Source organism: Duganella violaceipulchra, assembly GCF_019166075.1.
Classification (GTDB): domain Bacteria; phylum Pseudomonadota; class Gammaproteobacteria; order Burkholderiales; family Burkholderiaceae_D; genus Rugamonas; species Rugamonas violaceipulchra.
Window position 1 is genome coordinate 1 of record NZ_JAHTGR010000021.1, and the last position, 57671, is coordinate 57671.

Consider the following 57671-nt stretch of genomic DNA (forward strand, 5'->3'; position numbering starts at 1 on the left):
TCTGACATTCGGACACGGCCTCTGCCGTAGCTGCAGCTACGGCAGAGGCCGTGTCCGAATGTCAGACTTGACCCCCGTAGGAAATGACCCCCGTAGGAAAAGGCAAAAAAAACGCCCGCTACCTTGACGGTGCGGGCTTAATTCCAATGTTCAGCGAACGGTTGGAGGAGACAGTTCCAACTATATGCCGGTTCATGCTGCGGTGCAATACCGTAGAACTACGGTGTCGAAGCTTCTACAGTATGAAAAAGTCAAACTTTATGCGGCAGCGCCAGCGTGAACGTGCTGCCCTGGCCGAAATCGCTCTTGAAGAACAGCGAGCCGCCGATCAGGTTGGCCAGGTTCTGGCACAGGTACAGGCCCAGGCCCGCGCCTTCGGCGTGGCGGGTCGAGGTCGAGTCCAGCTGCGAGAAGGCCTGGAATAATTTGGCCTGGTCTTCCTCGCGGATGCCGGCGCCGCTGTCGGCCACCGCGAATTCGACGATGCCGCGGCCTTCGCCCGGGCGCTTGGACAGCGTGACCCGCACCTTGCCACTCTCGGTGAACTTGATGGCGTTGTTGGCCAGGTTGAGCAGGATCTGCGTCAGCGCGCGGCGGTCGGTTTCCAGCACGATGGCTTCTTCGACCAGCTCCACCTCCAGTTGCAGCCCCTTTTGCAGCGCCAGCGGGCGCAGCGTGTCGACCACGTCGTTGACCAGGTGCTGGCACTGCACCGACTCCAGCTCCAGCGTGACCTTGCCGGCTTCGATCTTGGCCACGTCCAGGATGTCGTTGATCAGCGAGAGCAGGTGGCGCGCGCTGGTGCGGATGGTGTTGAGCTGCTTGTCCTGCTCCACATTCAGCGGGCCGGGGAGCTTCATCAGCAGCGCGCCGGTGAAGCCGATGATGGCGTTGAGCGGGGTGCGCAGCTCATGCGACATGTTGGCGATGAAGGCCGATTTCATCCGGCTCGCCTCGGCCAGCTCCAGGTTCTTCAGCGCGATTTCGCGGTTGATGGTTTCCAGCTCGCCGGCGTGGTGCGCCAGCCGCATATTCAGTTCGATCACCTGGCGCTCGCGCGCCTGCAGCTCGCTGTTGACCTGCACCGCCTGTTCGTAGGTGGAAATCAAAAGGTCGAGGATCTGCTGGCGCTCGGCGTTGATGAAGTGCTTCTGGTCGCCCAGGTACAGGGCGATGCCGATCTCCATGTTCTGGTTCTTGCGCAGCTTCTGGTTCATCAGCATGTGGCCGATGCGGTTGAGCAGATAGTCTTCGGCGTAGGGCTTGCGGATGAAGTTGTCGGCGCCGCATTCGATGCCGCGGATGATGTCTTTCGGGTCCATCAGCGACGTCACCAGGATCACCGGGATGTCGCGCAGCTCGGGATCGGCCTTGATGGCGCGGCACAGCGTGTAGCCGTCCATCTCCGGCATCACGATGTCGGACAGCACCAGGTGCGGCTTGCGCTCGCGGATCGCATCGAGCGCCAGCTGGCCGTTGCCGGCCACGCGGGCGCCGTAACGCATCGACTGGATCAGGCGGCGCAGGCGCTCGGCCTGGGTCGGGCTGTCTTCTACGATGAGGATTTCGATTTCGTCGGGCTGAATTTCGTAGCTGGTGTCCACGGACCACCCTCCTGAATGCGTATATCGGCTGGTGTGACTATATCGGATTTAATCCGTCAGGGGGGACTTTCCTGTCCCTGGAAACCGCCGGCGCGCCAGGTCAGCACCAGCGTGTCGCGGTGGCCGTGCTCTGCCAGCGGCTGGATCGGCGTCGATTCGTGGATCACGGCCGCGTCGTCCAGCAGCAGCATGGTCCACGGCTCGGTCATGGTGAAGCGCTTGCCGTTCGGTCCATCGGCTTCAAAGATGCGAGTCTCCCCGCCCTTGATCTGCTCCCGGCCGATCAGCAGCACGGCGACGAAATCGACGCCGTCGCGGTGCGCGCCTTCCGGCGTCGGCCGGCCGATGCCGTCGGTGGTGTCGATGCGGAACTGGTGCGCCTCGACGTACCACGGATCGCTGCTGCGGCGCACTGCGCTGCACACCTGGCCGATGCCGCGCAACAGCGCCTGCCACGCGGGCTGCGCCACGGTGGCGCTCTGCATCGGCTCGAACAGGCGGTTCATGCCGCCGTGCAGGGCGTTGTATTCGAGCGGCTGCCAGTGGGCGCGGTGCGCGGTCTGGGTCAGCTCGGCGCCGTTCTGCACGAAGCAGGAATGGCGGCGGCGCCGATAGCGGCCGCCGTCCTTCAGGTAGTTGTCCAGCTCCAGCGCGTCCCAGCTGGGGATCAGCGCGTTGAGCGCGGCCAGCGGCACGCCGGCCAGCGCCGCCACGTCCTGCGGCGGCATGACCGCGTAGCCGTCTTTGCGCAGCGCGTCGGCTACGTGGAGGGGATGGGTGTAGATCGGGTTGGAAGTCGTCATTGGCTCTCTCAGCTGGCGGACATCAGGCTGGCACGCAGCGCGTCCAGTTGCTGCTTCATGCCGACCACTTCATCCAGCGTGCACTTGGTCGCTTGCAGGATGGACGGCGGCAGCTTGGCCGCCTCGTGGCGCAGCGCGTCGCCGTGCGGCGTCAGCGTGATGATGACCTGGCGCTCGTCGCTGGCGGCGCGGGTGCGGGTCAGCAGCTCGGCCGCCTCCATGCGCTTGAGCAGCGGCGTCAGGGTGGCCGAATCGAGGAACAGGCGCTCGCCCACCTCCGACACGGTCAGCTCGTTTTTTTCCCACAGCACCATCATCACCAGGTACTGCGAATAGGTCAGGCCGAGGCCGCGCAACAGTTTGCGGTACAGCTTGCTCATCGCCAGCGAGGTCGAATACAGCGCAAAGCAGAGCTGGCCGTCCAGCTGGGGGACGGCCGAGGCTGCGGCGGACGGGGCGGGGGGTGTTTTGGTATCCATGCGCACAGTATAGGTAGTGCACTATACAATTGCAAGCTAGGCGAGAAAAAATGTTTTGCGGGCAAATTCCGCCGGCGGTTATCATCTATCATGCTAGCGATAGAGACCAATCTCAGGGAGTAGTGGCGGATGAACATCAAAAAGGCCATCGTGCTCGTCGTTGACGAGGCGCCGGACAACCTGATCTTGATGCACGGGCTGCTGCAAGACCAGTACGAGGTCAAGCTGGCCAACCATGGCGGCGCCGCGCTGGCCATCATGCAGCAGGTGCCGCGTCCGCATCTGGTGGTGCTCGATGCGGCGCTGCCGGAAGTGGACGGCTACAGCGTGTGCCAGCAGCTCAAGTCCAGCCCGGACACGGCCGACATTCCCGTCATCTTCCTGCAAGACCAGGCCGACGAGGCGCGCGCCTTGATCGAGGGCGGCGCCGACGTCGTGCTCAAGCCCATCGTCGGCGAAGTGCTGCGCGCGCGGGTCGATACGCATCTGCAACTGCGCCATTCGCGCGAACTGCTCAAGCAGCAGCGCAACCTGCTGGAACACGTGGTCGAGGAAGTCACGGCGGAGCTGAGCCAGATGCTCGACGCGATGATCTGGGCGCTGGCCTCGCTGGCCGAAACGCGCGAATACGAAACCGCCAACCATCTGCGCCGCGTGCAGCACTACGTGGCCGCGCTGGGGCGCCAGCTGCAATCGCACAAGCGCTTCCAGGAGGAGCTGAGCGAGGCCAATATCAAGTCGCTGTTCAAGGCCGCGCCGCTGCACGACATCGGCAAGGTGTCGATTCCGGACGCCATCCTGCTCAAGCCGGACCGCCTGACGGACGAGGAATTCGCCGTCATGAAGCTGCACACCGTGTACGGGCGCGACGCCATCGTCAACGTCGAGCACCACCTGGGCTACACCAACACCTTCCTGCGCTACGCGCGCGAAATCACCTGGTCGCACCAGGAGAAGTACGACGGTTCCGGCTATCCGCAAGGCCTGGTGGGCGATGCGATCCCGATGTCGGCGCGGCTGATGGCGGTGGCCGACGTCTACGATGCGCTGATCTCCAAGCGGGTCTACAAGCCGGCCTTCACTCACGAGACGGCGATGGAGATGATACGGCAGGGCAGCGGCGAGCATTTCGATCCCGACGTGGTCGACGCCATGCTGACCATCGAGGAAGAGTTCATGGCCATCGCCGAGCGTTACAGCGATCACGCGCCCGGCGGCGCGGCGCCGGAAATAGCCGGATAGGCGGCGCCGCCAAATGAAACGATCGCGCGGCTACCTGGCGTTCTTTCTTGGCATATTCCTCACCGCCGCGACCTGCTATTTCGTGGTCGTGACGCAGCGCCAGCAGGTGCAGGCGAACTTCCAGCGCGATGCCGACAAGGTGGCGCGCGACGCCGAGGTGCGGCTGCAAACCTATTTCGACATGCTGCTCGGTATCAAGGGCGTGTACGCGCTGGAAGACCGCATCGACCGCGGGAGTTTTCACCGCTTCGTGGCGGAGCTCAAACTGGACCGGCGCTATCCCGGTTTCCAGGCGATCCAGTTCGTGCGGGTGGTGCCGGACGCGCAGCTGGCCGCGTTCAGCGCCGCCGTCAAGGGCGACACCGCCATCGAGGCCGCCGGCTACCCCGGTTTCCAGGTGCATCCGGCCAGCCGCCGCGATCCGCACTACATCATCGAATACACCGAACCGCTGAAAGGCAACGAGAACGCCTTCGGCCTGGACCTGGGCGCGCTGGCGCCGCACCTGAAGGCGCTGGAGCTGGGGCGCGACAGCGGCGAGATCGTCGCCACCGAGCGCATCACGCTGGTGCAGGACGCCAGCGGCCAGCCGGGCTTCGTGGCGCGGGCGCCGGTCTACCGCGCGGCGATGCCGTTGCAGACGGCCGAGCAGCGGCGGGCCGCGCTGTTTGGTTTTGTCGCCATCGTTTTCCGCGTCAATACGCTGATGCGCGAGGTGGTCGATGCGCCGCTGCTGGAGCATATGCGGGTGCGCATAGCCGATGACGGCTACTACGACAGCAAGGACGCGCCGCCCTCCGGCGCCGACGCGCTGCTCTACGACAGCGCCGCCCTGGCCGCGATCCGCCAGCCGCGCGGCGCTGCGCTGGAGGGGCTGTCGTCGCAAAAGGCCTTGATGGTGGGGCAGCGCCGCTGGCAGTTGCGCATTGAAGGCTATGCCGGCGCGCGTTACAGCAGTTCGCCGCTGCCGGTGCTGCTGATCGGCGTGGTCGGCCTGATCATCAGCGCGCTGATCGCGGCCCTGCTGGTGTCGACCCGGCGCGTGATCGACGCCAAGCACGGACTGGAATACAGCCTGGCCGAACTGGAACGGCAGAAGAGCAATGTGGAGCAGGCGCGCAGCGATCTGTCGGTGGTGGCGGAAACGCTGAAGCAGGCGCAGACCAATCTGCTGACGTCGGAGAAGATGGCGTCGCTGGGCGCGCTGGTGGCCGGCGTGGCGCACGAACTGAATACGCCGATCGGCAACAGCCTGTTGACGGCCAGCGCCCTGAGCGACATGGTGCGCGATTTCGAGCGGCGCCTGGCCGCCGACGGCGGCTTGAAACGCTCGGTGCTGGAGGCGCACCTGGCCGACGCCCGCAAGGCTTGCGACATCATGGGCAGCTCGCTGATGCGGGCGGCGGACCTGATCACCTCCTTCAAGCAGGTGGCGGTGGACCAGGCCAGCGGCCAGCGGCGCCGCTTCCGGCTCGACGAGGTGGTGCACGACACGCTGGCCACTTACGCGGCGCAGCTGCGGCGCAATGGCTGCGCGGTGCACGTCGACGTGCCGGCGGGGCTGGAGTTCGATTCCTATCCGGGCAGCTTGAGCCAGGTGCTGAGCAATTTGATCGGCAACGCGCTGCTGCACGGCTTCGACGGCCGCGATGGCGGCGCCATCACCGTCGTGGCGCGGCACGAGGAGGTCGATACGGTGACGCTGACCTTCGCCGACAACGGCGTCGGCATGACGGCCAGCACGCTGCACAAGGTGTTCGATCCCTTCTTCACCACCAAGCTGGGACAGGGCGGTTCGGGGCTGGGGATGAATATCGTTTATAACATTGTCACCGGCATGCTGCGCGGGACGATACGGGTCGAATCGGAACCCGGCAGGGGCACCACCGTCACGCTGGTGCTGCCGATGCGGGCGCCGGAAGGCGCGCCGCAAGAGCCGGCGCTTCAGCTGTAACGTCGGCGCAGCAGTTCCAGCATCCCCACGTTCAGCTCCCAAGCATTGGAGATTTCCTTTTGCGTGTAGGGCAGCGTTTGCGTGTACGGCACCGGGCCGAATTCCGGCGTCAACGTCATGCGCGGCGCACCGGCGGCGCGGCGCAGCCGTATCACTTCATCCCACCACGACAGGTGCGCTGCCAATGCGGCCTGCGATTCCGGCGCGCGGAAGTCGGCCACCTGCGGCCCTTGCGGGTGGCCGACGCGGGCGTGGATGTGGCGCACGCGCGGCAGCGTCGCGGCCAGCGTGTGCGGCTGGTCTTCCAGCAGCGATTCGCAGGCGCAGCACCAGTGCGACAGGTCGGCCGTCAGCTGCAGCTCCGGCAGCTGCTCCAGGTAGGGCAGCAGCAGCATCGGGTGGCCGCTGAAACGGCTGCGGTGGATTTCATGCACGATCGGCACGCCGTGCTGGCGCGAGATGGCGGCCGCCAGTTCCAGCAGCTCGCGGTTCTGCGCCGGCGTGAAGTAGTCCTTGCCGGTGTGCGAGTTGACGTGCAGCGGCCTGGCGGCGCAGGCGTTGTGCAGCAGTTCGGCCAGCGCCGCGCGGTGCGGCTCGAAGGCCGGATGGAACACTGTCTCCCATTGGGCGGCAATCAGTCCCAGGCCGGCGGCGGCGATGCGGCCGGTCCAGTCGTCGCGGGCGGCGGCGTCCAGCGGCAGCGACATTTCGATGCCGTCGAAGCCCGCCTGCCTGACGCGGTCGATGAACACCTGCGGCGCCAGTTCGTTGTTGCCCCAGTGGGCGGCGAAAATCTGGATCTGCATTACAGGAAGCCCCGCACCGGGAAGGCGGCGTCGCGCTGTATCCAGTTCTGCGGCGAGTATTCGGTGGCGCCGTCGGTCACGTGCAGCGTGTAGGCGTGGCGCGAGACGGTCGAGCGGTTCGGCGCGCTGTAGTGCGGCAGCAGGCCATGGAAGCATACCAGGCTGCCGGCCTTGCATTCGAGCGGCACGGCGGTGCTGTCGTCGGGCCAGGGCAGGTCGCTCAGCTTTTCCATGCGCACCTCGTCGCCGTCGCGCAGGAAGCGCTCGCGCATCGGGCCGCGATGGCCGCCCGGCTCGGCCCACATGCAGCCGTTTTGCAGGGTGGCGTCTTCCAGCGCGAACCAGAAGGTGGTCACGCTGACCGGATCGGTGTCGAAGTAGGTGGCGTCCTGGTGCCAGCGCACTTCGCCGCCGATGCCGGGCTGCTTGAAGATGTACATCGACTGCCAGACCTGGGCGTCGGCCAGGCCCAGGTCGCGCGCCACGGCGGCCAGCCGCACGTCGGTGGAGAAGCCGCGGAACACCGGGTCCAGGTCGTGCATGGCATGGCCGATCTTGTTGATCGACAGCGCCTTGTCCTGTTTCAGCTGGCCGTCCGGGCCGAAGGCTTCTTCCTCGAAGAAGCAGCGCACGGTGTTGTCGGAGCCGAGGAAGTAGTCGTCGGTGGTCTTTTCCTGCTCGATGGTGCTGAAGATGCCGGTCCTGGCGTTCGGGTCGAATTCGTTGACAATCTGCGCCGCCCGCGCGCGCAGCGTGGCGATCTCCTGCGGCGTCTTGAAGTTGGGCAGGACGATGTAGCCGTCGCGTTGATATTGTTGTTTTTGTGCGTCTGTCAGCATGGCGGGCTCCCTGGGGCGTGATTCGATGTGCCATTGTAGGTTGCGCGCGCTTGCCAAACAATCCGCAAAGGGTTGACACATTGTCTCCAGAATGAAGACAATGTGATATGGATCAATTACGTGCGATGGAGATTTTTATCGAGGTGGCGCGGCAGCGCAGCTTCAGCGAGGCGGGCCGCCGCCTGGGGCTGACGCGCGCCATGGTCAGCAAGCATATCCTGCAACTGGAGGACAAGCTGCAGGCGCGCCTGCTGCATCGCTCGACCCGCGAGGTTAGCCTGACCGACGCCGGCCAGGCCTATCTGGCGCCGTGCATGGCGACGGTGGTGCAGTCGCAGGAGGCGGCGCGGGCGCTGAGCCAGGCCACCCAGGCCGGCGCCGAACTGGCGGGGCCCTTGCGGATACAGGCGCCGTCCAGTTTCGGCAGCGAGTGGCTGGCCGACGCGGTGGCGCGTTTCAGCCTGCCGCATCCGCAGTTGTCGCCCTTGCTGTACGTGGATGACGCGCTGCTCGATCCGATCGAGCATGGATTTGATTTGACCATACGGGTGGGCGGCATCCCGGACGTGCATGCGCTGGCCATGCGGCCGCTGGCGCCGTGCCGCGGCGTGCTGTGCGCGTCGCCGGCCTACCTGGCGCGCCACGGCGTGCCGCAGACGCCGCAGGACCTGCATCAGCACCGCTGTCTGCATTTCAGCCACCTGACCGACGGCACACAGTGGCATTTCGCGCGCGGCGAGGAGCGGCAGTCGGTGCGGGTGCAGGCGGCGTTCACGGCCAACAATGGGCTGGTGTTGCAGCAGGCGGCGCAGCGCGGGCTGGGCATCGTCTACAACACCACCTTCCTGGCGTGGCGCGCGCTGCTGGAGGGGACGCTGGTGCCGGTGCTGGCCGATTGGGAGCTGCCGCTCAATCATCTGAGCGCGCTGTATCCGGCCAGCCGACAGCCGTCGGCCAAGGTGCGGGCGCTGATCGATTTCCTGGTGGCCGAATACCAGCCGGTGCCGCCGTGGGACCGGGAGCTGGCAACGTCCGGGTTGTTGGCGTTGACTTAAAGGGGTTTCGAAATGGGCAGGGCATAGGCGTGCACCTGCGCGGTCATTGTGGCATTCATTCGATTTTCTCCCCTATTTTTTTCGGCTTTCCCCAATTTAGCCCGGCAAATTCGGAAATAGCCCGATGCTTGAAAAAATCGAAGAAAATCGAAGAGAAAATCGGGCGTTTGCTACAAGGAGCGGGGCGGCGTACCCCAAGTGCATATGCCTCAGGGCAGCTGAGCGCGCCGATTCAGGTCGCGGCCACCTGCCAGGCGCCGTCGCGGTAGACCAGTTCATCGTCGAGGTAGACCGCCTCGGTCACGGCGAACACGTCGACGTGGTAGCGCGCGTCCTTGCGCTTGAACTGCGGCTTGGCGTAGACACCGTGCTTGGCGCCCAGCGACAGGTGGATGCCGCACATGCGCTCAAAGGTGCCGATGTCGTTGACCATGCAGTCGCGCGAGAAGGCGCGGTTCATGCCGAAGCCCAGCTCGCGCAGCCACACCTCGCCCTCGTGCGCGCGGATGATGGCCAGCATGTTGTCGAATTCCGGCGTGGCGTTGTCGGCGCCCACCACGCGGCCTTTTTCGACGATCAGCGTGACCGGCGTGGCCGGCTGGTTGACCATGAACGAGGTGTCGCCGAACACGAAGATCCGCACCCGGCCGTTGACCGCCTCCAGGTCGCGCGCCTCGGTGAACACTTCGCCCAGCGGGAACTGGCCGCCGATGTTGTTCATGCCGCTGTAGTCGCCGATATTGAGCTTGGCCGATTCGAACGGCGAGCCGAACACCAGCCGCTCGCCGTCGCCGCTGTCGACCACGCCGTGCTGCGCGCGGTCGATGCGCGCCTTGAGCGCGTGGCCGACGCCGCGGTAGTAGGCCGGGTCGTAGGCCAGCGAGGCGATGTAGTGCAAGCCCTGCTCGCCCGGCATGCGCGACAGGTGCACATGCTCGATCACCTTCAGGCCGCGCTTGAACAACTCGATGCGGATGCGGAACGCTTCCAGCCGGAAGCTGGTCGACTGGATCAGCACCACCAGGTCGCCGGCGTGCATGCGGGCGAAGGCGGCCAGCACCTGCTCCGGCGTGGTGCTGTCGAAATCGACGAAGACCGCGTCCGGCACCACGCGGCGGTAGGCCTCGGTCAGGGCGCGGTTGAGGTCGCTGCGGGTGTCGTAGACGATCAGCGCCGCCTGCGGCGCGGCGTGGGCGATCGCCAAGGCCAGCGTGTCGCCGACATTGCGCTGCGCCGTGTCGACCGCGTGCTCGGGAATGGCGCCGTAGCGGGAGATTACTGGGGCGGGCAGGGGAGACGACGTCATGGCGCGGCGCTAAAAAGGGATCAGCCCGCATTATAAAGGCAGAAGCCGCCCCATTACCCGTAACGCCACGCCGGCGCGGTTTCTCCTTGTAATGGGCTGGGACGCGATATAGAATCTCAAATATAGCCTAGCAGCAACTCCGACGATAACAACAGGAAACGTGATGAGCGTAATAATGGGACAGGATTTGCCGTTGGAGCGACCGGACACCACCGGCCGCGCCGCGTTGTTCGTGCCGACCGCGAACATCAAGGACGACGTGCTGGAAACCGTGCGCAAGGGAGCGGCGATCGTCGGCTTCGGCAATCACGACCGCACCTTGACCATCTACTACGAAAGCAACCGCTTCAACGAGGTCAACCTGGTCAAGTGGGAGCAGAAGGCGCGCAAGGCCTTCGAGCGCCTGGCCGAGAACCTGCCGACCGTCTCCAAGATGGTGAGCCGGCCGGAGAACTTCGAGCAGGTGGGCTACATCAGCAGCAAGGGCATCCTGATCCGCCGCATGGAAAAGCTGATGAAGTGGCTGGAGACGTCGGATGCGATGGACAGCGCGCCGGCATCGGAAAACATCGTCTTCGCGCCGCCGCCCCCGCCCAAAAAGATCACCTGACACGCCGCAGCCGCGGCGCTCACCATACCGGAGATACACGATGAAGCATCTGTTCCAGTTCCTGTTTGCCGCCGCACTGACCCTGAGCCTGACCGGCGCCGCCACGGCGCAGGACGCGCCCAAGCGCGGCACCGCCGACGAGGCGGTGGCGATGGTCAAGCGCGCCGGCGAGTATCTGCAAAAGAACGGCAAGGACAAGGCGGTGGCCGCGTTCAACGATCCCAAGGGCGACTTCATCCAGGGCGACCTGTACGTGTTCATGTTCGACAAGGCCGGCGTGGCGCTGGCGCACGGCCAGAACCCCAAGATGGTCAACAAGAACCTGATGGAGCTGAGCGCCGGCGGCGTCTATCCGATCAAGGAATTCCTCAAGATCGGCGCCAGCCCGGCCGGCAAGGGCTGGGTCCAGTACATGTGGCCGAACTCGATCAGCAAAAACCTCGAAGAGAAAAACACCTACGTCGAAAAAGTCGGCGAATATGTCATCGGCGTGGGCATCTACAAATAAGCGCCTGCCGTGCGCTACGCCGGGTCGCGGCGTTGTATGCTGTCAGAAATGTTTGGTTCCTTGAGGAGACGATGATGACGGCGATGACAACGGTACGCGGCGCGGCCGCCGCTTTGGTGGTGCTGGCGCTGCTGGGCGGCTGCCAGAAGAAGGATGACAGCGTGGCCGGTCCGGCTGAAACGGCGGGCCGCAAGCTCGACCAGGCCACCGACAAGGCCGGCCGCCAGCTGACCGAGGCCGCGCAACAGGCCAACCAGCAGATCACCGACGCCGCCAAGGAAACCAGCCAGCAAATCAACAAGGCCACCGACGCCGCCGGTGACAAGCTCAACCATGCAACCGAGGAAGCCGGCAAGAAGCTGGAACAGGCCGGCACCAAGCTGCAGGAAAAAGCCCGCGAACGCGAAGCGTCCAGCCCCGCCAAGTAGACCTCAGTGGCCGTTCTTGTGGGCCGCGTGCTTGAGCGGCACCACGTTGCTGTGCTCTGACGGCGACGGCGGCGGTGTTTCCGGCCCGCCGCCCAGCACCACGCTCAGGTCCACAAAGCCGGCGCGCCACGCGCTCTCCAGGTCCTGCTCGATCGCCTCCATCGACGTCTGATCGAAGTTCTCGAAGCCGCGCACGCCGTAGGCGCGGTTGCGCCCGTGCGACTTGGCCAGGTACAGCGCCATGTCGATCAGGTTGACCGCGCGCTCCCATGGCAGCGGCACGTCGGCCGGCGCCAGCGGGAACGGCGAGAAGCCCACCGACACATTCACCGAAATCTCGTGCTCCTGGTAGCGGATGATCTGCGACGAGATGCCCACCAGGATGCGGCGCGCGATCTCGTCGACGCCGTGGCGCGGGATCGCCGGCAGGAAGGCCAGGAACTCCTCGCCGCCCCAGCGCACGATCATGTCGGTCTCGCGCAGCACCACGCGCAGGTTCTCGGCGATCATCTTCAGCACGGCGTCGCCGGCGGCGTGGCCGTAGCGGTCGTTGATGTTCTTGAAGTGGTCGACGTCCAGCAGGAACAGGGCGCCGACGATGTCGTCGCCGTGCAGCGTGCGCTTTTCCGCATACGGCTGGTCGGCCTGAATCATGTCGCGCATGAAGTCCTGGAAGTGGCGGCGGTTGTACAGCATGGTCAGGGGATCGAGCGTCGACTGCGCCTTGAGCTCCAGGTTCTTCACCTCCAGCTGGGCGTTGGCGTGCCGCACCTTGCGGTACAACAGCCCGACCACCATCGACGCCAGCGCGAACACCAGGGCCAGCAGCCACCACACGCGCTGCTGCAGGCGGCGGTTGTCGATCTCGGCGCCCTTGACCTGGTTCTCCTTGCTCAGCAACAGGATCTGGCGCTGCTTCTTCTCGGTCTCGTATTTTTCCTGCAGCTCCAGCACCGCCTTCTGGCGCTGCTTCTCGAACAGCTCGTTCGAGATCGCGCGCTCGCGGTGGTAGGCCGACACCGCGCCCGCCAGGTCGCCCACCCGTTCCAGCGCTTCGCCATATTCGCGCAGGGCCGCTTGCAGATCGGGCTTGTTGTTCTCCTGCTCGTAGCGGGCCATGCCCGCCTCGTACTGCTTCTTGCCGTCGGCGATGCGGCCCATGCCCAGGTAGGCCTGGCCCAGGTTGACGCGCGCGGTCGCCTCCACCGACTTGTCGTTGGTCAGCTGGGTCGAGCGCAGCGACTCGTTCGCGTACTGGGCCGCGCGCGGATAGTCGTGCTCCTTCAGGTAGCTGTCCGACAGGTTGACCAGGGTCACGCCTATCATGCGCTCGGCGCCCAGCTTGCGCTCCAGATCCAGGCTTTGCAGCAGCGCGCGCAGGGCGCGCTTGGGCTGGCCGGAATCGATGGCCAGGCCGTACTCGGTGGTCTTGGCGATCGCCATGCGGCCCGGCGAGCGCAGTTTCTCGGTCTCGGTCAGCAGCTCGTCGAGCGCGGCGGAGGCCTTGTCGTATTCCTTCATCTGCGTGTACAGATTGACCAGCGCGTTGAGCGCGCCGAACAGGATCACCGGATCGTCGCTGACCTGGCGCGCCAGGTCGACCCCAATTTGCAGCTTGACCAGCGCGGCCGGGAAGTTGCCCATTTCGGCATAGGACTGGCCGGCGGTGATGACGACCTGCGAACGCAGCGCCAGGTCGGTGCTGGCGGCCGCCACCTTTTCGGCGTCGAAGGACAGCTGGTGCGCGGCCTCGACGTCGGCGCGGTCGAACAGCACGTAGCTCTTGGCCATCATGCCTTTGGCGACGATGGTGTCGTCGTGCAGGGATTTACCGTAGGCGATCAGCTGGTCGGCGGCGGCCATGGCGGCGTCGTTCTTGCCGGAGCGCATATTGGCCACGCTCAGTTGGCTCAGCAGTTCGGCCTGGGTGGCGGGCGGCGCGCCGGCCGCTTCGGACTGCAGCGCGAGCAGCTGCGTCAGGGCCTTTTCCGGCACGAAGCGGCTTTGTTCGCGCACGTCGATGATGCGGGCGTACAGCGAGGACGGCCCGGTTTCGGCTCCGGCCAGCGCCGGCGACAGGACGAGTGCTACAGCGACCGCGACGGCACGCGGTCGCGCGCGGACTAGCCACCCACCATTTCTGAAACCTGCCAACTGACGCTCCCGGTTATCGACTGCGCATGCAAAGTGTCTAGACAATTATATTCTTGTTGCAGACGAGAAAGCCCGTGGAATTGCGATTTTTCACGCGAAATCGCACACTATCCGTGGCGGAATTGGCAATAAAGTGATCGATATGGCCATGCCCCTGGCGCTGTTTTTGCAATGTTGTCAGAAGATGAAAGTCAGGCCGCCAATTGTTGCAGCAGGTAGAGCCGCTGGTACAGGCCGCCGTCTATCTGCATCAGCTGCTCGTGCGGGCCGGTCTCGGCGATGCGGCCGTGGTTGAGCACGATGATGCGGTCGGCGTCGCGGATGGTCGACAGCCGGTGGGCGATGGCGATCACCGTCACCGTGCCGCGCAGCTCGTCGAGCGCGCTCTGCACGATCTGCTCGGTCTGCGAATCGATGTGCGAGGTGGCCTCGTCGAGCAGCAGGATGCGCGGCCGTCCCGCCAGCGCGCGGGCGATGGCGATCAGCTGCTTCTGGCCCACCGACAGGCGCGAGCCGCCTTCGCCCAGCGCGGTGTCGTAGCCTTGTTCGAGCGCGACGATGAATTCGTGCGCGTGCGCGGCGCGCGCCGCCGCCTCGATCTGCGCCGGCGTCAGGCCGCGGCCCATGTCGATGTTCTCGCGCGCCGAGGCGGCCAGCAGGAAGGGGTCTTGCGGCACCAGGCCCACCTCGGCGCGGAAGCGTTCGTTGGCGATGGCGTCGAGCGGCACGCCGTGGATGGCGATGCCGCCGTGCTTGACCGGATAAAAACGCAGCAGCAGCGACAGCAGGGTCGACTTGCCGCTGCCGGTGTGGCCGACGATGCCCACGAAAGCGCCTTGCGGAATGTCCAGCGACAGGTCGTGCAGCACGGTCTGGCCTTGGTTGTAGGCGAAGCTCAGGTGGCGGATGGCGACCGCCGGCGCGTGCGAGTCATTGGCGGCGGCGCGCGCGGTGGCCAGGCCGGTGTCGTGTCCGTGGTCGGCGTGCTCGGTGGCGGTGGCTTCGTCGAGCAGCGTGGCCACGCGCGCGGTGGCCACCACCGATTGCTGCAACTGGCTGAACTGCATGGTGATCTGGATCAGCGGCTCGATCACGCGCGCCAGGTAGCTGATGAAGGCGTACAGGATGCCCACCTCGGCGGCGGTCATCGCGCGCTGGCCGAACAGGTAGATCACGGCCGCCAGCAGGATGATGTTGAACATGTCGAGCGCCGGCCGCAGCAGCCAGGCGTTGGCGCGCAGCTCGGCCAGGCGGGCGGTGTAGTGGTCCTGGTTGGTGGCGGCGAAGCGCCGGCCGAAGCGCGCCTCGGCGTTGTTCGCCTGCAGCACGCTCATGCCGCCGATCGACTCGGCCATCTGGCCGTTGATGTCGCTGCGCAGCGCGCGCGCGCGGGTCACGGCCGGGGCGCTCCAGCGCTGGTACAGCCAGACGATTAGCAGCACCGCCGGCAGCAGCGCCAGCACGATCAGCATCAGGTGCCAGTCCAGCCAGGCCATCGCCGCCACGGTGCCGACCAGCACGATGGTCGAGTCCAGCATCACGAACAGCACCTGGATGTACAGGGTCTTGACGGCCTCGGTGTCGTTGGTGACGCGCGAGACCAGCTGGCCGGTGATGGCGCGGTCGAAGAAGGCCATCGGCAGCAGCAGCACGTGGGTGTAGACCATCTCGCGCAGCCGCATCACCGAGCGCATCGCCAGGCCGGACAGGCGCACCAGCTGCAGGTAGCGCAGGCCGCTGGCGATCCAGCCGGTGAGCACCACGCCGGCCAGCAGGGCGGCCATGCGCGGCCAGTCCAGGTGGTGCGGCAGCAGGTGCTCGTCGATCAGCGCCTTGCCCATGATCGGGCCGGACACCTCCAGCAGCGCGGCCAGCACCAGCCACATGACGGCCCAGCCCAGGTGGTGCTGGTCGGGCAGCGCGGCGCGGCGCAGCAGGGAGAACGCCTGCCAGGTTTGGCGGCGCGCGGAAATCTGTTCTGGCTTAGAGGGCATCGAGACTGGCTTCCAATTGTTGATAGCGCCACTGGCTGGCGTACCAGCCATCCTGCTCCAGCAGTTGTTCGTGGCTGCCGGTTTCGCTGATGCGGCCGTCGCGCAGCACCACGATCAGGTCGGCGTTGACCACCGCGCTCAGGCGGTGGCTGGCGATGACGGCGCTGCGGCCGTTGCGGGCCTGGCGCAGTTCTTCCAGGTGCTGCAGGATGCGCGTCTCGGTGCCGGTGTCGACGGCCGACAGGGCGTCGTCCAGCAGCAGCAGGTCGTTGTCGGCCAACAGCGCGCGGGCGATGGCGACGCGCTGGCGCTGGCCGCCGGACAAGGTGATGCCTTTCTCGCCGACCTCGGTCTCGTAGCCCTGCGCGAACTGCAGGATGTCGTCGTGGATGGCGGCCAGCCTGGCCGCGTGTTCGACCTGGGCGCGGGTGGCGCCGGGACGGGCCAGCGCGATGTTGTCGGCGATCGAGGCCGAGAACAGGAAGGACTCCTGTGGCACCCAGCTGATGGCGGCGCGCAGCGCGTGCAGCGTGTAGTCGTCGAGCGTGTGGCCGCTCCAGCGCACGCTGCCCGATTGCGGCGTCAGCTGGCGCAGCAGCACCCGCAGCAGGGTCGACTTGCCGCAGCCGGTGGGGCCGACCAGGCCGAGCGTCTGGCCCGGCTTGAGTTCCAGCGTGATGCCGGTGAGCGCGGCCATGCTTTGGCTCCCGTTCTGGCCTTCGCCTTGGCCTGGATAGGCGTAGCTGACCTCGTGCAGCGCCAGCGCGCCCGGCGCCACGGCGGCCAGCGTGCCGTGGTCGTCGATGGCCAGCGGCGCGTCCAGCATCGGCTGCAGGCGCTGCCAGGCGGCCTTGCCGCGCTCGATCAGCGACAGCACCCAGCCGGCCGCGAACATCGGCCAGATCAGCTGGCCCAGGTACATGGTGAAGCTGGTCAGCGCGCCGATGGTCAGCTGCTGCTGCCAGACCAGGTAGCCGCCCAGGCCCAGGGTCAGGCCGCCGGCCGCGGTCAGGGTCAGGCCGACCGCCGGTTCATAGGCCGCCTCCCACACCTGTGCGCGCAGGCTGGCGTTGGACGCCTGCCGCGCCAGCTCGCCGAACTGCCGGGCGCTGCGCTGTTCGAGTCCCAGCGCGCGCAAGGTGCGCACGCCGGACAGGGTTTCCTGCACATGGTCGTTGAGGGCGCTGAAACGCTTGAGCGAGTCGGTGGAGGCGGTGTGGATATGGCCGGAGATGTACCAGAACGCCCAGCCCATCAGGGGGAAGGGCAGCAGCGCGATGCAGGCCAGGCGCCAGTCTACGCCGAGCAGCATCACGCCCAGCACCATCACCAGGGTCAGCGCGCCGTCGAAGCCGGCCAGCATGGCTTCGCCGGCGGCCATTTCGATGGCGTCGATATCGTTGGTGGCCAGCGCCATCAGGTCGCCGGTGCGCTGGCGCTGGTAGAAGGCCGGGCCCTGCAGGGTGAGGCGGGTGTACAGGCGGGTGCGCAGCGACACGCCCAGCTGGTAGGCGGCGCCATACAGGATCTGGCGCCAGCCGACGCGCAGGAAATAGATGCCGGCGCCGGTCAGCAGCAGCCAGCCGATTTGCCTCAGCAGGGCGTCGCCGCCCAAGGTGTGGGCGGCCAGGCCGTCGATCATGGCGCCGACCTTGCGGGGCACCCAGACGGTGAGAGTGGCGACGCCGGCCAGCATGACGCCGGACACGGCATAGGCACGGCTGTGCTGGCGGACGAAGCCGCCGATCAGCCCGGAAAGATTAGACATGTTGCCTCGGATTAGCGCTTAGGGCGCTAGGATACAACATGCTCGCCGGACGTGCCCGGCAGTGGCTATTTTTTGGATTTGGTGCTGCTCAGCATGTCGAGCTGCTTGCCGGCCGGCTTGGCCTTGGCGGACGGCACCGACTTCAATTCCGGTTTGGCCTCGACGGCGGCGACCGGTTTGGCCGGTGGCGCGGGGAAGGCTGGCTTGGCGGCGGCAACCTTCACTTCGACCGGCGCGGGGGCTTGCTCGGCTGGCGTGGCGGCTTTGGGCTTGGCGGCAACCTTGGCTTCCGGCGCGGCGACCGCTTCGTTGGCCGAGGCCGCGGCTTCGGTGACGACCACCGGCGGCTCAACCACCACCGGGGCGGCGGCTACCGGCGCTGCGGCGACCGGGGCCGGCGCGGCCGGAGCAGCAGCGGCGGCAGCCGGCTTGGCGCTGGCCTTGAGCGCGGTGACCGGCGCGGCGGCCAGGTCGGAGACTTGCTTGATGGTGTACTGGGCGCTCTGGATCAGATCGCTCTGGACGCCGGAGGCAATGCTGTACAGCTCGCGGCCATAGGCCAGCAGGCTGTCGAAGCTGGCCGGCTCGGCGGAGCCCAGGCTGAAGAACTCGCGCGGGTCCTTGGCTTCGAGCAGCTTCTTCGCCGCAGCCGACGACTTTTCCACCGAAGCCTTGGTGGTGCTGATGTTCAGCGCGATGACCTTTTCCGCGCTGTCGACGGCGGTGCTGGCAAACGTGTTGAAGATCTTGAATTGGGCTTCCAACTGGGACTTCGTAGCTGCGGAAAACTGTTCGGTGATCGAAGACATGGTTTCTCCTGAGACGATTAAAATGTCGGTAAAGCTGTGCACGCCGCGCGCATTATGATGCATTGCAATATGCCCATTCTAGCGGTGAAAGTTGGGCTTGGAAAGTTATTTTTTCTGCCATGTCGCAAAGGCCGCAACAAGGAAACATGCCGTGCGGACACAATCTGCGCGAATCTTGATGCATCGCAATGCGCGACGGGAAAAAAGTCTGAATTAGTGCGCCGCAACAAGTTATTCAATTCTGTGAAAAAGGACACGCATGGCCATCAAACTGAACAAGGAAGTCGAGCAACGCCTGCTGGGGTCGATCCAGCGCTACTGCGCCGAGAACATGGACGAAGAGGTCGGCGAACTGAAGGCGCGCCTGTTGCTCGATTATTGTTTGCGCGAAATCGGCCCCTCTGTCTACAATCAGGCCATCCTCGACGCCCAGGCGGCGATGCAGGACAAGATCGCGGAGATCGAAACGATCTGCTACGAGTCGGAGTTTTCATACTGGACCAAAAAATAAGCCGGGAGCGCGGATGGATGCGGTGATCGAGACGGTAATACGGAACGCCAACCTGGCCGACGGACAACGGGGCGTCGACGTCGCCATCGATGGCGGCCGCATCACCGCCATCGGCCGCGCGCTGCCGCTCAAGGGCGCGCACGAGATCGACGCCGGCGGCGACCTGCTCAGCGCGCCGTTCGTCGACGCCCATTTCCACATGGACGCCACCCTGAGCTACGGCCTGCCGCGCGTCAACGCCTCCGGCACCTTGCTCGAAGGCATAGCGCTGTGGGGCGAGCTCAAGCCGGACCTGACCCAGCAGGCGCTGGTCGAGCGCGCGCTGCAATACTGCGACTGGGCCGCCGCGCGCGGCCTGCTGGCGATCCGCTCCCACGTCGACATCTGCGACGACCGCCTGCTGGCGGTGGAGGCCTTGCTGGAAGTGAAGCGCCAGGTCGCGCCCTACCTGGACCTGCAGCTGGTGGCCTTCCCGCAGGACGGCGTGCTGCGCAGCCCGACCGCGCTGGCCAACCTCAAGCGCGCCATCGGCATGGGCGTCGATGTGGTGGGCGGCATCCCGCACTTCGAGCGCAGCATGGCCGACGGCGCCGAGTCGGTGCGCATCCTGTGCGAGTTCGCCGCCGAGCGTGGCCTGATGGTGGACATGCATTGCGACGAATCGGACGACCCCATGTCGCGCCACATCGAAACGCTGGCCTACCACAGCCACCGGCTCGGCCTGCACGGCCGCGTGGCCGGCTCGCACCTGACCTCGATGCATTCGATGGACAACTACTACGTCAGCAAGCTGCTGCCGCTGATACGCGAGGCCGGCGTGGCGGCGATCGCCAATCCGCTGATCAACATCACGCTGCAGGGCCGCCACGACAGCTATCCGAAGCGGCGCGGCATGACGCGGGTGCCGGAGCTGCTGGCGGCCGGCATCGACGTGGCGTTCGGCCACGACTGCGTGATGGACCCGTGGTACAGCCTGGGCTCGGGCGACATGCTGGAGGTGGCGCACATGGGCCTGCACGTGGCGCAGATGACCGGGCAGGACGCCATGCGCGCCTGCTACCAGGCGGTGACGGCGGCGCCGGCCCGCATCCTCGGCCTGTCCGGCTACGGCGTGGCGGTCGGCTGCCATGCCGACCTGGTGCTGCTGGACGCGGCCGATCCGGTGGAGGCGATCCGGCTGCGCGCGGCGCGGCGCCTGGTGATGCGTCGTGGCAGGGTGATCGCCGAGTCGCCGCGCGCGCAGGCGCGCCTGAACCTGCCGGGCCGGCCGCAGACGGTTGACTTCCGGCTGGACTTGCCACGTGAAATCCATGACAATTGAACACTGTTTAACCCGCCTGGAGCCGCTTTGAAAGAAATCGCCATCCGTCCCGCATCGGAAGCCGACTTCGGCGCCATGTGGGAAATCTTCCAGGAACTCATCGCCAGCGGCGACACCTATTACTTCGCCGCCGACACCAGCCGCGACGATTGCCACGCCTACTGGTTCGGCCCCGGCGTGCAATCGTATGTGGCGCTGCTGAATGGTGAGCGCCTGGTCGGCATGTACCGCCTGGTCGCCAACCAGCGCGACCGCGGTTCGCACGTGGCCAACGCCTCGTTCATGGTCAGCCCGGCGGCGCAGGGCGTCGGCGTGGGCAAGCTGATGGGCGGCGATTGCCTGGACCGCGCCCGCGCGCAGGGCTACCTGGCGATGCAGTTCAACTATGTGGTCAGCTCCAACGTCGCGGCCGTGCTGCTGTGGAAGAAGCTCGGCTTCTCCATCGTCGGCACCCTGCCGCGCGCCTACTATCACGCCCACCTCGGCTACGTCGACGTCTACGTCATGTACCAGTTGCTGGACGATCCCTCCCATTGGCCCGACGCATGAAAATACTCGACACCGAACGCCTCACCCTGCGCACCATCGGCGTCGATGACGCCGCGTTTTACTACGAACTGGTCAACGACCCGACCTGGCTGGAATTCATCGGCGACAAGGGCATCCGCAGCATCGAGGGTGCGCGCGACGCCATCCTCGAAGGACCGTGCGCGATGCAAGAGCGCCTGGGCCACTCGCTGTACGTGATGGAGCGCAAGAGCGACGGCGTGGCGCTGGGCTTGTGCGGCCTGATCAAGCGCGACGGCCTGGACGACGTCGACATCGGCTACGCGATCCGCCCGGCCTGGTTCGGCCAGGGCTATACCTACGAGGCCGCCGTGGCGGTGGTGGCCTACGCGCGCGACCAGTTGCGCATGAAGCGCCTGCTGGGCCTGACCGCGCCGGCCAATCTCAACTCCATCCGTCTGCTGCAAAAGCTGGGCCTGGCGTTTGTCGAGCTGCGCAATCTGCCGCCGCATGAACGTCCTACCAATATTTACAGCATCGAGTTCCACGACTAATTACTTGGCGCGTTGCAACTGTGGGAATTCGATAGATTTATCGGCAAGTTCGCTTGGATTTTTTTGCGCGTGGGCGCATGATGGAAGCAAGAATTAAAAGTTGCTTGATCCCCAAAAAACGGCAGCAATTCAAAACTATAAGCCATACGACCGCGCGGTGAGACCTGTGCGCCAGTCATCTTGTACCCATTGAATTTTTACCGAAAGGGCAACTTATGAAACTCGCCAATCTGAAGATAGGCGTGCGCTTGGGATTGCTGGGCGGCTTCTTCTTTGTCGCCCTGCTGATCGTCGCCACCGGCGGCTGGCGCGCGCTCGACTCCAGCAACGCCGGCAACACCGCCGCCATGCAGCGCATGCAAGCGTTGACCCAGGCCATCGACATGGCGCGCAGCGCCCAGGTCGAATTCAAGGTCCAGGTGCAGGAGTGGAAGAACACCCTGTTGCGCGGCAACGATCCGGCCAATTTCGACAAATACAGCAAGGCCTTCGTCAAGGGCGGCGAAACCACCCGCGGCGAATTGCAGAAGCTGAACGCGCTGCTGACCAGGCTGGACTTGAAAACGCCGCTGGTGGACGAGGCGATCGCCACCCAGAACGAACTGGTCAAGCGCTATATGTCGGCGCTGCAGAAATACGATCCCGCCAGCCAGGACAGCGCCCACGTGGTCGACGCGCTGGTCAAGGGCATGGACCGCGAGCCGACCAGGAAAATCGACGACATCGTCGCCTTCATCGGCAAGGAAGCGCAGCGCATGATCGTCGAGATGGAAGACGAGAACAAGGCGGAGCACAGGCGCGCGATGCTGGCCATGGGCATCACCCTGCTGGTGACGCTGGTGGTCGGCTGCGTCACGGTGCTGTGGCTGATCAAGAGCATCACCGTGCCGTTGAACGAGGCGGTCGACATGGCCGAGACGGTGGCCGCCGGCGATCTGAGCAGTGAAGTGCGCGTCAACAGCACCGACGAGATCGGCGCCTTGCTGGGCGCGCTCAAGCGCATGCAGGGCAACCTGAGCGACATCGTCGGCAGGGTCCGCCTGGGCACCGACGCCATCCACGGCGCGGCGGTGGAAATCGCCGCCGGCAACCTGGACCTGTCGGGCCGCACCGAAGAGCAGGCCAGCTCGCTGGAGGAAACGGCCGCCGCGATGGTGGAGCTGACCACCACCGTGCAGCAGAACAACGTCAACGCGGCCGAGGCCTGCAAGCTGGCCGACACCGCCTCCAGTGTGGCGGCCAAGGGCGGCGACGCGGTCGAGCAGATGGTGCGCACCATGGGCTCGATCAATGAATCGTCGCGCAAGATCGTCGACATCATCGGCGTGATCGACGGCATCGCGTTCCAGACCAATATCCTGGCCTTGAACGCGGCGGTGGAAGCGGCGCGGGCCGGCGAGCAGGGACGCGGCTTCGCGGTGGTCGCCTCCGAGGTGCGCAACCTGGCGCAGCGCTCGGCGGCGGCGGCCAAGGAAATCAAGGCGCTGATCGGCGATTCGGTGGGGCGGGTGGAGGCGGGCAGCCGGCTGGTCGGCCAGGCCGGCGAGACCATGGGCGAAGTGGTGGCCAGCGTGCAGCGCGTGACCGCCATCATCGGCGAGATTTCGATCGCCAGCGGCGAGCAGCGCGACGGCATCGAACAGATCAGCATCGCCATCAGCCAGATGGACAGCGTGACCCAGCAGAACTCGGCGTTGGTGGAGCAGGCCGCCGCCGCGGCCGACGCGCTGGAACAGCAGGCGGCCGGACTGTCGGCGGCGGTCAGCGTGTTCAAGCTGCAGGGCCAGCCATCCCACGCCGCGCCGTTTGACACCGCTCAATTGAAAGCGCGAAAACGCTTGGAACTGCTGAGCAATTGATTATCCTTCCCTCTTCCCCGGTGCACCGGACGGAGAGGGACAGCATGAACAGCCTATTGCCGGCACTGTCCGGCATCTCACTCAGCCTGCTGGCGCTGTGGTACGGCGAACTGCGGGTGCGCACCCTGCGCAGCCGCTGCGCACAGCTGCAATCGGCGCTGGAAGGCCACCGCGACGCGGAAAGGCGGCTGGACCACATCGCCCACCACGACAGCCTGACCGGCCTGCCCAATCGCCTGCAATGCCAGCTGCAGCTGGAACACGGCATCGCCTACGCGCGCCGCCACGGCAGCCTGCTGGCGGTGCTGTTTGTCGACATCGACCACTTCAAGTCCATCAACGACAACCTCGGCCACGACGCCGGCGACCAGGTGCTGGTGCAGTTCGCGCAGCGCCTGCGCCAGTGCGTGCGCGAGGTGGACACGGTGGCGCGCCAGGGCGGCGACGAGTTCATCGTGCTGCTGACGGAATTGCGCGGCGCCGCCGATGCGCAGCAGGTGGCCGACAAGATCAGCGCCGCGATCGCCGCGCCCTTCCTGGTGCATGGCGAGACGCTGGCGGTGGCGGCCAGCATCGGCATCGCCGTCTATCCCGACGACGACCTCGATATCGAAGCGCTGCTGGAGAAGGCCGACCTGGCGATGTACGCGGCCAAGCAGCGCGGCAAGGGCGCCGGGCTGCGCTTCGTGCCCAGCATGCAGGCCAAGGCGTATTCGCGGGTGGTGCTGGAGACCGCGCTGCGCCACGCGCTCGAGCATGGCGAATTCGTGCTGACCTACCAGCCCAAGCTGAACCTGAGCGAACAGAAGATCACCGGCGTCAAGGCGCTGCTGCGCTGGCGCCATCCGGAGCTGGGCCTGGTGATGCCGCCGGACTTCCTGCCGGTGCTGGAGGAGAGCGCGCTGATCCTGCCGGTGGGCGCGTGGGTGCTGGCGACCGCCGCCGCGCAGGCGCGCCGCTGGATGGAGCTGGGCCATCCGCTGACGGTGTCGGTGCACCTGTCGCCGCGCCAGTTCTACCAGAAGGACATCGCCAGCAGCTTCGCCGAGATCCTGCACCAGACCGGGCTGCCGGGCCGCTACATCGAACTGGAGATCACCGAGGGCATGCTGATCGACAAGAACCAGAATTGCGAGGCCGTGCTGCGCCAGTTCAAGCAGATGGGCATGCGCATTTCGATCAGCGATTTCGGCACCGGCTATGCGTCGCTGAACTACCTGCGGCGCTTCCCGGTGGACCTGGTGAAGATCAACAAATCCTTCATCGACGACCTGCGCCGCGCGGCCAGGCTGCCGACCGACCGCCACAGCGACGGCCGGGTGGCGGACGAGGGGGCGATGGTGCGCGCCATCATCGCGATGGCCCATACCCTGAACATGCAGGTGATCGCCGGCGGCGTGGAAACCGGCGACCAGCTGGCCCAGCTGGCGGCGATGGGCTGCGACGAGGCGTTCGGCTTCTGCCTGAGCGCGGCCGTCGCGCCGGAGGAGCTGGAGGCGCTGCTGGCGAACCGCTGGCGCCCGCAGGTGTCGACTATTGCTGCCGGCTAGCGGGGAAGAGCCAGGCCAGCGGCCGCTGCACGCGCGCCGCCCACGAGCGCTCGTTGTGGATGGCGGCGTCGGCGGCGTAGAACAGCAGGTCCTCGTTCAAGCGGTAGCCCTGGGCCAGCATGGCGTCGCGCATGCTCAGCGTGTGCTCCAGGCCGTCGTCGTCGGTGCCGGCGTCGAGGTAGAACTTGACCGGCTGGTGCGCCGGCGCCTTGGCGATCATCTCGCCCTGATTCCACCAGAACGAACTCGACACACCGGCCGCACGGGAGAACACTTGCGGCCGGTGCTGGGCGATGTAGACCGAGGCGATGCCGCCCAGCGAGGAACCCATGATGGCCGTGTGTTCGCGCTCCGGCAGGGTGCGCAGATGGGCGTCGGCCCAGGGCTTGACGGTGTCGACGATGAAGGCCATGTAGGCGTCGAGCTTGCCGCCGCCGTATTGCGGATCGCAGCAGGGCGTGTACTCGGCGATGCGGTCCTTGGTGTTGTCGATGCCGACCACGATGGCCGGCGCGACGACGCCGTCGGCGATCAGGCGGTCCATGGTGCTGCCGATTTCCCAGGCGGCGCCGTAGGCCGCGGTGGCGGCGTCGAACAGGTTCTGGCCGTCGTGCATGTAGAGCACCGGATAGCGCTGCTGCGGATGGGCGTCATAACCGGGCGGCAGGTAGATGCGCAGGCTGCGCTGGTTGCCCAATTGCGGTGAGGCGAACTGCTCGACGATGCGCAGCGTGCCGGCCGGCGGCAGGGGCGCGATGGCCGCGACGGCCGGATCGGCGGCCGGCTTGGCCGCCGCGCCACGCGCCAGCGGCATGATGCGAACGCCGTGGATGTCGAAGCGGTTCGACGGTCCCTTGACGCCACCCGCGTCGGCGTAGCTGGTGTTACTTTTCAGGTAGCTCATGTTGTAGAAATCGCTGAGCTCCATGCGGTAACTGCCCGCTTTGAGCACGGCCTTCAACGGCGTCGACCACGACGGTCCGGCGCTGGCCGGCGAATGCGGCAACTGCACCACGCCTTGCGCGGCGATGGCGCCGCCGCCATCCTTGAGCGTCATCCACTTCACGCCGCCGCTGATGCCCAGGTTGACCTGGTGCGCGGTGTTGCGGTACTTGAGCTGCAAGGCGTAGCTGCCCTCGCGCTCGACCTTGATGTCCTGCACCGCGAAGGTATCGGACGGCGCGCCCCAGCCGGCGATGCGGCCATCGACGGCGGCCACGCTGGACTGCACACGTGCATCGCCGGCGGCGATTTCCAAGCCGCTGTTCAGGCACACCGGCGCGCTGTGGTGGCTGCGGTTGCCGGAGCCGCTGACCATCGCCTCCACCGAGTAGCACAGGTTATCGTTCTCGCCCTTGCCCAGCAGCGGGGCGCGGCGGTCGGCCCAGGTCTTGGCGTTGACGCGCTGCGTGGCCAGCTTGCCGTTGCGGTAGATGTTGTAGACCACACCCATGCCGGCGCCTTCAAGGTGCAGCGTGGGGAAATCGTAAGTACCGCGTTCCAGCTTGACGATGCGCGGCTCCGGCGGCGAGTACACCGCAGGGTCCAGCGCCAGCGGCTGCGCGCTGACGCTGCGCTTGGCCTGCTGCCCGGCGACCAGCTTGCCGAGGCGGAGTTCGATGACGTTGTCCGCTGCCAGCTCGGACCAGGCCAGCATGGCCGCCGCAGGCTTGCCGTTCAAGGTCACCGCATCGACCTCGTAGTAGCCGTCGCCGCGCGCGGCGGGCGGCAGCGACAGGCGCACCTGCAAGCGCTTGCCGCGCAGCGCGAGATGGTTCAGCGTGATGGCGTCGCTGCCCGCAAACGCCTCGCGCCGCAGCTTTGCCGTGACGAAGGGACGCAGCGCGATGCCGTCGTCGGTGGTCCGCACGCCAAACACCTCGCCCACCACCATGCCCAGGTAGGCGCCGACGGACCACAACTGGCGACGCGAATCCACCACCGGTCCGCTCAAGTCGCCCTGCGCCTGCTGGTCCTTCAACATCGGCTGGCCGGACAGCCACTCCAGGTTCTCCATGTTCGACAGGTTCAGCGCCGCGCCGCGCATCAGCGTATCGTAGGCCGCGTCGGCGACGGCGACGTTGCCGGTCAACGCCGCCGCCTTCAGGCCAAAGGCCGTCACGAACGGCCACATGGCGCGGTTGTGATAGATCGCCACGCCTGGCTGCTGCGGAAAGATCACCGGCGCGCCCAGCGGACCATGCGGATAATGCGCCAGGATGCTCTCGGCCTGCCCGCGGTCGGCGATACCGGTGACGATCGCCAGCGATTGCCCCAGCCAGTCATACTTGTACATCGCCGCGCCGTCGAAATGGCCGGCCGTCAGGCTGCTGTACATGCCGGCGTCGGCCTGCCACAGGCGCTGGTTGATGGCCCGCTTCAGGTCCGCCGCCCATGCCGCGTACTTGTCGGCCAGCGCCGCGTTGCCTTGTTCCTTCGCCAGCTGCGCCGCCAGCGTCAGCGCCTTGTAATGGCCGGCGTTGGTGGACAGCGCCTTCGATGTCGCCATGCTGGCCAGGTCGCCCGCGATCCAGCCGGCGTAGCTTTGCTCGCGCCAGTCGAGGAAGGATTCCTCGCCGTTGTACAAGCCGTCGACCGCATCGTAGACGGCCAGCCGGTCGTTCTCCAGCGTGTTGGAGAGTGCGCGCAGCGCGGTCGCCGCAAAGGCCTTGCGTTCGTCCGGCGCCAGCGCCTTCAGGGCTTCCTCCGCGCCGAAGGCCCAGCTGACGCGGTCCGTGCTGACCGGCCAGCTGCCGCCGCTGCCGGTGTCCTGGATGATCTGCAAGCCATCGGCGCTGCCGGCGGCATGCGCGCCCGGCCGCACGCCGTCGCGATAACCGGACAGCTTGAACTCCAGCGAATTGCGCACGCGGCGCGGGTCCAGCATGCCCAGTCCCAGCGAAGCCGCGTAGGACAGGTCGCGCGTCCACACGTAGTGCCACAACTCGCCGGTCTCGAAGCAGTTGCAGGAGATGGCGTTGCCGCCGTTGTAGCCGCCGTCGCGGATCTCGCCGACCGAATCCTGCTTCATCTCCAGGCCGGCCAGGGTGAACAGGGCGTCGAAGGCCAAGTTGCCGCTGCGGACGGATGGCTGACCTTGCGCTTCGGTGTAGTTGATCTCCTGCCTGCCGCCGTCGCGCACGCGCATGGTGGTCGATTGCGTGTAGCTGCGCAGCGCGGCGCTGGCGTCCGGCGTGGTGTAGCGCACGGTCTCCTGCTTGCCGTTCCAGGTGGGATAGCTGGTGCTCAGCGTGGTGGCGGCAGCCGCCATGGCGGGCAGGGCCAGCAGCGACAGGGCGCCAAGGCGGCGACGGGCGAAGCTCATTGTTCGATCTCCAGTATCAGCGCCGAGCGCGCAGGCAAGGTGACCTCGCCATCGAGCGACACGCGCTTGCCGCTGATGACGTCGACGCCGGCGCGCACGCCGCTCAGCATCTCGTGGAAGCGCGCGGTTTTCAGCACGGTGCCGGTGCTGTTCTTGTTCAAGGCTACCATGACTTTTTTGGCGCCGTCGTAGCGGAAGTAGACGTAGGTGTTTTTCTCGGGGCCGTAGTGCATCATCTTCCCGTGATGGATCACGGACGCGCCCTTGCGCCAGTTGAACAGCTTCTTCACGTACGCCTGCGCGGCCGCCTGCTGGACAGTCAGGCCGGCGCCGGTGAAGGCGTTGACGGCGTCGCCGCGCCAGCCGCCGGGGAAGTCGCGGCGATAGGAAGCATCGTCGCGATCCTTGGTGGTGCTGGTCATCTGGATCTCGGTGCCGGCATAGAACTGCGGGATGCGCGGCGCCGTCGCCACAAAGGCCATCGCCATGCGGAACAGATTGTCGTCCGCATTGAGCTCGCTGTAGATGCGCGACACGTCGTGGTTACCCTCGAACAGCACCAGGTTGCCGGCGTTCGGGTACAGATAGTCTTGCGACAGCGTCTCGTACAGATTGGTCAGGTTTTGCTCGGCGCCGTCCGGCGCGGCCAGCGCGCGGCGCATGGTGTAGGTCAGCGGGAAGTCCATCATGCTCGGCATGTGCGACTGATAGCCGTTGAAATTCTGCTTGCCCTCCTGCCAGTGCGCCACCACCGGGATCAGCGGCGTCCATTCCTCGCCCACCAGGTTCAGCTTCGGATACTCGGCCATCATGCTGCCGGACCAGCGGCTGAGGAACTCGGTGTTGGAGTAGCCGTAGGTGTCGACCCGCAGGCCGGACAGGCCGGCGTACTCGATCCACCAGATATCGTTCTGGATCAGGTAGGTCGCCACGAACGGGTTGGCCTGGTTCAGGTCCGGCATGCCCTCGACAAACCAGCCCTCGGTGAAGTTGCGCTTGTCCTCGGCCGACGCGTAGGGATCTTGCAGCGCCACGCGGTGATGCTCGGTCGGCACGAACTTGCCCTGGTAGGTCAGCCAGTCCGGCGCCGGCATGTCCTGCATCCACCAGTGCTTGTCGCCGATGTGGTTGAGCACCACGTCCTGGATCACGCCCAGCCCCTTGGCGCGCGCCTGCGCGACAAAGCTGCGGAAGTCCTCGTTGCTGCCGTAGCGCGGGTCGATGCGGTAGTGGTCGGTCGTCGCGTAGCCGTGATAGGAATAGGCCGACGAGTTCGATTCCAGCAGCGGCGTCGGCCAAACCATGGTGAAGCCCATGCCGGCGATGTAGTCCAGATGGTCGGCCATGCCGCGCAGGTCGCCGCCGTGGCGGCCGGAGGGGGCCGCGCGGTCGGCGCGTTCCGTCATGCCGGTCGCGTTGTCGTTGGACGTATCGCCGTTGGCGAACCGGTCCGGCATCACCTGGTAGATGGCGTCGCCGCTGTTGAAGCCGACGCGCTGGGCCGAGCCGGCGGCGCGCGCCAGCAATTGGTAGTTGTAGTGCACAGCCTGGCCGCCGCGCCTGAACACCAGGTCGATCGCGCCCGGCGCCGCGTCCGGTGCGATTTCCAGGTTGATGAACAGGTAGTTGCGGTTGGCGACCCGCGCCACCGAGGCAATCCGCACGCCGGGGTAGGCCAAAGCAGGCTCCAGGTCGGCGATTTGCGGCCCGTGCACCATCAGTTGCAGCGAGCTGTTGTGCATGCCGGCCCACCACAGCGGCGGGTCCATGTGGTCGATGCGGTAGGAATCGGCGTGGGCGATGAACGGCAGCGCGGACAGCAGCGCGGCGGCGAGGATTTTGTGCATGAGGTCTCCGTCAAGTAGTCGGACTACAGGTGCTGTTCTATGAATTCCCCGTCGAGAATACTATGAAAGAGGGTGCGCATCAAATGAGCAGTTCTAGTTTTAATACAATCCTTCGCTGCCTTTCTTTAAAAATTGCTCTTGAGATAATCTTTATATCGGACCGACGTTGGAAATGCTACGAAGTGAAGTGGTATTCGATCAAAAAATGTAGTTCCACTACATGTTGATGGGTGATGGGCTGTAGCCGAAATACAACGCGATTGGCGTTTTCGCAGGGCGAGCAAGGGCTGGCGGCCCTCTGTGGGCGTAGCTGGGCTGAAGTTTGATTGACACCGAATCTAGTTTTAGTACAAAATTCTTCATAGAACGTCTTTTAGAACGTTTGCAATCCTTGGAACCCGTGTAGTCGATGTAGCGAGAGCAGGCTGTAGTTGTCGCGGGTATATTTTTAGATGAGTGAGGGGACATTTGATGATGAATTCCGCCAACCAGCGCGGCGCCAACTCGGCTCCGACCAGTGTTGCATTTAAGTTGAGCCCGGTAGCAGCCGGCTGTGCATTGCTGCTGTCCGCCATTTCCGGCTCGTCCTACGCGCAAGACGCGACCGCCGGCCAGGCCGCCGACGCGCCTGTAATCCAAACGGTGAAAGTGTCCGGTATCCGCCGCGGTATCGAAGACGCGATCTCCGTCAAGAAGAATTCCGAATCCATCGTTGAAGCGATCTCCGCTGAAGACATCGGCAAACTGCCGGACGTGTCGATCGCCGAATCGCTGTCGCGCCTGCCTGGTGTGGCCGCGCAACGCGTGGCCGGCCGTGCCCAGGTGCTGAGCATCCGCGGCCTGGCGCCAGACTTCTCGACCACCACCCTCAATGGTCGTGAGCAGGCGTCCACCGGCGACAACCGCAGCGTTGAATATGACCAGTATCCATCGGAACTGATCAACGGCGCCGTGGTCTACAAGACTCCGGACGCATCGCTGGTTGGCCAGGGCCTGTCGGGCACCGTCGACCTGCAAACCGTGCGTCCGCTGGAATTCCCGGGCCGCACCATGGCGATCAACGTGCGCGGCGAGAAGAACTCGATCGGCAAACAAAACGCCGGCTACAAAGACAAGGGCTACCGCCTGAGCGGTATCTACATCGACCAGTTCGCCAATCGCACGCTGGGTGTGGCGCTGGGCTACGCCCGCCTGGATTCCCCTGGCCAGTACCAGAAGTGGAGCAGCTGGGGTTATGGCAACGATCCTAAGACCGGCAACGCCACCGGCCTGGCCAACTCCGGCAACGAAATCGACGCCGGCTCGACCAAGCAGACCCGCGACGGCCTGATGGCAGTGCTGCAGTGGAAACCAAGCCGCGACTTCCAGTCGATGGTTGACACCTACTACTCGAAATTCAACTCCGACACCACCATCCGCGGCATGCAGTTCGGCACCGGCAACTGGATGGGCGACCTGACCTACGCCAACCCGGTCTTCGCCAGCTACGGCGGCACCCAGGTGCTGCAGAGCGCGACCGTCGGCGGCATCAAGCCTGTGCTGCGTAACGACCTGAACACCAACCGCGACAAGCTGTTCGCGTTCGGCTGGAACAACAAGCTGCGCATGAACGAAGACTGGACCGGCATCGCCGACTTCAGCTACTCGAAAGCGGACCGTCAGGACATGATCCTGGAAACCTACGCTGGCGCGTCGACCACCGACAGCGCCAAGATCGTGCGCGACAACCAGACCGGCCTGCCGCAAGTGACCACCGGCCTGAACTACGCCAATCCTGCCGTCGTCAAGCTGAGCGATTCGGGCGGCTGGGGCCAGGACGGCTACGTCAAGTACCCGCAAGTGACCGACAAGCTGAAATCGGCCCGTTTCTCGGCCAAGCGCAGCCTGGACGGCATGTTCAGCAACCTGGACGTGGGCGTCAACTTCACCAAGCGCGACAAGACCCGTCAATCGGAAGAGATGCTGGTCAACCTGAAGAACGGCCGCGCACCGATCTCCGTGCCTGCCAACCTGATCCAGGACCCGACCTCGCTGGGCTTCGCCGGCATCCCTGGCATCATGTCCTACGACATCATGGGCGCGCTCAACAGCGTGTATACCTTGACGCCTAAGATCCACCAGGACATCTACAACAAGGACTGGCTGGTCAGCGAGAAAGTCTCGACCGCCTACGCCAAGGTCGGCATCGACGACACCTGGGGTGTGCCTGTCAAAGGTAACTTCGGTGTACAGATGATCCACACCAACCAGAGCTCGAGCGCGTTCAACGTCGACACCGGCAACCTGAACAAGCCGAAGACCGCGGAAGAAGGCACGTCGTACAACGACTTCCTGCCTAGCCTGAACTTGAACTTCGACCTGGGCAGCGAGCAGCACGTGCGCTTCGGCCTGGGCAAGACGATGGCTCGTCCACGTCTGGACCAGCTGCGCGCATCGTCGAGCGCTTCGGTCGACACCACCAAGCTGGTCTGGGCCGGCGACGGCGGCAATCCTAAGCTGAAGCCATGGCGCGCCAACGCGATCGACTTGACCTATGAGAAGTACTTCGACAAGAGCACCTACTTCAGCGCCGCGACCTTCTACAAGAAGCTCAACACCTACATCTACGACCAGATCCTGCCGTTCGATTTCACCAGCTATCCTAACGATGGCGTGACGCCGAAATCGAACATCGGCACGCTGAAGCAGCCGGCCAACGGCACGGGCGGCTCGATCAAGGGTGTGGAGCTGTCCGGTTCCATCGACGGCAAGGTCCTGTGGACCGGCCTGGACGGCTTCGGCGCCACCGGTTCGATCTCCCGCACCAAGAGCGAGATCGCTCCTGACGGTCCAGGCACCACCGGCGCGCTGCCAGGCCTGTCGCGCACCGTGTCGAACGTCCAGGTGTTCTACGAGAAGTCCGGCTACTCGGCGCGTGTGACCCGCAGCGAGCGCTCCAACTTCCGTGGCGAAGTGACCGGCTTCGGCGCCGATCGCACCTTCACCGACATCAAGGGCGCGGCGCAAGTGGACTTCCAGCTCGGTTACGAGTTCAAGGAAGGCCAGTACAAAGGCCTGTCGCTGCTGTTCCAGGTGATCAACGCGAACGATACCGCGTACCAGACCATCCTCAGCAACGGCACCGTCAAAGTGCCAGGCGAGTACACCAAGTACGGCCGCACCATGCTGCTGGGCCTGAACTACAAGATGTAATTCAGTCCGGTCCAAAACACCCCCTGTCAGCAGTCGCCGGCAGGGGGTGTTTTTTTTCGTGCACAATATCGGACAACATACAAAGCTGGAGACAAAAATGCAGCAGCAAAACCAGGCGGACCGCCGCCTCAAGCACATCCTGATCGCCGGCGGCGGCACCGCCGGCTGGATGACGGCGGCGGCCATGTCCAAACTGCTGGGCGGCCACTACCGGGTGCGCCTGGTCGAATCGGACGAGATTTCCACCGTCGGCGTGGGCGAGGCCACCATCCCCCAGATCAAATTGTTCAACCAGGCGCTGGGCATAGCCGAAGACGACTTCCTGCGCGAGACCCAGGGCACCTTCAAGCTGGGCATCCAGTTCGTCAACTGGGGCAAGCTGGGCGAGAACTACATCCACACCTTCGGCAGCATCGGCCTGGACATGGGGCTGGTCGAGTTCCATCACTACTGGCTCAAGCTGCACCAGGCCGGGCTGGCGCCGGACTTCGGCGCCTACTCGCTGGCGGCGGTGGCGGCGCCGCAGAACAAGTTCATGCGCGCGGTCGAGGCCGGCAATTCGCCGGTGTCGCACATCGCCCACGCCTTCCAGTTCGACGCCGGGCTCTATGCCAAATACCTGCGCAAGTTCGCCGAGGCGCGCGGCGTGGTGCGCACCGAGGGCAAGGTGGCCGACGTTATCCTGCGCGAAGGCGACGGCCATGTGGCGGCGATCATGATGGAGAACGGCGAGCGCATCGAGGCGGACCTGTTCATCGATTGCTCGGGCTTCCGCGGCCTGCTGATCGAAGGCGCTTTGCAAACCGGCTACGAGGACTGGACCCACTGGCTGCCGTGCGACCGCGCGCTGGCGGTGCCGTGCGAGTCGACCGGGCCGATCACGCCGTACACGCGCGCCACCGCGCGCACGGCCGGCTGGCAGTGGCGCATTCCGCTGCAGCACCGCATCGGCAACGGCCATGTCTATTCGAGCAAATACATCAGCGACGACGAGGCGACCGCGCAGCTGATGGCCAACCTGGACGGCCAGCCGCTGGCCGAGCCCAAGCCGCTGCGCTTCGTCACCGGCAAGCGTAAGCAATTCTGGAACAAGAACGTGGTGGCGATCGGTCTGGCCAGCGGTTTCATGGAGCCGCTGGAATCGACCAGCATCCACTTGATCCAGTCGAGCATCGCGCGCCTGATGAGCTTTTTCCCGGACCGCGATTTCAACCAGGACAATATCGACGAGTTCAATCGCCAGGCGCACTTCGAGGTCGACAAGATCCGCGACTTCCTGGTGCTGCACTACCACGCGACGGAGCGCGACGACACGCCGTTCTGGAACTACTGCCGCACGATGGAGGTGCCGGAAAGCCTGAAGCAGAAGATGGACTTGTTCAAGCAGCACGGCCGCTTCTACCGCGAGAAGGATGAGATGTTTGCGACGGTGAGCTGGTTGCAGGTGATGCTGGGGCAGGGCTTGCGGCCGCAGTCGTATCATCCGCTGGTGGATCTGTTCCCGCAGGAACAGATCGAGGCGCATCTGCGCACCATCAAGACCGTGGTGGACAACTGCGCCGGCAAGATGCCGAACCACGAAGACTTCATCGCCGCCCATTGCCAGACGGTAGCGATGAATGTAAAGCGCCCTAACTACGGGGCGCGCTGACAGCCTTGCTAAGGTGCGCGCGAATAGCACGGATTGCTGTGAACACTTCTAACCAAATGTAACTTGCTTAAAAAATATTGTTGTTGATCGAGGAATGACACTTGGTTACATTGTTCCCATCCATAGACCGGGGGCATACGTATGTTCAATTCGTCTTTTCGCGCGCAGCCTCCGCGCTTGCGGGCCATCGCAACCCTACTCGGCAGCGTCGTCCTGTTGCACACGGTCGCCAGCGCGGATACAACGATCCCCGCAGAACTGTCAGACGCCATCAAGGCTCCCAGCGCGGTGGCTAAGTTCGGCCCGGACTTGTTCGGCGATAAGGTCAATCTGTACAACGGCATCCTGACTTTTTCCCAGACGGATATTCGCCTGGATGGAACCGGAGCCCTCCCATTGACCCTCGGCCGGACAATCACTGTGGGCAGATCTAATGTTGGCCAAGGTGGGCGGGCGTTCGGGATATGGGATCTGGATATACCGTACCTATACGGTGTGTTTGAAATGAAGAACGGTTGGACCAACACGCAAAACTCGACTGCACGGTGCAGCAGCTACAGCGCGCCACCTGTGTACTACAACCGTATTTACGAGTTCCAGCCGACTGACTACTGGCAGGGGAATACGCTGCATGTGCCCGGCCAGGGCGATCAACTCATGTTGGCGCGCTATGCGTCCAATCCCAACATTCCATCCGATGGCCTTGCGTATCCGGTCGTCACGCCGCAGCTATGGGCATTCAGTTGCCTGAGCACACTGGCAGACAACACCGGTGCGGGCGAAGGTTTTCTGGCGGTGGCACCCGACGGAATCCGCTACAAGTTCGATCACATGGTCAGCGTTACTGCGCCAACGATCAACGGTGGTACGGCAGGGGGCGCGAAAACCACAGTTGACGAATTCAAACGTGACGTCACCGCGAAACCCGGAAGCGCAGCCAACCCGCTCGTGAGTGCGGCAGGGCAGGGAATTATGCGTCGAAAGGAAGTGCGGCTGCTACCCACATTAATCACCGACCGTAATGGCAATACATTGACGTTTACGTATGACGTTGCTCAGCCCGGAAATCTGAAGACCATTGTCGCTAGCGATGGGCGCCGGCTAACCTTCACTTACGGTAACGCCAGCGCACCCAACCTGATCACCAGCGTAACGGACGGCGTGCGGACCTGGAGTTACTCCTATTCGGGGGCGGTACTGAATCTGGACACCGTGACACTCCCTGATAATTCGACGTGGAAGCTGGCTGGAATTTCACCACTATTTGCGAACGTGCATTTCAGCAGTAATCCCATCTGTGAGGATCCGGGGGTTGTATTTCCGAATCCGCTGACGGGAACGATGACGCATCCGTCGGGAGCGGTCGGCAGCTTCACGTTGACCGCCACCGTGCACGGGCGCGCGCTGGTAGGAGAACAGTGCATACGGAACGCATATGATGGATCGGAATGGGCTGTTGTCCCGCGCTACTTCTATACAAACGCGCTGACAAATAAGAGCCTTTCGGGTCCTGGATTGCCAGTCACCAATTGGCGGTACGACTATGGCACGCCAAACGCCAGTTGGGATACGTGCGCTGGCGATTGCCCGAGTACCAAGACGGTGACGGTGACCGATCCATCTTTATTCGTTACGCGCTACACCTTCGGCAATGTCTGGCTGCAAACCGACGGCCGTTTGCAGCAGGCGGACTTCGGCTGGAACGGCAGCGGTGCGCTACGCACAGTCAAGCAGCGCTTCCGCCAATATGGTGCAGGTCCATACCCTTACATGGTTGGCGATTCCGGCACTGGCAGTATCGGCGACTCCGATATGCAGCAGCGCTTGGCGCCGATGGACCAGAAGATCATCACCCAGCAGGGCATGGACTTCACCTGGGAGGGCAGCAGTTACGACGTCAAGGCGCGACCAACAGTAGTATCACGCTCCAGCGGTCTGGGCAGCCGCACCGAAACCACTGCGTTCAGCGACAACCTCGGAAAATGGGTGCTGGGCCAAACCGGCTCCGTTACCGAAAGCAGTACCGGCAAAGTCATGGTGCAGAATACCTTCGACACAGTGACTTCAGATCTGTTGACTGTCAGCCAGTTTGGCCTGCTTAAGGAGACGCGCACCTACTATGCTGATGGCACGCTCAAGACTAGCAAAGACGGCCTGAACCAAACAACCACATTCAGCAGCTACCTGTTTGGGATACCACGGTTGACCAGTTTTGCTGACGGCAAAACGAAAAGTTTTGTGGTATCGCCGTCGTATGCGCAGATCAACTCCACCACCGATGAAACCGGCGCGACGACCAGTTTCACCTATGACGGCATGGGGCGCCTGTTTTCGATTGTCTATCCAGCATCAGATTCGGTAGCCTGGAACGCGACCAATCTGCGGTTTGAGCAGGTACCCACGGCGGAGTATGGCCTGCCGGCTGGTCACTGGCGCAAGACTGTCTTTACCGGCAACGGCAACGAGATCACGTATTTCGATGCGCAATGGCGACCGGTATTGACGCGCCGCTTTGATGCTGGCGATGAGGCCAATACCAGCAGCATGGTGCTGCGCAAGTTCGATTACAACGGCGCGACGGTCTTCGAATCCTACCCCCAACGCACGATAAACGCGGTGACCGACAGCGTCAACGGTACCACCACCACGCTAGATGCGTTGGGACGGCCGACCAACATCGCCGCCAATAGTGAGCTTGGTACGCTCAATACCGGCTTCTATTACAATCAGGGATTCAATAAGACCATCGTCAATCCACTCGGCTTCGGGACTGTATACGGCTACCAGACGTTCGACCAGCCGAGTGAAAATGCGATCACCGTCATCAACGAACCCTACGGTATCACGACGCACATCGGGCGTGACGTGTTCGGCAAGACCACCAGCATCTACAAAGGCGATGCGGGGGTCAACGCCACACATTACTATGTCTACGATGCCCACTCCCGGCTGTGCAAGACCATCGAGCCGGAAGGCACCACGGTGCAGGACTATGATGCGGCGGGGAATGTAAAGTGGCGTGCCTTCGGCCAAGCGTTGCCGTCGGTCGACAACTGCGACCAGTCCAGCGTCCCGGCGGCAAACAAGGTCGTGTACGGTTACGATACCCGTAACCGTTTACTGACAACCAGCTATTCGGACGGAAGTGCGGGAATCACCCGTACGTTGTTCGGAGACGGTAAGCCGAACACGATAGCATCCAATGGCACGGCCTGGACCTATGGCTACAACAAGCGCCGCCTGCTGGAGACGGAAACGCTGAATTACCTGGGCAAGAACTACGTCGTCAAGCATGGCTTCGACGCCAATGGCTATGATAGTTCACTGACCTATCCCGATATCGTGGCCACCAAGCTGCCGTTTCTCGCGAACCAGTTGGGCCAGACCACCCAGGTGGGCGATGCAAGTGTCGGCGTTTATATCAACACCGTAAAATACCACCCGAACGGCGCGATCGCGAGCTTCAACTACGGTAGTGGCATAGCGCACGCGATGGGCCAGAATATCCGTGGCTTACCGCAACAGGGCGGCGACGTCGGGGTGATTAACGACAGCTACACTTACGATGAGAACGGCAACGTCAAAGGCATCACCGACAACCAGGAAGGCGTGACCACGCGCACCATGCAATACAACGATGTGGATGCACTGACCAACGTGACGGCGCCCAACATGTGGGGCAGCGCCACCTATGCGAATGACGCGCTGGGCAACGTGCGTGGCGTGACTGTTACGCAAGGGCCGACCGCGCGCACCAACGTGATCAGCTATGACCCGGTCACCAACCGGGTGGACAATATTTCCGGCGTAACCTCCTTTCAATACGACCGCCAAGGCAACGTCAAGACACGCGGCGCGGATCAGTATGTGTTCGACATGGCCAACCGCATGACCAGTGCTACCGGCAAGGCGAGCTATGTGTATGATGGCTGGGGGCGCCGGGTGGCAACGACCAAGACGGATGGTAGTAAGCAAATTCAGGTTTATACGCAGGATGGCATGTTGGTGTACGCGACCAACCAAGTGGGTACTGGTGCGGTGACGGAGGCGCGCTACGGCTACTTCAACGGCAGTTTGATCGCCGAGTTAGGCGTCGCTTATATCCATACCGACGCGCTGCGCAGCCCGGTGGCCCGAACCGACGCTGCCAGGAATGTGCTGAGTCGCACGCGTTATGAGCCGTATGGATTGACGGCGGCCGGCGCGACACCGACCATTGGCTTCACTGGTCATGTGAATGATGCCTACACCGGCTTGGTGTACATGCAGCAGCGGTATTATGATCCCATCTCTGCGCGTTTCTTAAGCATTGATCCCGCGCTAACAGATATGAATACTGCAAGGAGTTTTAACCGGTATGCCTACACTGGAAATAACCCGTACGGATACGTAGATCCGGATGGGCGAGATTTTTGTGGTAGCTATCAGTGTGAAAAGTACGATGCAGAGGGGCGCAGCGATAGCTTGACAGGTGTTGTGAATTCCTTGGCGAATGGAGTCCAAGCAAATATTATCGCGCCTATCGAGGCTGCTTCGGATGCAACCTCCACATGGCTAGATGAGAAGTGGAACAGCTATCTTGATTTCAGACAGGCTCGATCGGACCTCCTGTCGGCGGCACTACATGGTGATAAAGTTGCATCCGACCAAGTGGCATTGGAAATTGCTATGGGATTCGCTGGCACGACCTCATCGTCAATTGCCGCGGGCCATGCTTTTGAGAAACATGTTTTAGGTATTGGAGCCAGATTGGATGATCCCTTATTCCGAGGGCTTGGGATCAGAACGGTGGCCCAACTGGAGGCGCATGTTGCCCAAATTATGGCAAATCCAACTGCTCAACGGGCACTTAGTCGGGGTAGGACTGCTTATTTGGACGCGCAGACTGGAACGGTGGTAATTCATAATCCACGCGCAACCGATTTGGGAACGGTGTTTCGGCCAAGCGACGCTCAGAAATATTTTAACAACTTAAAGTGATAGCTATGAAAACTGAAAATCGAAATGAAAAATTTATAACCCTACAATTTTCAATTGATGAGATTTTAATAGTCAACAATGCTCTGAACGAAGTCTGTAACGCGCTAGGACCCCGTGATTTCGAGACACGCATGGGCGCTACAATTGACGAAGCGAGGGCATTGTTAAAGAGCGTAGGGGAGCTATTGGATAACTAAGTCAGAGGGTGTAAATAATATTGTGTAAACGGTCATTTGGCAGGACACTGCCGCCATCAAGGAGATTTAATGACCGTTGTAAAGCGTAACAAGCGGGCCAAGCCCGATCCCGAACTGCTCAAACTGGCCGACAGCCTGCTGGCGAACTACCAGAAGCCGGAGGACCTGATCGGCGAAAACGGCCTGCTCAAGCAGCTCACCAAGATGCTGGTGGAGCGCGCTTTGGAGACCGAAATGACCGATCACCTGGGCCATGATAAGAGCGGCGAGGTGACCAACGGCACCGGCAACACCCGCAACGGCCATAGCACCAAGACCCTCAAGGGCGACTTTGGCGCTCTGCCGCTGGACGTGCCCCGCGACCGCCAGGGGACGTTCGAGCCGCAGATCGTGGTCAAGAACCAAACTCGCTGGGCCGGCTTTGACGACAAAATCATCTCGCTCTACGCGCGCGGGCTGAGTGTGCGGGAGATTCAAAGCCATCTGGAGGAGATGTACGGCGCCGAGGTGTCACCGACCCTCATCTCCAACGTCACGGACGCCGTCAGCGAGGATGTGAAGCTCTGGCAGGCCCGCCCGCTCGACGCCGTGTACCCGATCCTTTATCTCGACTGCATTCGCGTCAAGGTACGCGACAACGGCGCTGTGCGCACCAAGGCGGTCTACCTGGCCATCGGGGTCAACATGGAAGGCCACAAGGAAGTCTTGGGCCTCTGGATCTCTCAAACCGAAGGCGCCAAGTTCTGGCTGCAGGTCGTGACCGAACTCAAAAATCGCGGCGTGCAGGATATCTTCATCGCATGCGTCGACGGTTTAAAAGGCTTCCCGGACGCCATCGAGGCGGTCTATCCGCAGGCCGCCGTTCAACTATGCATTGTGCATATGGTGCGCAACAGCTTGAACTTCGTTCCCTGGAAAGCGCAGAAGGAAGTGGCCGCCGATCTGAAGCAAATCTACAGCGCGGCCACCGCCGACGAGGCTGAACTCCGGCTGACGGAATTTGAGAATAAATAGGATAAACAGTATAAACCAATAAGTCAGTCATGGCGCCGCAACTGGGAACGCGTCATCCCGTTCTTTGACTACCCGCCGGAAATCCGCAAGGTGATTTACACCACGAACGCGATTGAATCGATTAATATGAGCCTGCGAAAAGTCACGAAGATCCGCAGTTCCTTTCCGACCGATGAGGCTGTGAGCAAGCTGTTTTATCTGGCGCTGAACAACATCAGCAAGAAATGGACGATGCCGATACGGGACTGGAAAGCTGCACTGAACCGCTTCGCCATCCAGTTTGAAGACCGGGTGCCGCAGGCTTAAACGAAAACCCGTTTACACAGAATTCAGTACACCCCCCTAAGTCATCATCCCGGCTTGGCTTGCGCTGGTGGGCCTGTATCCGCAGGAGCAGATCGAGGCGCATCTGCGCACCATCAAGACCGTGGTGGACAACTGGGCCGGCAAGATGCCGAACCACGAAGACTTCATCGCCGCCCACTGCCAGGCGGCGGCATGCAGATGAAACGCCCTAACTACGGCGTGCGTTGAGCCAATGTCGAGATGATCGTATTTTGAAACCGTTCCGGTTCATCTTGATGAATTTGATGTCCGGATTTTTCAAAAATATACAGCTCTTTTTTGGGCGCTTGCAGCCTCTCAAAGTACTTTACTGTAATCCTGGTGGAGGTTTGAATATCGTTTTTGCCGACAAAGAAATAAACTGGACAGTCGACCTCCTTCAGCGTTTCTGGCAAGTCGATATTCATGACTTCGTTCCACACCGGTGACCAGGATTTTGACCATTCGAGGAAACCGTTCTTGAATTCATTACTGGTCACAAATTCCTTGCCGTCCTTGTAAAAGAGCCATTTCCTCAAGTAAAACAGGTCTTCGTCGGCCTTGATGGGGATGTTCACCTTGGCTAATTCTTCGGTGGCGAGCGGGTTCCCCTCGAAATGCGTCTTCAAGGTCAGCAGCAGTTCCTTTTCGCTGGCCACCTGGCTCACCACGGGATTGACGGCAAAATAGGCATGCAGGAGTTGAGGATGGGTTTTGACGATCTGGAAGCCCAGAACGTTCCCCCATGAACTTCCCAGCAAGTAAATCTTCTCCTTGCCCAGCTTTTTCCTGACAAATTCGATGACCTGATAGGTGTCATTCACCATTTGCTCAACCGAAGGTTGAGTGGGTGAAGGATTCAAGGCCAGTGTTTTCCCCGCGTTTCTCTGATCCCAGTGAACAATCGTGAATCTGGATCGCAGTATCCTGGTAAAAGCCGCCTCGTTTTTTATCATCGAGCTGCCTGGCCCGCCTGATAGAAAAAGGAGCACCGGCTTGGCCGTATCGTCCGTACTGATTTGCACAAACTGCTTTATTCCACCAATTTGCGGTTCGCTTACATCCTGCGCTTTACATCCATAAAATGGAATGGATAAGGTGAACGCAGCTATTAATATGCTTTTTTTTATCACGGCAGGCCTTGGCGTAGCGACAACCCCTACCCCTTGCTTCCGCACTGGATAGGGGCTTGGGAGGGGATTACTTCTTCTCAGCCGCGGCGAAGGCGGCGTTCTGCGTGTCGAGCCAGGACTTCAGTGGTGCGAAGTAGTCGAGCAGCGCGCCGCCGTCGATCTTGTCCTCGCCCGAAATCGCCTTCAGCGCTTCCGGCCACGGCTTGCTCGCGCCCATCGCCAGCATCTGCTGCAGCTTGGCGCCGGCCTTGGCGTTGTCGTACACCGAGCAGCGGTGCAGCGGACCGGTGTAGCCGGCTTCGCGGCACAGCGCGCGGTGGAACTGGAACTGCAGCATGTCGGCCAGGAAGTAGCGCGCATACGGCACGTCCGCCGCCACGTGGTACTTGGCGCCGGCGTCGAAGCCTGCGCCTTTGCCGTCGATCGCCGCCGGGCGCTTCATGCCCATGTACTGTTCGCGCAGTTGCCACCAGCTCTTGTCGTAGTCGGCCGGCTTGGTCTTGCCGGAGTAGACGTCCCAGCGCCACTTGTCCACCGAGTAGGCGAACGGCAGGATCGCGACCTTGCTCAGCGCGCGCTCCAGCAACTGGCCGATGTCGGCGTTGGCGTCCGGCGCCTGGTCCATCAGGCCGACCTTTTGCAGATAGCTCGGCGTGATCGACAGCGCGACCGTGTCGCCGATGGCTTCATGGAAGCCGTCGTTGGCGCCGTTGCGGAACAGGTAGGGCTGCTTGGTGTAGTTGAGGAAGTAGTAGACGTGACCCAGCTCGTGATGGATCACGGTGAAGTCCTCGGCCGTCGGCGTGATGCACATCTTGATGCGGACGTCGTCCTTCTCGTTCAGCGGCCAGGCGGAGGCGTGGCACACCACGTCGCGGTCGCGCGGCTTGGTCAGCAGCGAGCGCTCCCAGAACGATTCCGGCAGCTTCTGCATGCCCAGCGAGGTGTAGAAACGCTCGGCGTATTGCGTCATCTGCTTGGCGTCGGTCTTGCGGTCTTCCAGCACCTTGCTCAGGTCAAAGCTGCTGGCGCCCGTCGCTGGCTTCAGCAGCGGATACAGGTTGTTCCAGTTCTGGCTCCACATGTTGCCGAACAGGTGGGACGGGATAGGGCCGGTCAGCGGCACCACGTCCGGGCCGTAGGTCTGGCGCAGCTTGTAGCGGGTGTAGGTGTGCAGCGCTTCATACAGCGGCTTGACCTGCTGCCACAGGCGCTCCATCTCGGCCGAGAAGGCTTCCGGCGGCATGTCGTACTGCGAGCGCCACATGGCGCCGGTATCGACAAAGCCCATCTGCTTGGCGCCCTTGTTCGACAGCGCGACGTATTCGGTGTATTTCTGCTTGTAGGACGGCGATTGCGCGTGCCAGCCCAGCCACATTTCCTTCAGCTTGGCCTCGTCGCGGCTCTTGGCCAGCACCTTCTCCATTTCGCCCAGCGCCATGCAGGCGTCGGCCGTGCCGTCGGGCTTCTTCGGGCAGTACTTGCCTTTGCCGTAGGCGCCGTTCATCGCCGCCTGCAATTGCGCGTAGCTTTCGCGTTCCTTGGCGTCGGCGAAGACCAGCGTCTGCTGCAGCAGCATCATCTTGCGGGCCGATTCGGCCGGCAGCTTCAAACCGTTGAAACGGCGCGCTGCGATGGCCGCTTCGCCGGCCGCCGTCAGGTAGCGTTCGGCGAAGAAGGAGGCGATGGCTTCGGTGTCGTCGGTGATGAAGTTGGAGCCGACCCAGGCGCCTTTGGCCTGTTCGTTGTTCAGCTTATTGAGGTGGGCTTCGGTGTCGGCCAGGAAGCGCTCGGCTTCTGCGACGGTGGGTTTTTTTGCGGGGGCGGCTAGCACGGTAGTGCTGGCGGCTGTCATGGCGCTGAGCGCGAACAGCGTGCTGATGATTTTTGGTGACACTGGCATCTCCCTATCTCCGTATATGGTCTTGTTGGCCATCGAATCAATGGATTCAATGGCCAGCAATGATACACGCTTACAGGGTGATGGCGACGCTCCGGCCGGCCTGGCTGCTGGCCGGCAGCGCGATGTTCAGCATCTTGGCCGCTTCGTCCCAGACGAAGATGACCGGCTTGCCGTCGACGCGCACCAGCGACGGGTGGGCTGTCACGTTGTGCACTTGCAGCGCGATGCTGCGCTCGGGGCGCTGGTACTGCTTGCCCACTTCCGATTCGATGCGCAGCGACAGGCTGCGGCCTTGCAGCTTGCTGGCGAAGTGCAGCAGCTCGTACTTGCCCTGTTCGTAGGCTTGCGCGGTGCTGCCGTCGTCGTCATACAGCTTGCCGGCGCCGGCGCCGACCGAGGCGTCGTGGTAGTAGTGCAGGTCGATATGCTTGGTCGAATAGTCGCGCGTGGTCTGCACCACCTTGGCCATCGGGATGAAGGCGCCGGCGCGTACGTAGACCGGCACGTGGTCGGCGTTCAGCTTCACCGACACGGTGGCGCCGCCGGCGTACTTCTCGCCGCTGTAGAAATCGAACCATGCGCTGCGGGCGGGGAAGTAGACCTCGGCCGTGGTCGCGCCCTGCTTGAGCACCGGCGTGACCAGGAAGTCCTTGCCCCACAGGTAGGTCGACGACATCGCGCGCACCTTGGCGTTGCCCGGCTCCTCGTACAGCATGGGGCGCATCAGCGGCAGGCCTTTCTGGTTGTTGTCGAAGCCCAGCGTGTAGTTGTACGGCAGCAGGCGATAGCGCAGGCGGATCGCCTCGCGCGCCAGCGCCTTGGTGCGGTCTTCGCGGTAGACCGGCTCCGGCGCCACCTCGTCCTGCGCGTGCGGACGGAAGATCGGCTGGAACACCCCGTACTGCAGCCAGCGCGTGTAGAGCTCATTGTCCAGCACCGGGTTGGCGAAGCCGCCCAGGTCCGAGTGCATATAGCCCGCGCCCTGCATCCCCATTTGCAGCGATATCTCGGGCTGCGCCTGCAAGCCGCCCCAGCCCCGGTTGACATCGCCGGACCACGGGATGATGCCGTAGCGCTGCGTGCCCGAGTAGCCGGCGCGCATCAGGATGAACGGGCGCTCGGTCGGGAAGTCCTGCTGATAGCCTTCCGCCACCAGCCGCGCCCATTGGTGGCCGTAGATGTTGTGTACCTGGTCGGCGCTGCCGGTGGCGTGGCGCATGGCGGCCGGATGCACTTCCGGCTCGCCCAGATCGCCCCACACGCCGGTCACGCCCTGTTCGCGCAGGCCCTTGTAGATGTTCCAGAACCAGTCCTTGCCCGGCTTGCCGAAGATGTCGATCAAGCCGGTGTGGCCGAAGTAAAAGTCGTAGGCCAGCGGCGCGCCGTTGGCGTCCATGCCCAGCACCTTGTTGTCGACCGCTTCCTGCCACTTGCTGGACGTATCGAGAATAAATGGCTCGGTGATCACCACCGTCTGCACGCCTTTTTTCTGGAAGTCGGCGATCATGCCGGTGGCGTTGGGGAAGCTGTCCTTGTCCCAGGCCAGGTTGCCCATCGTTCCCTTGATCTCTTTGCCGAACCAGAACAGGTCGAACACGATGGCGTCGAGTGGAATGTCGTCGGCGATGAATTTGTTGACCGTGTCGCGCGCGACGGCCTCGTTGCGGTAGCCGAAGCGCATCGCGAAATTGCCGAAGGCCCAGCGCGGCGGCAGCGGTTGTTTGCCGGTCAGGCTGGTGTAGTTGCCCACCACGTCTTCCCAGCTGTCGCCGGCGATCACCTGGTAGGTCTTGCGGCCGCCGATGGTTTCGTAGGTCAGGCTGTCGTTGTTCTTGCTGTCGAAATCGAGATAGCCGGTTTGCGGATTGTCGAAGTGGAGCGCGTACATCTTCGACGACAGCGCGACCGGCATCGCATAACCCATCTGTTCGGACTTGTCGTCGTAGCCGTAGTGCGCCTTGTTGTACAGCGTGAAGCGGTGGCCGCGGCGGTTCATGCCGACCGCCCGTTCGCCGGCGCCGTACAGGGCTTCGTCCTTGTCCAGCGCGAACTCGATGCCCTCCAGTTCGCGCGCCTCGCCCTTGTTGATATCCCTGCTGCCGGTGGCCACGTCGTCCTTGAACTTGACGTAGCCGTGCTTCTCGGCGACCAGGCGCTTGCCCTTGTAGGCATACGAAATCTGGAACGGCGACTTGGTAATGGTGACAACGATGCCGGGTGTGGCATATTCGATGCTGTTGACCTTTGTGGTCAGCGTGGTGCGGATGGCGGCCGGCGCCAATACCACCGCGTGCGAGGCGGGGTCGATTTGCTCGCCGTTCGGCACGAAGGTGGTTTCAACGATGCCGGCCGAGTAGGGCTTGATGACATAGCGGCCGTCGCTGGTATGGACTTCCAGCTGGCCGCCGTTGCGGGTGGCGCTGTCGAATTTGCGGTCGGCGTTCTGCGCCTGGCCGGCCTGGCTGACGACCAGCAGCGGCAACATGGCCGCCAGTTTGGCGATGGAATTGCTTTTCATGTGTGTATGGTCTCAGAGGTGGTTATGATTTTGTTGTTTGGCTACATTTGACTACAAAATACTGCCCTTGGGATGGCTTGTTTCCTTTATTTTACTGGGAAACTCTTTCAATTGACACGTATCAGGCTGCGTGTTATTTTGCTACAAATTCAAAATAGTCGGGGACCCGCAGCATGCAATCTTCCAGCAGCAAGCCCATACTGTCGTTTTGGCAGTTGTGGAACATGAGCTTCGGCTTTTTCGGCATCCAGTTCGGCTTTGCGCTGCAAAATGCCAACACCAGCCGGATTTTCTCCACGCTGGGCGCCAATCCCGACGACCTGTCCCTGTTCTGGCTCGCGGCGCCGGTCACCGGCCTGCTGGTGCAGCCGATTATCGGCTACCTGAGTGACAACACCTGGCATCCGACCTGGGGCCGCCGCCGTCCGTTCTTCTTCGTCGGCGCCTTGCTGGCGTCGATCGCGCTGTTCCTGATGCCCAATTCCACCGCGCTGTGGATGGCCGTCGTCGTCCTGTGGCTGATGGATGGCGCCATCAACGTCTCGATGGAGCCGTTCCGCGCCTTCGTCGGCGACAAGCTGGGTTCCTCGCAGCAGACCGCCGGCTTCGCGATGCAGACCTTCTTCATCGGCTGGGGCGCGGTGATCGCCTCGCTGCTGCCGACCATCTTCGCCGACTTTATGGGCGTGAGCAACGTGCCGGTCAACGGCGCCATTCCCGACACGGTACGTTACTCGTTCTACGCCGGCGGCGCCATCTACTTCCTGGCCGTGTTGTGGACCGTCCTCACCGCCAAGGAAACGCCGCCCGAAGACATGGAAGCCTTCCGCGCCGAGCAGCGCCGCACCAAGGGCCTGGGTCACGCGCTCAAGGAAATCATGGGCGGCTTCACCAATATGCCGAAGACCATGGTGCAGCTGGCCGCCGTGCAGTTCTTCTCCTGGATCGCCTTGTTCGCGATGTGGATCTACACCACCTCCGCCATTGGCGAAAACGTCTTCGGCACCACCGACGCGCAATCGGTGGCGTTTCAGGAGGCGGGCAACCGGGTCGGCGTGATGTTTGCCGTCTACAGCGGCGTTTCCGCGCTGGCCGCCTTCATCCTGCCGATTTTCGCGCGCAAGACCAGCCGCAAGTTCGTACACATGAGCTGCCTGCTGATCGGCGGCGCCAGCCTGTTCAGCATCTACGCCATCCATGACCTGAACCTGCTGTTCGTGCCGATGATCGGCGTCGGCATCGCCTGGGCCAGCATCCTGACCATGCCCTACGCGATCCTGGCCGGCGCGCTGCCCGCCAAGCGCATGGGCTACTACATGGGCGTGTTCAACTTCTTCATCACCATTCCGCAGATCGTCAGCGGCGTGCTGCTGGGCTTCGTCACCAAGCACTGGTTCGCCGGCCACACCGTCAAGACCCTGATGCTGGGCGGCGTGTGCATGGCGGTGGCCGGCGTGCTGACCCTGGCAGTCCGCGATAACGCCGAACCGGCCGGCCACTGATGTAGGATTGTTCGCTTGACCACGTAGTCGCGCGCCGCCCGTTTGCCGGAACAGGTACAACAGGGGCTGCGAATACTGTCCTTTACCTGTGCGGAGCGAACATGAGCATACAAACTGTAGCGACCAAAGCATTCCCTGGCCAGCGGCCGGGGACTTCCGGCTTGCGGAAAAAAGTCACCATCTTCCAGCAGCCTTCCTATCTTGAAAACTTCGTGCAAAGCGTGTTCGACACGCTGGGCGACTGCGCCGGAAAAACGCTGGTGCTGGGCGGCGATGGCCGCTTCCACAACCGCGAGGCGGTGCAGACCATACTGCACATGGCGGCGGCGCACGGCTACGCCAAGGTGCTGGTGGGGCAGGGCGGCATCCTGTCGACGCCCGCCGTCAGCTGCGTGATCCGCAAGCACGGCGCGCTGGGCGGCATCGTGCTGTCGGCCAGCCACAACCCGGGCGGGCCGGATGGCGACTTCGGCATCAAGTACAACATCGCCGCCGGCGGCCCCGCGCCGGAGAGCGTGACCGAGGCGATCTTCCACCGCACCGAAAGCATCAGGCAGTACCGCATCAGCGACGCGCCGGCCATCGATATCGATCGCCTCGGCGTCTCGCGCATCGAGCAGATGGAGGTCGAGGTGATCGACCCGGTGGCCGACTACGCGGAACTGATGCGGCGCCTGTTCGACTTCGACGCCATCAAGGCGCTGTTCGGGCGCGGCTTCCGCATGTGCTTCGATGGCATGCACGCGGTCTCCGGCCCCTACGCCAAGACCATCCTCGAAGGCATGCTGGGCGCGCCGGCCGGCACCGTCATCAACGGCGTGCCGCTGGAGGATTTCGGCGGCCATCACCCGGACCCCAATCCCGTCAACGCCGCGCAGCTGATCGCCATCATGGCGGCGGACGACGCGCCAGACTTCGGCGCCGCCTCCGACGGCGACGGCGACCGCAACATGATCGTCGGCCGCAAGTTCGATGTCACGCCGTCCGACAGCCTGGCCGTGCTGGCCGCCAACGCGGCCGTGGCGCCGGGCTACCGCGCCGGCCTGAAAGGCATCGCCCGCTCGATGCCGACCTCGCGCGCGGCCGACCGCGTGGCCGATGCGCTGGGCATCCCTTGCTACGAAACGCCGACCGGCTGGAAGTTCTTCGGCACGCTGCTGGATGCGGGCAAGGCCACACTGTGCGGCGAGGAGAGCTACGGCACCGGCTCGGACCATATCCGCGAGAAGGACGGCTTGTGGGCAGTGCTGTTCTGGCTCAACCTGCTGGCCGCCAGCGGCAAGTCGGTGGAGCAGCTGGTGGGCGAGCACTGGGCGCGCTTCGGCCGCAACTACTATTCGCGCCACGACTACGAAGGGGTTGAGGCCGCCGCCGCCAATGAACTCATGGCCTCCCTGCGCATCAAGCTGGCCACGCTGGCGGGGCAGGACCTGGGGCATTACGTGGTCGATTTCGCCGACGATTTCGACTACACCGATCCGGTCGACGGCTCGCACGCCACGCAGCAGGGCATACGGATTGTCATGACCGACGGCTCGCGCATCGTGTACCGCCTGTCCGGAACCGGCACCGAGGGCGCGACGCTGCGCGTCTACCTGGAGCGCTACGAGGCCGATCCAGCCTACCACCACCTGCCCACGCAGCAGGCCTTATCCGCATTGATACTCATCGCCGAGCAGGTTGGCGGCATCACCGGATGGACCGGACGCGCGCGTCCGACCGTCACCACATAAAACCACCATAAAGGAAGACAGCATGAAATTGACTCCCCTTGCAATGACCCTGGCACTGGCGCTTGGAGCGGCTGCGGCCTGCACCTCGGCCGTCGCCGCGCCGGCCGCCAAGCAGGCCGCCCGCAAGCCATTCCTGTGGGAGAACGCCACGATCTATTTCATGCTGACCGACCGCTTCAACAACGCCTACGTCGGCAACGACCTCGCCTACGGCCGCAAGGCGGACGCCGGCCCGCTGCGCGGCTACATGGGCGGCGACCTGGCCGGCATCACCAACAAGATCAATGAAGGCTATTTCGACAGCCTGGGCGTGAGCGCGATCTGGGTCTCGCCGCCGGTGGAGCAGATCCACGAAGGCACCGATGAAGGCACCGGCAAGTCCTACGGCTTCCACGGTTATTGGGCCGCCGACTTCACCGCCGTCGACGCCAACCTGGGTACGGAAAACGACTTCCGCAATATGGTCGACGCCGCGCACGCGCACGGCATCCGCGTGCTGCTGGACGTGGTGATGAACCAGACCGGCCCGGTGACGGCGACCGACTATGTATGGCCGGAAGACTGGGTGCGCACCGAACCGCAGTGCACCTACAAGGACGCCAAGACCACTATCGAATGCACGCTGGTGAAGAACCTGCCGGACTTCCGCACCGACAGCGACACCCCGGTCGAGCTGCCGGAGAACCTGGCGGCGAAGTGGCAGCGCGAAGGCCGCTTCGAGCGTGAGGTGAAGGAACTGGACGAGTTCTTCGCCCGCACCGGCTATCCGCGCGCGCCGCGCTACTACCTGATGAAGTGGCATTCGGACTGGGTGCGCAAATATGGCGTGGACGGCTTCCGCGCGGACACCGTCAAGCACGTCGAGGCCAAGGCATGGAAGGAGCTGAACACCGTTGCCGCTGCCGCCTTCGAGGACTGGAAGCGCGCCAACCCGGACAAGAAGCTCAGCGACGACAAGTTCTATTCGACGGCGGAAGTCTACAACTACAACATCGCGCAGGGCCAGGTGTTCGACCTGGGCGGCGGCCAGACCGTCAACTACTATCAGAGTGGCTTCAATAGCCTGATCAATTTCGGCTTGGTCTACGATGCGGAGAAAGACTACGAGCCGCTGTTCAGCAGCTATTCGAATATGCTGCACGGTGGCGCGCTGGATGGCTACTCGGTGCTGAACTACCTGGACTCGCACGACTACGACAAGCCGTTTGACGCCTCGCGCAAGAAGCCGTTCGAGAGCGCGAACAAACTGCTGCTCGCCCCTGGCGCGGCGCAGATCTACTACGGCGACGAAACCGCGCGCAAGCTGGACGTGGCCGAAGCGGTGGGCGACGCCAAGCTGCGCTCCTTCATGAACTGGGATGAGCTGGAGCGCAATGTGCAGCGCGACGGCTACAAGATCGCCGAGGTGCGCGCGCACTGGGCCAAGATCGGCCTGTTCCGCAAGGACCATGTGTCGGTGGGCGCGGGCGTGCACCAGCAGCTGCAAGCCAAGCCTTACGTCTTCAAGCGCACCTACGACAAGGGCGTGCTGCACGACAAGGTGGTCGTCGCGCTCGACCTGCCGACCGACAAAGCCGCCACCATCAATCTGCACGGCGTGTTCGCCAACGGCCAGAAGGTGAAGGACTACTACTCCGGCAAGAGCGCCGTGGTCAAAGGCGGCAGCGTCAACTTCGGTACGAAGAGCGCTGTCGTCTTGATCGGGCAGGAGTAAGCGTTAGCGGTCGGTCGAAAGCGAGTAGGGTGCGTCAGCCGGTGTGGTGGCGCGTTGCTTGTTCGGCTGGTCGGACATGTCGAAGTCCAGCACCGCGCCCTGCATCAATCCCGCGTGGCTCAGCCAGTTCTTCGAATACGGCTTGCCGTTGACCTTGAGCGCGTTCACATATCGCTTGCTGTCGCTGTTGGCGGGGGCGTTGATCACCACCGTCTTGCCGTTCTCCAGCCGCAGCGTGACCTTCTTGAACAGCGGCGCGCCGACCACGTACTGCGGCACCACCGGCGTGACAGGGTAGAAGCCCAGCGCCGAGAACACATACCATGCCGAGGTCTGGCCGTTGTCCTCGTCGCCGCAGTAGCCGTCCGGCGTGGCCTTGTACAGGCGGTTCATGGTTTCGCGCGCCCAGTACTGCGTCTTCCACGGCGCGCCGGCGTAGTCGTACAGGTAGATCATGTGCTGGATGGGTTGGTTTCCGTGCGCGTACTGGCCCATGTTCGCGATCTGCATTTCGCGGATCTCGTGTATCACTTCGCCGTAGTAGCTCTCGTCGAAGGTCGGCGGCAGCGTGAACACCTGATCCAGCTTGGCGACGAACTTCTCGCGGCCACCCATCAGGTCCACCAGGCCGTTCACGTCCTGGAACACGGACCAGGTGTAGTGCCAGCTATTGCCCTCGGTGAAGGCGTCGCCCCATTTGAACGGCTTGAAGGGCGACTGGAAGCTGCCGTCCTTGTTCTTCCCGCGCATGAGGCTCGTCTCCGGGTCGAACAGCTTTTTGTAGTTCATCGCCCGTTGCGCATAGATGCCGATCTCCGACTGCGGCTTGCCGAGCGCCTTGCCCAGCTGGTAGATGGCGAAATCGTCGTAGGCATATTCCAGCGTGCGGGCGGCGTTCTCGTTGATCTTGACGTCATACGGCACGTAGCCAAGTTCGTTGTAGTACTTGACGCCGGCGCGGCCGACGGCGCTCATCGGTCCTTCGTTGTCGGCGCCGTGCTTCAGCGCCTGCCACAGCGTGTCGATGTCGTAGCCGCGCAGGCCTTTGATGTAGGCCTCCGCCACCACCGACGCCGAGTTATTCCCGATCATGACGTCGGCCAGGCCGGGGCTGGACCATTCGGGCAGCCAGCCGCTTTCCTTGTAGTCGTTGGCCAGGCCGGCCTGCATTTCGCGGTTGATCGATGGGTACATCAGGTTCAGGAAGGGATACAGCGCGCGGAAGGTGTCCCAGAAGCCGGTGCCGGCGTACATATAGCCGGGCAGGATCTTGCCATTGTGTGGACTCCAGTGGACGATCTGGTTGTTGGCGTCGATCTCGTACAGTTTGTTCGGGAAGAACAGCATGCGATACAGGCTGGAATAGAAGGTGCGCGTCTGGTCGTCGCTGCCGCCTTCCACGCTGATGCGGCTCAGTGTCTTGTTCCACACCTCTTTGCCTTTTTGCGCGGTGGCGTCGAAGCTGTCGGAGGCCAGTTCGCGCTTCAGGTTCAGCTCCGCCTGTTCTTCGCTGATGAAGGACGAGGCCACGCGCATGCCGACCTTCTCGCCCTTGGCGGTCTTGAAGCCGACCACCGCGCCGCTATGGTCGCTGGCCAGTTCCATCACGTTGCTCACCAGTTTGTCGCCGCTCCAGATGCGGGTGGAGGTGAATGGCTTGTCGAAGTAGATGACGAAGTAGTTCTTGAAGTTCTTCGGCAGCGGGCCGCGCGCGTAGCGGGTGCTGTAGCCGACGATCTTGCGCTCCGCCGGGATCACCTTCACGTACGAGCCTTTGTCGTAGGCGTCCACCACCACATAGGCGTCGTCGGTTTTCGGGAAGGTGAAGCGGAACTGCGCGGCGCGTTCGGTCGGCGCGATTTCGGTGGTGACGTCGGCGTCGGCCAGGTAGACGCTGTAGTAGTAAGGCTTGGCCATTTCCGCCTTGTGCGAGAACCAGCTGGCGCGGTCGTCCTGCGTGAACTTGAGTTTTCCGGTGACCGGCATGATGGCGAACTGTCCGTAGTCGTTCATCCACGGCGACGGCTGGTGCGTTTGCTTGAAGCCGCGGATCTTGTCGGCGTCGTAGGTGTAGGCCCAGCCGTTGCCCATCTTGCCGGTCTGCGGCGTCCAGAAATTCATCCCCCACGGCAGCGCGATGGTCGGATAGGTATTGCCGTTCGAGAGTTCGGGCTTGCTGGCGGTGCCCATCAGGGGATTGATCCATTCGACGGGATCGGCGACGGGCGCGGCGGAAGCGGTCAGCGCGAACAGGAAGAGGGGCAGCGCAAGCGTATGCAGTTTCATAATTTTGGCGGTGGTGACTGGCGAAAACCAGTGTAGCAGCTATGCCATCGCCGCAAACCAACAGGCCCGGGCGGCCATCATGTTTATTGGCCGATTACTAAACAAGGTGCGCCAGCTACTGCGCGGTGATGATGACGGATGATGGCGCGCTGTCGATTTTGCCGTCGTTGACGATCAGCGTGGCGACGTAGACGCCGGGAAGGTCGACAAAGAAGGTCGGCGTGGCGACGTGGAAGTTCAGCAGGGCGGCCGTGCTGCCAGCTGGTTTGGTCAGCGTCCACGAGTAGCTCAGGATGTCCTGGTCCGCGTCGGTGCCGCTGCCGGTCAGCTTGACCGAGCTGCCCGCCGTCACGCCTTGTGCAGGTCCGGCGACGGCGACCGGCACATGGTTTGCCGGCGCGCTGTAGTCGCCGCCGCCGCCGCAGGCGACCAGGGTTAGCGTAAGCAGCAGTGCTGCGATATGGTTGCATCTCATGATGATATCTTTCCGGCTCGACAGTGAGCCGAAAAGATATCACGGTGTTTACTTCTTTTCTACGAATACCACGGCGCTGCGTGGCGGAATTGCAAACGTGCCGGAAGCGGCGTCGTACTTGGCTTCCAGGGCCACGCGTTTGTCCGCTGCGGCCATGTTGGTGTGGACCGGATGCAGTTGGTAGCGGCGATTTTTTTCCGCGTCGACCGTCACGCGCTGCGCCACTTTGTCGACGTTGATCAGGTAGGTGATGGACTTGAAGTTTGCGCCCGCGTAGCCGGCGCCGTCCAGGTGGGCGACGATCATGGTCGGCACCTGGCCGCTGCCGGTGTTGTGGAAGCGCAGGCGCTGCTTGATGTCGGCGGCGCTGCGCAGACGGAACAGCGTGCTGCTGGAGCGTATCGCCAGCAGGTCGCGGAAGGCGTCGCGCGCGTAGGCGATGTCCTTCGGCGACGGCTTGATGGCGGCGTCGCGCAGCAGCGGTTTAATCAGCTCGTAGTCTTTGCCGTTGTCTTCCGCGCGCGGGACGCCGGTGCCGTAGTAGTTGTCCTGGTAGCTCCAGTCGATGCGGTTGAACCAGTCGCCTGACTCGAAGCTGTTGCGGTCCAGCGATTTGGAGCGCAGGATATCGAAGCCCGCATGGAAGTAGGCCACGCCCTGGCTGAAGGCGTTGATGGCGGCGCCCAGCATCTGCACCTGCGCGCGTTCGGTGCTGGTGGTGGCGCGCGGCAGCTTGAAGGCGTTGATGTCGTACAGCGTCTGGTTGTCGTGGTTCTCGACGTAGTTGACCACTTCACCGGGCTCGCTGGCGTAGCCGGCCGGCTGGTTGCCGCCGTAGACGATGTCCTGCAACGGCTGCGTCTTGCCGTCCGCGGTTTGCAGCGGATAGCTGCGGATCGAACCGGCCAGGCCGACCTTGACCAGGTCCGACGCTTGCAGCAGGTCGCTGACTGGGCGTGCGCCCGCCTGTTCGTTGGCGTCGTACACCAGGCCGTTGATGTAGCCTTGTTGCGTGATCATCTGCACGCCGCTGTCGCCGGCGCCGCCGCCGCGCACCGCATCGCGCGCGCGGTCGCTGAAGGTGCCGATGCCGCTGCCGTTCAGCGACAGCTGCGAGGCTTGCACGAAGCGCGCGCCGTCGGCCACTTCGCCGAAGTTCCAGCCTTCGCCGATCAAGTTGATGTGGCGGCCGGTGGCGCGGTCGGCGCGGGCTTGCAGCTGCTCCATCGCGGCGCGCGGCTGGTGGCCCATCAGGTCGAAGCGGAACGAGTCGATCTTGTACTGCACGGCCCACTGTTCGACGGAGTCGATCATCAGCTTGGCCATCATCAGGTTTTCGGTGGCGGTGTTGTCGCAGCAGGTGGAGCGCTCGATCGCGCCCTTGGCGTTCAGGCGGTGGTAGTAGCCCGGCACCACGCGGTCCAGCACGGACTTCTCGTTCTGGCCGGTGATGAAGGTGTGGTTGTAGACCACGTCCATGCCGACGCGCAGGCCGGTCTTGTGCAGCGCCTGCACCATCTGGCGGAATTCGACGATGCGCTTGGCGCCGTCGGCCGGATCGGTGGCGTAGCTCCCTTCGGGTGCGTTGTAGTGGTAGGGGTCGTAGCCCCAGTTGTAGCAGTCGGTGGCCTGGGTCTTGGCGACCAGCGCTTGCTGTTGTTCGCCGTCCGGCGCCAGGCCGGCAGGGATGGCCGGCGTGACGCAGCCTTTTTCCGGTACGCTGCCGATGTCGTACACGGGCAGCAGGTGGATGTCGGTCATGCCGGCCTTGCTCAGCGCGGCCAGGTGCTTCATGCCGTTGGAGCCGGCTTCGGTGAAGGCGGTGTACTTGCCGCGGTTGGCGGCGCTGACGGTGCTGTCGTTGATCGAGAAGTCGCGCACATGCAGTTCGTAGACCGTCATGTCGGATTGGGTGGAAACTTTTTTCGGGGCTGGGGTGTTGTCCCAGCCGGCGGGCTTCAGCTTGGAGGCGTTCAGGTCGGCGATGTAGCTGCGCTTGGAGTCCGTGGTCAGGCTGATCGAATAAGGATCGGTGACGAGGTTGCGTACCAGGCCCGCTGATGGCGCCACCACGTCCACCAGGTATTGGTAGTACTGGCCTGAGTGTTTGCCGTCAACGTGCGCGGACCAGATGCCGGTGGCGTCGTCACGCTGCATGGTGGTGATGGTGGAGGCTTTGGCGGAGCCGTCGGCGTAGGTGCACAGCGCCACGCGCTGAGCGGTCGGCGCCCATAGTTTGAAGCCGGTTTGTTTGCCGACGGTGACGCCCAGATCGCGCGCGTTGTCGGCGCTGGCATACAGGTCATCGAGCGCGCCGGCGATTTGCAGCGTGGTGGCATCGCGCACGGTGCCGTCATCGGCTTCCTGCACCAGCATGACCTGCTGCGTCAGCACGCCGCCGAGGCGCGCAACATCCGCTGCTGCCAGCGTCAGCACCGCGCCGTTGCCGACGAACTTGAAACGCCGCGCGACATCGGACGGCAAGCCGCCTTCAAGGCGCGCCAAAGCCAGCGAGCCATCCGCGCCGGACACGCGCGCGCCAGGCGTCGCATGCAGCGAGGCGGAAGCGGAGTAATAGAGTTTGAAAGCGCCAGCCGAAGCGTTGGCGCCCGGCCACTTGACCAGCTGGCGATTGAGCCAATAGGCCCGCGCATCGGCAGCGACGGCGGGCTGCAGGACGGTAGCGAACGGCCCATCGCATGCAGCCAGTGTCGCATCGGCGGCCGCGGCCGCCACACAAGTCAACGCCAGCGCGCCGCCAACCGAAACCCCAGCAACTCGCCGCCACGCCCCAAGATACTTACCGCCCATATCGCCGCCTCCAAAACTATAGATTCAGGTAGTGCGGCTACAAATAACCGACAAGTACCCCTGTATTTGCCGGTTATGGTAATCCAAAATCTGTAGTTTTGATACTTTATGCGGTTTTGGCGGTATCGGCGCGGTAGTTGTCCACCATCTTGTAGCGTATCGCGTACAGCGCGAAGATCGCCGCGACCAGCAGGGCGAAGGCGGCGAAGAAGAACATCTGGAACGCGATCACCCCCATGCCGCTGCCGGCGATGTACGCGCTGACGGCGTCGTTCTTCACACCCGCGTTGACGATCAGCACCCACAGGTTGCCGACCGTGATGGCCAGATACCAGAAGCTCAGGATGATGCCCTTCATCGGCACCGGCGCCTGGCTGTACGCGAATTCCAATCCCGTCGCTGACA

The 57671-nt window shown here is 63.6% G+C and carries 38 protein-coding genes and 1 pseudogene (1 of these 39 running past the window's edge); 20 read left to right on the forward strand and 19 right to left on the reverse strand.

The features are described from left to right. Positions 1 to 251: 251 nt before the first annotated feature. From KVP70_RS28195 to KVP70_RS28205, 3 genes are read right to left on the reverse strand one after another with little or no spacing between them, the layout of a single operon-like run. Entirely contained in the window at positions 252 to 1604 is a 1353-nt protein-coding gene (locus KVP70_RS28195) for a hybrid sensor histidine kinase/response regulator (protein ID WP_217945717.1), read from the reverse strand. A 56-nt stretch (positions 1605 to 1660) separates the two neighbouring features. Next, entirely contained in the window at positions 1661 to 2407 is a 747-nt protein-coding gene (locus KVP70_RS28200; protein WP_217945718.1) for a 2OG-Fe dioxygenase family protein, read from the reverse strand. An 8-nt stretch (positions 2408 to 2415) separates the two neighbouring features. Next, positions 2416 to 2886: a MarR family winged helix-turn-helix transcriptional regulator gene (locus KVP70_RS28205; protein ID WP_217945719.1), complete on the reverse strand. Its 471-nt coding sequence runs from the start codon at positions 2884 to 2886 to the stop codon at positions 2416 to 2418. Positions 2887 to 3015: 129 nt separating this feature from the next. On the opposite strand from KVP70_RS28205, the gene KVP70_RS28210 reads away from it, so the two are divergent. Further along, a complete protein-coding gene (locus KVP70_RS28210) occupies positions 3016 to 4128 on the forward strand; it encodes an HD-GYP domain-containing protein (protein WP_217945720.1) in 1113 nt (370 codons plus the stop codon). A 13-nt stretch (positions 4129 to 4141) separates the two neighbouring features. Then, positions 4142 to 6082 carry a CHASE domain-containing protein gene (locus tag KVP70_RS28215; protein ID WP_217945721.1) on the forward strand — a complete coding sequence of 647 codons (1941 nt, stop codon included), beginning with the start codon at positions 4142 to 4144 and terminating at the stop codon, positions 6080 to 6082. Here the strand turns inward: KVP70_RS28215 and KVP70_RS28220 are convergent. Together KVP70_RS28220 and KVP70_RS28225 are read right to left on the reverse strand one after the other, a co-directional pair. Then, complete coding sequence (locus KVP70_RS28220) at positions 6073 to 6888, reverse strand: TIM barrel protein (protein ID WP_217945722.1); 816 nt, start codon at positions 6886 to 6888, stop codon at positions 6073 to 6075. The genes KVP70_RS28215 and KVP70_RS28220 overlap by 10 nt on opposite strands. Beyond that, the gene (locus tag KVP70_RS28225; RefSeq protein ID WP_217945723.1) at positions 6888 to 7727 is read right to left on the reverse strand and encodes a phytanoyl-CoA dioxygenase family protein; all 840 of its coding nucleotides are present in this window, start codon (positions 7725 to 7727) and stop codon (positions 6888 to 6890) included. Before KVP70_RS28225 ends, KVP70_RS28220 begins: the two co-directional genes overlap by 1 nt. A 107-nt stretch (positions 7728 to 7834) precedes the next feature. On the opposite strand from KVP70_RS28225, the gene KVP70_RS28230 reads away from it, so the two are divergent. After that, positions 7835 to 8782, forward strand: a complete 948-nt coding sequence (locus tag KVP70_RS28230) for a LysR family transcriptional regulator (RefSeq protein WP_229225148.1) — start codon at positions 7835 to 7837, stop codon at positions 8780 to 8782. Between the two features lie 232 nt (positions 8783 to 9014). On the opposite strand, the gene KVP70_RS28235 is transcribed toward KVP70_RS28230, so the two are convergent. Then, positions 9015 to 10088 (reverse strand): M29 family metallopeptidase, encoded by a 1074-nt coding sequence (locus tag KVP70_RS28235; RefSeq protein ID WP_217945724.1) that lies wholly within the window; start codon positions 10086 to 10088, stop codon positions 9015 to 9017. A 163-nt stretch (positions 10089 to 10251) separates the two neighbouring features. On the opposite strand from KVP70_RS28235, the gene KVP70_RS28240 reads away from it, so the two are divergent. The 3 genes from KVP70_RS28240 to KVP70_RS28250 all read left to right on the forward strand — a co-directional run bounded on the left by KVP70_RS28240 (position 10252) and on the right by KVP70_RS28250 (position 11634). Further along, positions 10252 to 10698, forward strand: coding sequence for a hypothetical protein (locus tag KVP70_RS28240; protein WP_217945725.1), 447 nt, complete (start codon positions 10252 to 10254; stop codon positions 10696 to 10698). A 40-nt stretch (positions 10699 to 10738) separates the two neighbouring features. After that, a complete protein-coding gene (locus KVP70_RS28245; protein ID WP_217945726.1) occupies positions 10739 to 11206 on the forward strand; it encodes a cache domain-containing protein in 468 nt (155 codons plus the stop codon). Between the two features lie 74 nt (positions 11207 to 11280). Next, positions 11281 to 11634: an apolipophorin gene (locus tag KVP70_RS28250; protein ID WP_217945727.1), complete on the forward strand. Its 354-nt coding sequence runs from the start codon at positions 11281 to 11283 to the stop codon at positions 11632 to 11634. Positions 11635 to 11637: 3 nt separating this feature from the next. Here KVP70_RS28250 and KVP70_RS28255 read toward each other — a convergent pair whose 3' ends face one another. From KVP70_RS28255 to KVP70_RS28270, 4 genes are all read right to left on the reverse strand, one after another. Then, positions 11638 to 13788, reverse strand: coding sequence for a tetratricopeptide repeat-containing diguanylate cyclase (locus KVP70_RS28255; protein ID WP_217945728.1), 2151 nt, complete (start codon positions 13786 to 13788; stop codon positions 11638 to 11640). A gap of 191 nt (positions 13789 to 13979) precedes the next feature. Next, positions 13980 to 15782 carry an ABC transporter ATP-binding protein gene (locus KVP70_RS28260; protein WP_217945729.1) on the reverse strand — a complete coding sequence of 601 codons (1803 nt, stop codon included), beginning with the start codon at positions 15780 to 15782 and terminating at the stop codon, positions 13980 to 13982. Then, positions 15772 to 17550: an ABC transporter ATP-binding protein gene (locus tag KVP70_RS28265; RefSeq protein ID WP_217945730.1), complete on the reverse strand. Its 1779-nt coding sequence runs from the start codon at positions 17548 to 17550 to the stop codon at positions 15772 to 15774. The genes KVP70_RS28260 and KVP70_RS28265 overlap by 11 nt, the downstream gene beginning before the upstream one ends. Positions 17551 to 17615: 65 nt before the next feature. Further along, positions 17616 to 18359: a phasin family protein gene (locus tag KVP70_RS28270; RefSeq protein ID WP_217945731.1), complete on the reverse strand. Its 744-nt coding sequence runs from the start codon at positions 18357 to 18359 to the stop codon at positions 17616 to 17618. Positions 18360 to 18618: 259 nt separating this feature from the next. On the opposite strand from KVP70_RS28270, the gene KVP70_RS28275 reads away from it, so the two are divergent. The 6 genes from KVP70_RS28275 to KVP70_RS28300 all read left to right on the forward strand — a co-directional run bounded on the left by KVP70_RS28275 (position 18619) and on the right by KVP70_RS28300 (position 24661). Beyond that, positions 18619 to 18870: a DUF2164 domain-containing protein gene (locus KVP70_RS28275; protein WP_116990587.1), complete on the forward strand. Its 252-nt coding sequence runs from the start codon at positions 18619 to 18621 to the stop codon at positions 18868 to 18870. Between the two features lie 25 nt (positions 18871 to 18895). Beyond that, positions 18896 to 20191, forward strand: coding sequence for an amidohydrolase family protein (locus KVP70_RS28280; protein WP_217945777.1), 1296 nt, complete (start codon positions 18896 to 18898; stop codon positions 20189 to 20191). Between the two features lie 27 nt (positions 20192 to 20218). Then, positions 20219 to 20740 (forward strand): GNAT family N-acetyltransferase, encoded by a 522-nt coding sequence (locus KVP70_RS28285; RefSeq protein WP_217945732.1) that lies wholly within the window; start codon positions 20219 to 20221, stop codon positions 20738 to 20740. Beyond that, the gene (locus KVP70_RS28290; protein WP_217945733.1) at positions 20737 to 21252 is read left to right on the forward strand and encodes a GNAT family N-acetyltransferase; all 516 of its coding nucleotides are present in this window, start codon (positions 20737 to 20739) and stop codon (positions 21250 to 21252) included. Before KVP70_RS28285 ends, KVP70_RS28290 begins: the two co-directional genes overlap by 4 nt. A gap of 215 nt (positions 21253 to 21467) precedes the next feature. After that, a complete protein-coding gene (locus KVP70_RS28295; protein WP_217945734.1) occupies positions 21468 to 23111 on the forward strand; it encodes a methyl-accepting chemotaxis protein in 1644 nt (547 codons plus the stop codon). Positions 23112 to 23155: 44 nt separating this feature from the next. Beyond that, positions 23156 to 24661 (forward strand): putative bifunctional diguanylate cyclase/phosphodiesterase, encoded by a 1506-nt coding sequence (locus KVP70_RS28300; RefSeq protein ID WP_217945735.1) that lies wholly within the window; start codon positions 23156 to 23158, stop codon positions 24659 to 24661. On the opposite strand, the gene KVP70_RS28305 is transcribed toward KVP70_RS28300, so the two are convergent. Both KVP70_RS28305 and KVP70_RS28310 read right to left on the reverse strand, forming a co-directional pair. After that, a complete protein-coding gene (locus KVP70_RS28305; protein WP_217945736.1) occupies positions 24645 to 27986 on the reverse strand; it encodes an alpha/beta hydrolase-fold protein in 3342 nt (1113 codons plus the stop codon). The genes KVP70_RS28300 and KVP70_RS28305 overlap by 17 nt on opposite strands. Further along, positions 27983 to 29833 (reverse strand): glycoside hydrolase family 13 protein, encoded by a 1851-nt coding sequence (locus tag KVP70_RS28310; RefSeq protein ID WP_217945737.1) that lies wholly within the window; start codon positions 29831 to 29833, stop codon positions 27983 to 27985. The genes KVP70_RS28305 and KVP70_RS28310 overlap by 4 nt, the downstream gene beginning before the upstream one ends. Before the next feature lie 471 nt (positions 29834 to 30304). Between KVP70_RS28310 and KVP70_RS28315 the strand changes: the two genes are divergently transcribed. The 5 genes and pseudogenes from KVP70_RS28315 to KVP70_RS34690 all read left to right on the forward strand — a co-directional run bounded on the left by KVP70_RS28315 (position 30305) and on the right by KVP70_RS34690 (position 41375). Continuing rightward, positions 30305 to 33025, forward strand: a complete 2721-nt coding sequence (locus tag KVP70_RS28315) for a TonB-dependent receptor (protein ID WP_229225150.1) — start codon at positions 30305 to 30307, stop codon at positions 33023 to 33025. Between the two features lie 97 nt (positions 33026 to 33122). Next, on the forward strand, positions 33123 to 34676 hold the full coding sequence (locus tag KVP70_RS28320; protein WP_217945738.1) for a tryptophan halogenase family protein: 1554 nt from the start codon (positions 33123 to 33125) through the stop codon (positions 34674 to 34676). A gap of 141 nt (positions 34677 to 34817) precedes the next feature. Further along, positions 34818 to 39656: an RHS repeat domain-containing protein gene (locus tag KVP70_RS28325; RefSeq protein ID WP_217945739.1), complete on the forward strand. Its 4839-nt coding sequence runs from the start codon at positions 34818 to 34820 to the stop codon at positions 39654 to 39656. Between the two features lie 266 nt (positions 39657 to 39922). After that, positions 39923 to 41173 (forward strand): annotated as a pseudogene (locus tag KVP70_RS28330) (IS256 family transposase). Between the two features lie 67 nt (positions 41174 to 41240). Then, positions 41241 to 41375, forward strand: coding sequence for a hypothetical protein (locus tag KVP70_RS34690; RefSeq protein ID WP_255575868.1), 135 nt, complete (start codon positions 41241 to 41243; stop codon positions 41373 to 41375). Between the two features lie 10 nt (positions 41376 to 41385). Here the strand turns inward: KVP70_RS34690 and KVP70_RS28335 are convergent, their stop codons facing one another. The 3 genes from KVP70_RS28335 to KVP70_RS28345 form a co-directional block, all read right to left on the reverse strand. Continuing rightward, on the reverse strand, positions 41386 to 42324 hold the full coding sequence (locus KVP70_RS28335; protein WP_262311793.1) for an alpha/beta fold hydrolase: 939 nt from the start codon (positions 42322 to 42324) through the stop codon (positions 41386 to 41388). Between the two features lie 67 nt (positions 42325 to 42391). Then, positions 42392 to 44227 (reverse strand): M2 family metallopeptidase, encoded by a 1836-nt coding sequence (locus tag KVP70_RS28340; RefSeq protein ID WP_217945740.1) that lies wholly within the window; start codon positions 44225 to 44227, stop codon positions 42392 to 42394. A 70-nt stretch (positions 44228 to 44297) separates the two neighbouring features. After that, on the reverse strand, positions 44298 to 46745 hold the full coding sequence (locus KVP70_RS28345; RefSeq protein ID WP_217945741.1) for a glycoside hydrolase family 31 protein: 2448 nt from the start codon (positions 46743 to 46745) through the stop codon (positions 44298 to 44300). Between the two features lie 173 nt (positions 46746 to 46918). Here KVP70_RS28345 and KVP70_RS28350 point away from each other — a divergent pair, with 173 nt between their 5' ends. The 3 genes from KVP70_RS28350 (at position 46919) to KVP70_RS28360 (ending at position 51694) form a co-directional block, all read left to right on the forward strand. Beyond that, positions 46919 to 48247 (forward strand): MFS transporter, encoded by a 1329-nt coding sequence (locus KVP70_RS28350; protein WP_217945742.1) that lies wholly within the window; start codon positions 46919 to 46921, stop codon positions 48245 to 48247. Positions 48248 to 48348: 101 nt separating this feature from the next. Then, complete coding sequence (locus KVP70_RS28355) at positions 48349 to 49980, forward strand: alpha-D-glucose phosphate-specific phosphoglucomutase (RefSeq protein WP_217945743.1); 1632 nt, start codon at positions 48349 to 48351, stop codon at positions 49978 to 49980. A 22-nt stretch (positions 49981 to 50002) separates the two neighbouring features. Next, positions 50003 to 51694 carry an alpha-amylase family glycosyl hydrolase gene (locus KVP70_RS28360; RefSeq protein WP_217945744.1) on the forward strand — a complete coding sequence of 564 codons (1692 nt, stop codon included), beginning with the start codon at positions 50003 to 50005 and terminating at the stop codon, positions 51692 to 51694. A 3-nt stretch (positions 51695 to 51697) separates the two neighbouring features. Here KVP70_RS28360 and KVP70_RS28365 read toward each other — a convergent pair whose 3' ends face one another. The 4 genes from KVP70_RS28365 to KVP70_RS28380 form a co-directional block, all read right to left on the reverse strand. After that, positions 51698 to 53980, reverse strand: coding sequence for a GH92 family glycosyl hydrolase (locus KVP70_RS28365; RefSeq protein ID WP_217945745.1), 2283 nt, complete (start codon positions 53978 to 53980; stop codon positions 51698 to 51700). Positions 53981 to 54095: 115 nt separating this feature from the next. Then, entirely contained in the window at positions 54096 to 54455 is a 360-nt protein-coding gene (locus KVP70_RS28370) for a PKD domain-containing protein (RefSeq protein WP_217945746.1), read from the reverse strand. Between the two features lie 48 nt (positions 54456 to 54503). Beyond that, on the reverse strand, positions 54504 to 57266 hold the full coding sequence (gene pulA, locus KVP70_RS28375) for a pullulanase-type alpha-1,6-glucosidase (RefSeq protein ID WP_217945747.1): 2763 nt from the start codon (positions 57264 to 57266) through the stop codon (positions 54504 to 54506). Positions 57267 to 57372: 106 nt separating this feature from the next. Continuing rightward, positions 57373 to 57671, reverse strand: partial view of a POT-type proton-dependent oligopeptide transporter gene (locus KVP70_RS28380; protein WP_217945780.1) — the end only. Its footprint extends 1261 nt past the window's final position; 299 of the gene's 1560 nt are visible here — the last part of the coding sequence; its start codon lies off the right edge, out of view; it ends in the stop codon at positions 57373 to 57375.

Bases quoted from the DNA above. Each gene is read 5' to 3' on its own strand.
- KVP70_RS28200 (WP_217945718.1), bottom strand. From the start codon at position 2,407: ATGACGACTTCCAACCCGATCTACACCCATCCCCTCCACGTAGCCGAC.
- KVP70_RS28205 (WP_217945719.1), bottom strand. From the start codon at position 2,886: ATGGATACCAAAACACCCCCCGCCCCGTCCGCCGCAGCCTCGGCCGTC.
- KVP70_RS28210 (WP_217945720.1), top strand. From the start codon at position 3,016: ATGAACATCAAAAAGGCCATCGTGCTCGTCGTTGACGAGGCGCCGGAC.
- KVP70_RS28215 (WP_217945721.1), top strand. From the start codon at position 4,142: ATGAAACGATCGCGCGGCTACCTGGCGTTCTTTCTTGGCATATTCCTC.
- KVP70_RS28220 (WP_217945722.1), bottom strand. From the start codon at position 6,888: ATGCAGATCCAGATTTTCGCCGCCCACTGGGGCAACAACGAACTGGCG.
- KVP70_RS28225 (WP_217945723.1), bottom strand. From the start codon at position 7,727: ATGCTGACAGACGCACAAAAACAACAATATCAACGCGACGGCTACATC.
- KVP70_RS28230 (WP_229225148.1), top strand. From the start codon at position 7,835: ATGGATCAATTACGTGCGATGGAGATTTTTATCGAGGTGGCGCGGCAG.
- KVP70_RS28235 (WP_217945724.1), bottom strand. From the start codon at position 10,088: ATGACGTCGTCTCCCCTGCCCGCCCCAGTAATCTCCCGCTACGGCGCC.
- KVP70_RS28240 (WP_217945725.1), top strand. From the start codon at position 10,252: ATGAGCGTAATAATGGGACAGGATTTGCCGTTGGAGCGACCGGACACC.
- KVP70_RS28245 (WP_217945726.1), top strand. From the start codon at position 10,739: ATGAAGCATCTGTTCCAGTTCCTGTTTGCCGCCGCACTGACCCTGAGC.
- KVP70_RS28250 (WP_217945727.1), top strand. From the start codon at position 11,281: ATGACGGCGATGACAACGGTACGCGGCGCGGCCGCCGCTTTGGTGGTG.
- KVP70_RS28260 (WP_217945729.1), bottom strand. From the start codon at position 15,782: ATGCCCTCTAAGCCAGAACAGATTTCCGCGCGCCGCCAAACCTGGCAG.
- KVP70_RS28265 (WP_217945730.1), bottom strand. From the start codon at position 17,550: ATGTCTAATCTTTCCGGGCTGATCGGCGGCTTCGTCCGCCAGCACAGC.
- KVP70_RS28270 (WP_217945731.1), bottom strand. From the start codon at position 18,359: ATGTCTTCGATCACCGAACAGTTTTCCGCAGCTACGAAGTCCCAGTTG.
- KVP70_RS28275 (WP_116990587.1), top strand. From the start codon at position 18,619: ATGGCCATCAAACTGAACAAGGAAGTCGAGCAACGCCTGCTGGGGTCG.
- KVP70_RS28290 (WP_217945733.1), top strand. From the start codon at position 20,737: ATGAAAATACTCGACACCGAACGCCTCACCCTGCGCACCATCGGCGTC.
- KVP70_RS28295 (WP_217945734.1), top strand. From the start codon at position 21,468: ATGAAACTCGCCAATCTGAAGATAGGCGTGCGCTTGGGATTGCTGGGC.
- KVP70_RS28300 (WP_217945735.1), top strand. From the start codon at position 23,156: ATGAACAGCCTATTGCCGGCACTGTCCGGCATCTCACTCAGCCTGCTG.
- KVP70_RS28305 (WP_217945736.1), bottom strand. From the start codon at position 27,986: ATGAGCTTCGCCCGTCGCCGCCTTGGCGCCCTGTCGCTGCTGGCCCTG.
- KVP70_RS28310 (WP_217945737.1), bottom strand. From the start codon at position 29,833: ATGCACAAAATCCTCGCCGCCGCGCTGCTGTCCGCGCTGCCGTTCATC.
- KVP70_RS28315 (WP_229225150.1), top strand. From the start codon at position 30,305: ATGATGAATTCCGCCAACCAGCGCGGCGCCAACTCGGCTCCGACCAGT.
- KVP70_RS28320 (WP_217945738.1), top strand. From the start codon at position 33,123: ATGCAGCAGCAAAACCAGGCGGACCGCCGCCTCAAGCACATCCTGATC.
- KVP70_RS28325 (WP_217945739.1), top strand. From the start codon at position 34,818: ATGTTCAATTCGTCTTTTCGCGCGCAGCCTCCGCGCTTGCGGGCCATC.
- KVP70_RS28340 (WP_217945740.1), bottom strand. From the start codon at position 44,227: ATGCCAGTGTCACCAAAAATCATCAGCACGCTGTTCGCGCTCAGCGCC.
- KVP70_RS28345 (WP_217945741.1), bottom strand. From the start codon at position 46,745: ATGAAAAGCAATTCCATCGCCAAACTGGCGGCCATGTTGCCGCTGCTG.
- KVP70_RS28350 (WP_217945742.1), top strand. From the start codon at position 46,919: ATGCAATCTTCCAGCAGCAAGCCCATACTGTCGTTTTGGCAGTTGTGG.
- KVP70_RS28355 (WP_217945743.1), top strand. From the start codon at position 48,349: ATGAGCATACAAACTGTAGCGACCAAAGCATTCCCTGGCCAGCGGCCG.
- KVP70_RS28360 (WP_217945744.1), top strand. From the start codon at position 50,003: ATGAAATTGACTCCCCTTGCAATGACCCTGGCACTGGCGCTTGGAGCG.
- KVP70_RS28365 (WP_217945745.1), bottom strand. From the start codon at position 53,980: ATGAAACTGCATACGCTTGCGCTGCCCCTCTTCCTGTTCGCGCTGACC.
- KVP70_RS28370 (WP_217945746.1), bottom strand. From the start codon at position 54,455: ATGAGATGCAACCATATCGCAGCACTGCTGCTTACGCTAACCCTGGTC.
- pulA (WP_217945747.1), bottom strand. From the start codon at position 57,266: ATGGGCGGTAAGTATCTTGGGGCGTGGCGGCGAGTTGCTGGGGTTTCG.